The following is a 57,284-nucleotide window of genomic DNA, read 5'->3' on the forward strand; positions in this document are numbered from 1 at the left end:
GGGCGGGGTGTTCCTGAACGCGGACCATATGCCCGATCCGGCCACGCCCCGGCTCAACGCCGCCGACCATGCGTTCCAGAAGGAGCGGCAGGCCCGGGCCCAGGCCGAGGGCGCGCAGGACTGGGCCCAGTGGTGGCAGGCCGCGGCACGGGACGAGGTGCTGGCCGGGCCGGTGGCCGAGCGGTTCACGATCTTCGGTAATCCGGCCAACGGCGACCACGCGGACGGGGAGACGCAGTCCGTCGCCTGGCATGCCGAGGCGCTGCGCGAGGGGGGCTTCGGGGAGGCGCGGGCCGTATGGTGCTCGCCCTCGGACGCGATGGTGCTCGGGCTGAAGTGACCACCTGAGCGGCGGGTCAACGGCGCGAGGGCGGTACGGGCACCTGCCCATACCGCCCTCGCGGCTGTGACAGCGACTACAGCACCTTGGAGAGGAACGACTTCGTCCGCTCGTGCCGCGGATTGGTCAGCACCTCCCGGGGGTGCCCGGACTCCACCACCACGCCGTCGTCCATGAAGACGACCGAGTCCCCGACCTCGCGGGCGAAGCCCATCTCATGCGTGACGACGATCATCGTCATGCCGTCCTCCGCGAGCCCGCGCATCACATCGAGCACATCGCCGACCAGCTCCGGGTCGAGCGCAGAGGTGGGCTCGTCGAAGAGCATCAGCTTCGGCTCCATGGCCAGCGCCCGCGCGATCGCGACGCGCTGCTGCTGGCCGCCGGAGAGCTGGGAGGGGTAGTTGGCCGCCTTGTCGGCGAGGCCCACCCGGTCCAGCAGCTTCAGCGCGCGCTCCCGCGCGACCGCCTTGGTCTCGCGCTTGACCTGGACCGGCGCCTCGATCACGTTCTCCAGCGCGGTCATGTGCGGGAAGAGGTTGAAGCGCTGGAAGACCATGCCGATGTCGCGCCGCTTCTCGGCGACCTCACGGTCCTTGAGCTCGTAGAGCTTGTCGCCCTTCTGGCGGTAGCCGACCAGGTCGCCGTCGACGTACAGCCGCCCGGAGTTGATCTTCTCCAGGTGGTTGATGCAGCGCAGGAAGGTGGACTTGCCGGAGCCGGACGGGCCGATCAGGCAGAACACCTCGCGCGGCGCGACCTCGAGGTCGATGCCCTTGAGGACCTGTACCGGGCCGAAGGACTTGTGGACGCCTTCGGCCTTCACCATGGCGGTCATGCGCCGACACCTCCGGAGCGGTTGCTGAAGGAGAGCAGATTGGCCCGGACCCGCTGCAGCGGGGTGGCCGGCAGGCTGCGGCTCGAGCCGCGCGCGTAGTACCGCTCCAGGTAGTACTGGCCCACGCTCAGGACGGAGGTGAGGATCAGGTACCAGGCGGCCGCCAGGAAGAGCATCTCCGCCGTGGCACCGGAGTTCTGGCCGACCTCGGAGGTGGCCTGCAGCAGATCCCAGTACTGCACCGCGATCACCAGCGAGGTGGTCTTGAGCATGTTGATGAACTCATTGCCCGTCGGCGGCACGATCACCCGCATCGCCTGCGGCAGCACCACCCGGCGCAGCGTCTTGGCGTGGCTCATGCCGAGCGCCTGGGCGGCCTCGGACTGACCCTCGTCGACCGACTGGAGGCCCGCCCGGCAGATCTCGGCCATGTACGCGGCCTCGTTCAGGCCCAGACCCAGCAGGGCGGCCAGGAACGGGGTCATGAAGTCCGACCACTCGTCCTTGTAGATCGGCATGATGTTGATGTAGTCGAACACCAGGCCGAGGTTGAACCAGACCAGTAGCTGCACATAGACCGGGGTGCCGCGGAAGAACCAGATATAGCCCCAGGCGATGGAGGCGGTCACCGGGTTCTTCGACAGCCGCATCACGGCGAGGATGATGCCGAGGACCACGCCGAGCACCATCGAGAGGATGGTGATCCAGACGGTGTTGCGGACGCCCCTGAGGACCTCGCCGTCGAAGAAGTAGTCCGGAATGGCGTCCCAGTTCACATCGCCGCGGGCGAAGGCGGAGATGAGCAGGAAGAGCACGGCGATGGTGATGACCGCGGAGACCCAGCGGCCGTAGTGCCGCACCGGGATGGCCTTGATGTTCTCCGGCGCCGCCGGCGGCGGGGCGTCGGCCGGATCCGCCTTTTCGATCTTCTGTGTCACGGATGGTGCCTTTCAGCGCGAGTGGGGACGGGGGAGGGCCGGATCACTTGCCGCCGTTGATGATGGCCTTGGTGACCGCGCCTTCCTTGACGCCCCACTTCGCGATGATCTTGTCGTAGTCGCCGTTCGCGATGATCAGGGCGAGGGCCTGCTTGATGGCATCGCGTAGCTGGGTGTTCTTCTTGGCGATGGCGATGCCGTACGGGGCCGCCTCCACCTGGTCGCCGACGAGCTCGAAGTCCTTGCCGCCGCCGGAGGTCTTCACCGCGTACGCGGCGACCGGGAAGTCGCTGGAGCCGGCGATGGCGCCACCGCCGCGCAGCCGGGTCTGGGCCTCGGTGTCATTGCCGAACGCCTCGACCGAGATCTTGCCCTTGCCGTTCTTCTGGCAGGTCTTCGACTGGGCCTTGGCCAGGTCGTGGGAGACGGTGCCGCGCTGCACGACGATCTTCTTGCCGCACAGGTCGTCCCACGTCTTGATCCCCGTGTTGGCGCCCTTCTTGGTGTAGATGGAGACACCCGCGGTGAAGTAGTCGACGAAGTCGACGCCCTCGCCCGCCTTCTTGCCGGTGTCCGGGTCGACACCCTCCTGGCGGCCCTTGTTGTCGGTCATGGCCGACATGGCGATGTCGTAACGCTTGGAGCGCAGGCCCGAGAGCAGGGTGTCGAAGGTGCCGTTGTTGAACTCGAACTTCACCCCGAGCTGCTTGCCAAGGGCGTCGGCGATGTCCGGGTCGATGCCCATGACCTCGCCGTTCTTCTTGAACTCGACCGGCGGATAGTTGATGTCCGAGCCGACCTTGATCACCTTGGCGCTCTGGATCTCCTTGGGGAGCTGGTTGAAGAGCGGGGCCGCGTTGGTGTTCGACCCACCGGTGACCTTGTCGGTCTGGTCGCCGCAGCCCGTCAGCAGCAAGGCGCCTGCCACCGCTATCGCGCCGACGGAGGCCATCCGGGACTTCAGGGTGGCCCCACGGGGCGTGAAGCTGGCGGTCATGCTGGTTCCTCCGGCAGGGTGAGGGGGTGAGATCCAGGGAACACGTTTGTGGGTGTCGCGATCTCGTGTGATTGGGGCATCTTGTCATCGGACGGGCCCGTGCGGGCCGCTGGCCATGTCAAAATCGGATAACGGGCGATCCCCGTGGTGCACAACCGGACAGCGGCACCGGCCGGACAGCGACGGCCGGAGACGCGGGGCGGGCTCATGATCACGCGGAGAACAGCGCGTGACGGAGGCATGGACTTTCCCTAGAGATTCGCCCGCCTCCAGCCTTAATGCCCGGTTTTCCGGCGTCATCGCACCAGAACTCGCTCGTCGCTCGACGCGCGCTTCAGGTACAACAGACGGCACCCCTCACCCGGGGCTCAGGGCGTGTGTGCGACGCGCCCGGCGTCCGTACCCAGACCCATGCGGTGGTCATCCGCTGAATGGGACGACGCGGTGCCCGCCCGCTCCGAACCTGGGGCGGATACCCTCGACAGAAAAACGACAAAGGGGTCAAACAGTGGCAGCGGAGATGGTCAATCCTCGCAGCGACAGCACAAGCGGCAGTGGCGAAGGAGCCGACGGCGTGACGGGCGAAGAGCCCTTCGATCCGGCTTTCGCCCTGCACCGCGGCGGCAAGATGGCCGTCCAGGCGACCGTGCCCGTGCGCAACCGGGACGACCTGTCCCTCGCGTACACACCGGGCGTGGCCAAGGTCTGCAGCGCCATCGCCGAGCAGCCCGAGCTCGTCCACGACTACACCTGGAAGTCCCAGGTCGTCGCCGTGGTGACGGACGGCAGCGCGGTGCTGGGGCTCGGCGACATCGGCCCGGAGGCGTCCCTCCCGGTCATGGAGGGCAAGGCGATCCTCTTCAAGCAGTTCGGCGGTGTCGACGCGGTGCCGATCGCGCTCGACTGCCGGGACGTGGACGAGATCGTGGAGACCGTCGCCCGGCTCGCGCCCTCGTTCGGTGGCGTCAATCTGGAGGACATCTCCGCGCCCCGCTGCTTCGAGATCGAGCGCAAGCTCCAGGAGCGGGTCGACATCCCGATCTTCCATGACGACCAGCACGGCACGGCGGTGGTCACCCTCGCCGCGCTGCGCAACGCCGCCAGGCTGACGGACCGCGCGCTGGGCCAGCTCCGCGCCGTCATCTCCGGCGCCGGCGCCGCCGGTGTGGCCATCGCCCGGATCCTCACCGAGGCGGGCATCGGCGATGTCGCCGTGTGCGACCGCAAGGGCGTCGTCTCCCAGGACCGTGAGGACCTCACCGACGTCAAGCGCGAGCTGGCCGGGTTCACCAACAAGGCCGGGCTCACCGGATCCCTGGAGGCCGCGCTGGACGGCGCCGACGTCTTCATCGGCGTCAGCGGCGGCACGGTGCCGGAGGACGCGGTGGCGAAGATGGCGTCGGGCGCCTTCATCTTCGCGATGGCCAACCCCAACCCGGAGATCCACCCGGACGTCGCCCACCGGTACGCGGCCGTGGTCGCCACCGGGCGCAGCGACTTCCCGAACCAGATCAACAACGTCCTCGCCTTCCCCGGCATCTTCGCGGGAGCCCTCCAGGTCCGGGCCTCCCGGATCACCGAGGGCATGAAGCTCGCGGCCGCCGAGGCGCTGGCCGCGGTGGTGGCCGATGAGCTGAGCGCGGACAAGGTCATCCCCTCGCCGTTCGACGACCGGGTCGCCCCCGCCGTGACCGCGGCCGTCGCCGCGGCCGCCCGCGCGGAGGGCGTCGCCCGCCGCTGACGCCCGCCAGGGCCCAGGCGCCATCCCGCGCCGGGCCATCGCGGACTGTGCCATCACGGGCCGGTCCGCCCCTCAGCCGGAGGGGCGGACCGGCCCGTGGGCTTGTCCGCGGTGGGCGAGCGGGGTCACACCGTGGCGTGGTTCCGTGGGGTCGCCGTGCGGCCTAAGGTCGGGATCATGTTCGCTGCCTATGCCGCACGTATCGACCGTGACCAGCCGCTGAGCGGCCTCGAACTGGGGGAGCGCCCCGAGCCGCAGGCCCGGCCAGGCTGGACGACCGTGAACGTCAAGGCCGCCTCGCTCAACCACCACGACCTGTGGTCACTGCGCGGTGTGGGCCTCGGCGAGGAGTCGCTTCCGATGATCCTCGGCTGCGACGCGGCCGGGATCGACGAGGACGGCAACGAGGTCGTCCTTCACTCCGTCATCGGCCAGAGCGGACACGGCGTCGGCCCGAAGGAGCCCCGCTCCATCCTCACCGAGCGCTACCAGGGCACCTTCGCCGAGAAGGTGACCGTCCCGAGCTGGAATCTGCTGCCCAAGCCCAAGGAGCTCTCCTTCGAGGAGGCCGCCTGCCTGCCCACCGCCTGGCTGACCGCGTACCGCATGCTGTTCACCAACGCGGGGGTGCGCCCCGGCGACAGCGTCCTGGTCCAGGGCGCCGGCGGCGGTGTGGCCACCGCCGCGATCGTGCTGGGCGCGGCCGCCGGTCTGCGAATGCTGGCCACCAGCCGTGACGAGGCCAAGCGGGCCCGCGCCGTCGAGCTGGGCGCCGAGAGCGCGTACGAACCGGGGGAGCGGCTGCCGCGCCGGGTGGACGCCGTGATCGAGACGGTGGGCGCCGCGACCTGGTCGCATTCGGTGAAGTCCCTCAAGCCCGGCGGCACCCTGGTGATTTCGGGCGCCACCAGCGGCCCCAACCCGAAGGCCACCGAGCTCAACCGGATCTTCTTCCTGGAGCTGAAGGTCGTCGGCTCCACGATGGGCGGGAAGGACGAGCTGGAGGACCTGCTGAGCTTCTGCGCCGCCCACGGCGTACGACCGGTGATCGACTCGGTGCTGCCGCTGGACCGGGCCCGTGAGGGGTTCGAGAAGATGGCGGGCGGCGATCTGTTCGGCAAGGTCGTTTTGACGGTCTGAATACCGTGCCGCCCTCCACGGCCGCAATGGGGGCCGGGGATTCGCGGGGGAATTCGAACAGACCCGGTGGATCCGGTCCGCATCGAGAAGGCGGCGAGAGGGCGGCGAGCATATGCCGGAGGCTTGGCGCGAAGCCCGCGCGATGATCTACCGGGCCTCGCGCTCCGGCGAATTCGCGGAATTCCGCGACGACGCCGCCGACGGCGCTACGAAGCTCCGTCGGAAGCGATAGGAGCGGGACGAGGAACCCACCAGACCGGGGAAGTCGCGCACCCGGTCCCAGATGGACGAGCCGCCGCCGCGCGGCCCATCGGCCGCCATGGCCGCCTCGTACGTCTCCGTGCCGGTCCAGCGGGCGTAGTTGAGCACCCGGGCGCGGTCGGTGCTCAGATGGCGCTCGCCGTCGCCGATCAGATGGAAGTCGGCGGAGATCAGGCCCGGGTCGGGCTCGTTCTCCAGAGCCTCGATGACCAGGTCGGTCCAGGACCGGCGGAGCTCGGGATCGGGGTCGTCGAAGTCGATCTCGACGACGACGATCAGCCCGGGGGCCGACCCGGGGTCCGGCGTATCGCTCTGGGCGGACGGTGCCTGGAAGCCGCGGTAGTAGCGGTAGGAGGAAAGGCCGAGCCGCTTGAGGTCCGGGACCGCGCTGTCGATCTCGTCGTTGCGCTCCTGGCGGTGGGTCCGGAAGAAGGCGTGGTACGCGGCCTCACTGGCCCACTGGGAGTGGTGCATCAGCGTATCGCCGTCCGTACCCGCGTAGACGTTGTAGGAGAGCAGCTCGGGTGCCGGCCAGGGGCGGCTGTCCCAGGTGGCGGCGATGGCGTCGACCGCGGCCCGCTGCCGATCCGGCGTGCCCACGCTCCAGGTGCTGAACAGCGCGGCACCCACATCGGGCCGGGTGAGATCGGGCAGCGGGCCGGAGCTGGGCAGAGCGGACATGACGGTCTCCTCGCGGTCGGGAAGAGCTGAGAAGGAAAAGGGGATCGGGGTCGGAGGGGCGCCCCCCGTGGTGCGCCCCTCCGACCCCGATCCTGGAACTTCAACCGCGGTTGAGGTCAAGCGGTGGACGGAAGCCGTCCTGAGTGAGACGGAAGCCGTCCTGAGTGAGACGGAAGCCGGTCCTGAGCGAGATGGAGGCCGGGCCTATGCCTGGTCACCTCGGAGCAGCGCGGTGATGCGCGCCGCGGTCGCCCCCAGGTGATGGCGGGCGTCGGCAAGCTGGGCGTCCGTCACCCCGTGGTCGCGGGCCGCGTCGCGGATGTCGTCGCGGAGCCGGTCGAGCAGCCGTTCCAGATCGCGGGCCGGGGCGTCCGAGGGGGTGAAGTCCCTGGCCCACTCGGGCTCCTGCACTCCGGCCGCGCCGCTGCCGCCGTCCCCGCTGCCGCCGTCCCCGCTGCCGCCGCCGGTCGGCTTCTCCTCCTTGCCGCCGCCCTCCGGCTTGGTCATGTCCATCCGCTCGACCTTGGTTTCCGGCCCGGACGTGTCGTCGTCCCAGCCCCAGCCCCAGTCCGAGCGCGAGGTGCCCTGGCGGGAGATCCGGCTCATCCCGCGCGACACCTCGGCCAGCCCCTCGCGCACCGCCTGCTGCCAGTCGCCCGCCCGGATGTGCTCCTGCGTCTGCTCCTGGACCCGCCGGGCGATCCGCTGGACCTCCTCGCGCGCGAAGTCCTGCGCGTCCTTGGCCTGCTTACGGGCGCGCTGGGCGTCCTGCCGGGCCCGCCGGCTCTCCTCCTTCGCCCGGCGCGCCTGCTCCTTCCACTCCTCCTTCGCGCGCCGCATGTCCTCCTTCGCCTGCCGCCAGGTCTCCTTGTCGCCCCATGGCCCCTCCCACGGGCCATGCTTGTCCTGGGCGCCGCCGGTGCCGCTGGTGCCGCCGGAGGAGCGGGCCTGCTGGGCCGCCTCCCGCATCTCCCGCCGCAGATCGCTCGCGGAGCCGCGGACGTCGTCCCGGATCTCGGCGGCGAGTTCGGCGACCGACTCGCGGATCTCCAGCTCCAGATCGGCCAGCTCACCGCTGCGGTCGGCCAGTTCGGCGCGTCCGGCGTCGGTGATGGAGTAGACCTTGCGGCCGCCCTCGGTGGTGTGGGTCACCAGGCCCTCGGCCTCCAGCTTGGCCAGCCGCGGATAGACGGTGCCCGCCGAGGGCGCGTACAGCCCCTGGAACCGCTCCTCCAGCAGACGGATGACCTCATAGCCGTGGCGCGGCGCCTCGTCGAGCAGCTTGAGCAGATACAGGCGCAGTCGGCCGTGGGCGAATACGGGGGGCATCAGAGGACCTTTCCCTGGGTGCCGTCGGTGGTGTCCGTGTCGTCCTCGGACGGCGGACGGCGCAGCAGCGCGATGGCGCCCGAGACGGTGGTGGCCTTGAGGCTGCCATTGCCCGCGCCGAGCCGCCCGGTGATCTGTTTGGCTCCCCACTGGCCGCTGACCCGCAGATCGTCGAAGCCGTTGGAGACCGAACCGGTGGCCGTGTTGGCCTCGATCTCGGCGTCGGCGGGGTGCGGCAGCCGGATGGCGATCTCGCCGGAGACGGTGGTGAGGCCGATGTCGGAGCACTTCGGGGCGGGGGCGAGGTCGAGCACCATGTCGCCACTGACCGATTCGGCCCGTACCAGGGGCCCGGAGCCCTCGATGACGGTGAGGTCGCCGGAGACGGAGTGGAACCGCAGATCGCCGGTGACGGCCTGCGCCTCGACCCGGCCGGAGACGGTCTCGGCCCGCACCGGCCCGGTCAGCCCGAGCAGGGTGAAGTCGCCGGAGACGCCGCGCAGTTCGGCGCGGCCGGTCAGCCCGGAGACCACGGCGGAGCCCCCGATCACGCCGACCGTGGCGCTGGTGCCGACGGGCACGGTGAGGGTGACATGGGCGGTGCGGTTCCACTGCCCGAGCCACTTGCGGAAGCCCTTCCAGGAGAGGTCGTCGTAGCCCACGCTCAGGGTGCCGTCGACGTGGGAGACCTTCAGCGCCGGGCCGTCGATCTCCGAGACCTCGAGGCGGGCTGGACCATTGCCGGTGCCGACCACATTGACGGTGCCGCCCGCGATACGGACGTCGAGGGTCGACACCGGGTCGTCGAAGGTGAGCTTCTGTGGCGCGGTGATCGACCACTGTGATCCGGCTGACATCCCTGGCCTCCCCTGACTGGACGTGCGACGCGTCACGGCGACGCAACATATCGTGTCTCTACCGAACACGATATATCGCGGTCTTGCGGAGTCAAGCCCGGGCCGGCCCCGGCCCGGGAGGGTGGCGCTCGGCTGCCGCCCGCCCCGGCGGCGTCCGCCTCCGGTGTGCCCGCGCACCTGCGCACAATCGCGCGAGCCGGTGACAGATGCATGGTGCAGTCATCGTTCCCTGTGGACCGGATCACCCTTCTTCGAGAAAATCCTCCTCCCCGGGAATTCCTCGCTAGAGTCTCGCTAGAGTGCTGGTAGAGCAGCATGGAGACAAATGTTTGGGACTGTTACCTTCGTGGCCTCGGAATCGGGAAGGAAGAGGGCCGTGGGGGGAATGACGTCACAACCCTTGAATACCTCGGCACCAGAGGAAGGCCCGGAGCCGCTCTCGGTTGCCCAGTTGCTGTTGCGGGCGGCGCGCGACCACGCCCATTCGGGGGTGCGCTATCTGGTCGGGCCCACGGCGAGCGAATCCGTGCGGCAGTCCTACCCGGAACTTCTGGAATCGGCGCTCGACCTCCTCTCCGCACTCCGGGGCCGGGGATTGCGGCCGCGGGACACGGTGGCCCTGCTGCTGGACCGCCAGCCGGAATTCCTGACCGCCCTCTGGGCCTGTCTGCTGGGCGGCTTCGTGCCCTGCCCGATGGTGCCCATCTCCGGCGACCCGGCCCGCTGGACGGCCCAACTCGCCCATGTCAACCGGCTGTTGGACGGTCCCTTGCTGGTGACCACCGAGGCGATGTGCGCCGAGCTGCCGACGGTGCCCGGACTCGCGGTGGCCGTGGTGGAGGAGCTGCGGGACGAGGCCGCGGACCCCTCCGGCGCCGAGCGCGGGCAGCCGCCCGCCGTGCACGCCGCGACCCCGGAGGACCTCGCTCTGCTGGTGCTGACCTCCGGTTCCACCGGGAATTCCAAGGCGGTCACGCTCACCCATGGAAATATCCTGGCGTCGATGGCCGGAAAGGCGGGGAAACAACAGCTCACCGCCGCCGACACCACCTTCAACTGGATTTCCTACGACCATGTGGCCGCGCTCTTGGAAGCGCATATGCTGCCGTTGTCTGTGGGCGCCGAGCAATTGCACGCGGAAGCCGCGGTCATTCTCGAGGAGCCGCTGCGGTTCCTCCGGATCATCTCCCGCCACAAGGTCACGATGACCTTTACGCCGAACTTCCTCCTCGGTCCGCTCAATTCCGCCGCCCATGAGATAGCGGAGGAGATATCGGCGGGTGGTGAAGGGCTCGATCTCGGCGCGCTGCGCCATATCGTCAGCGGCGGTGAGGCGAATGTCGTCGCGACCGGTGAGGCATTCCTCGCCCATTACGCTCCGTACGGACTGCGGGCGGGAGCCCTCTGGCCCGCCTTCGGCATGACCGAGACCTGCGCCGGATCCATCTACAACCGCGCGTTCCCGGTCACCGACGTGGGCCAGGAGTTCGCCAACCTCGGCACCCCCGTCGAGGGGCTGCGGATCCGGGTCGCCGACGACGACCACCGGGCGCTGCCCGCGGGCGAGATCGGCGAGCTGCAGCTCAGCGGGCCGATGATCACCACCGGCTACTACCACGACGAGGCGGCCACCGAGGCGGCGTTCACCCCCGACGGCTGGTTCCGCAGCGGCGATCTGGGCCGGATCGACGAGGGCCGGCTGACCCTCGTCGGGCGCAGCAAGGACAGCGTCATCGTCAATGGCGTCAACTACTTCAGCCATGAGATAGAGGCCGCCCTGGAGCAGCTCGACGATGTCGCGAGCGGCTTTGTGGCGGCGTTCCCGACCCGCCGCCCTGGCAGCGACACCGAGCAGCTCGTCATCGCCGTCAGCCCGGAACCGGGGGACGACGACGAGGCCGGGCTGCACCGCATGATCACCGCGGTGCGCTCCACCGTCGTGATCCACTGGGGCTTTCGGCCCTTCCTCATCCTGCCGCTGCCCAAGGACGCCTTCCCCAAGACCAGCCTCGGCAAGACGCTGCGCCGACGGATGCGTCACCGTCTGGAGTCCGGCGGATTCGACGACGTCATCGAGCGGGTCACGGAGCTGACCACCCGCCGGCTCGGCGGCCACACCCCGCCCGAGGGCGAGACCGAGCGAGTCCTCGCCGAGATCTACGCCGAGATGTTCGACACCGCCCCGGCGCGGATCAGCGCGACCGCCAGCTTCTTCGACCTCGGCGGCACCTCGCTGGACATCCTGCGGCTGCGGCGCCAGGTCCACCGGCGCCTGGGCGTCGCGGACCTGCCGGTCATCACGGTGCTCACGGCGCCCTCGGTACGGCAGCTCGCCGTCCGGCTCGGCGACGGCGGCACGCTCGACGCCGCGGTGTACGACCCGGTCGTACCGCTGCAGACCGGCGGCGAGAAGACCCCGCTGTTCTGTGTCCACCCCGGCGTCGGCGAGGTGCTGGTCTTCGTCAACCTCGCCAAGTACTTCGTCGGCGACCGGCCGTTCTACGCGCTGCGCGCCCGTGGCTTCAACGAGCACGAGAAGCCCTTCACCAGCTTCGAGGAGATGGTGGAGTGCTATGTGGAGGCCATCCGCGCCCGCCAGCCGCACGGCCCCTACGCCGTCGCCGGCTACTCCTACGGCGGCGCCGTGGCCTTCGAGATCGCCAAGGCGCTCGAGGCCCAGGGCGAGCGGGTCGACTTCGTCGGCAGCTTCAACCTCCCGCCGCATATCAAGTACCGCATGGAGGAGCTCGACTTCGTCGAGACCGCGACCAACCTCGCCTTCTTCCTCGACCTGATCAACAAGAAGCGGTCGCTCGACCTCCCCGCCGAGCTGCGCCCCCTGCCCCAGGAGGAGCAGCTCGCGCATCTGCTGCGGATCGCCCCGCGCGGCCGGCTGGACGAACTCGATCTGGACCTCGACACGTTCAGCGCCTGGGCGGAGCTGGCCCACGGCCTCACCACCCTGGGCCGCGACTACCACCCCAGCGGCACCACCCGGTCCATGACGGTCTTCTACGCGATCCCGCTGCGCGGCACCAAGGAGGACTGGCTGGAGAACGAGCTGCGCCGGTGGGACGAGCACACCACGGAGCCGAACCGGTATCTGGACGTACCCGGTGAGCACTACACACTGATGGGCCCGCGGCATGTCGCGGCCTTCCAGGCGGTTCTGCGCAGGGAACTCGACCGTGCGCTGGGCGACGCCGACCGGGCCCGGACCGCGGGCCAGGCATAGGCCCGAGCGGGCCAGGCAGCGGCCCGACCGGGCCAGGCACAAGGAGAAGAGCAGGGTGGAAGGCAAGAAGATCCTGGTCACCGGGGGTACCGGGCAGGTCGCCCGGCCGGTGGCCGAGGCGCTGGCCGAGCGCAATGAGGTGTGGTGTCTGGGCCGGTTCGGCACCCCCGGTGTCGAGAAGGAGCTGAACGACCAGGGGATCACCACGTTCCACTGGGACATGAACGACCTGGGCGCGGCGGCGTACGAGGGGCTGCCGGACGACTTCACCCATGTCTTCCACTCGGCGGTGCGCCGCGGTGAGGACGGCGACGTCAACGCGGCCATCGAGGTCAACTCGGTGGCCACCGGCCGGCTCATGAGCCACTGCCGGCGGGCGGAGGCGTTCCTGTTCGTCTCCACCGGAGCGCTCTACAAGCGGCAGACTCTCGACCACGCGTACACGGAGGACGACCCCGTCGACGGGGTGGCCGACTGGCTGCCCGCCTACCCGGTGGGCAAGATCGCCGCCGAGGGCGCGGCACGGGCGTTCGCCCAGGTGCTGAACCTGCCGACGACCATCGCCCGGCTCAACATCGCCTACGGCCCCGGCGGCTACGGCGGGGTGCCGATGCTCTACTTCAAGCGGATGCTCGCGGGCGAGCCGATACCGGTGCCCATGGAGGGCCAGAACTGGTGCTCGCTCCTCCACACCGACGATCTCGTCGCCCACGTCCCCCATCTGTGGAAGGCCGCCTCGGCCCCGGCCACGCTGGTCAACTGGGGCGGGGACGAGGCGGTCGGGATGACCGACTGCGTGCGCCATCTGGAGGAGCTCACCGGGGTGCGGGCCCGGCTCGTGCCCAGCGAGGTCACCCGTGAGACCTATCAATTCGACCCCACCCGGCGGCGCGAGATCACCGGACCCTGCCGGGTGCCGTGGCGCGAGGGCGTGCGGCGTACGCTCCAGGCGCTCCACCCCGAGCACCTTCCGTCCGAGCCGCGGCACACCGCCGTCTGAGGAGTGGCGACCACCATGGCATCAGCGAACATCGAGGCCATTCGCGCCTCCTACGCGGGTTTCCGCGACCGCGACATCGAGGGGATCCTGTCGGGCATGCACCCCGATGTGGAGTGGGTCCATCCGGAGGGGATGGCCAAGTACGGGCTCGGCGGCACCAAGCTGGGCCATGCGGGGATCAAGGACTTCCTCGCCCATGTGCCGACCGTGCTGGGCGGGATGAAGCTCGCGCCGCGGGAGTTCATCGAACACGGCGACCGGGTCGTGGTGTTCGGCACCCGTGAGGTGACCTCGCGCCGCGGTACGACCGTGACCCTGGACTTCGTCCACTCGTGGACGATGCGGGACGGCAAGGCGGCGAGGATGGAGGACATCTTCGACACCGTGGCGTTCCATGAACTGATCGAGAGCTGAGCCGAGACCGGTCACCGCTCATGGGGTCCCCTGGCCCCACCGGCCCGCCCGCTCCCGCGCCCCTCGGCGCGGTGAAGCGGGCGGCCGACTCTCCCGGCGGAGGTCTCAGACGGTGCGCACGACCTCCTCGTACTCCAGCCGCGGCAGCCGGCCCATCCAGGCGTCCGGACCCGGCTTGCCGATGTTGACCACACAGACCGCCGCGTGCCGCCCGTCCTCGAAGAACTCCTTGGAGACGGCCGCGTGGTCGAAGCCGATCATGGGCCCGGCGGCGAGCCCCGCGGCGCGCACGCCCAGGATGAAGTAGCCCACCTGCAGCGCGGTGTTGAAGCGTGCCGACGCCTCCCGCATGCCGGGGTCGGCGAATATCTGCTGCGGGTTCTCCATGAACGGCACCAGCCGCGGCAGTTCCTCATGGAAGTCCAGGTCCGCGGCGAGCACCGCGACCAGCGGGGCCTTGGCCGTCTTCTCCTGGTTACGCCCCGTCATATGCGTCACCAGCCGGGCGCGCGCCTCCTCCGAGCGCACCAGGACCACCCGGAGCGGCTGCTGGTTCATCGAGGTCGGCGCGTACTTGACCAGCTCGTGGATCGCGCGGACCTGCTCGTCCGTCACCGGCTCGTCGGTGAAGGTGTTGGCCGTCCGGGCCTCCAGGAACAGCTGCCGCTGCGCCTCCGGTGCCAGGGTGAGGGGGCTCAGGGCCCCGCTGCTCTCCGGTGCGCTCATGGGAGCTCTCCTTGTGAAGCGGTGCGGAAACGACATGATCTGCCGATGAATTAATTGGACTGGACGGGCTAGTCCAATGCAGTAAACGAAGGCTAGACTCACACGTCCATCGAGGGCAAGACCGGCTCGGAGCGAGGAGGTTGGGCGGTTGCGGACGGACAGCGGTCCCCGGCGCAGCGCCGCGGGGCGGCCCGCGGGCCCCCAGCCCGCCAAGCGGCAGGCGATATTGGAGGCGGCCGTGGCCGTCTTTCTGCGCGAGGGATACAACCGGGCGAGCGTGGACGTCATCGCGGACGAGGCCCGCGTGTCCAAGCAGACCGTCTACAACCACTTCGGCGACAAGGAACGGCTGTTCATCGCCGCCGTCGAGGAGGAGCGGGAGCGGGTGGCGGCCGGTTTCGCCGCCGGTTCCCCGTACGCGCTCGGACCGGACGGCACCGAGCCCCCCGGGGCGTACGACGGCGGGGACGCCCGCACCGCGCTGATCGACTTCGGCCACCGGGTGCTCGCCGTACTCCTCGACGAACGGGCCTCCGCGCTGCGCCGCCTGGTCATCGCCGAGGTCGCCCGCCACCCCTCGCTGCGCCCCGCATGCGCCGAGGGAGAACCCCAGCAACTGGTGACCTACCTCGCCGAGATGCTCGGCCGGCGCACCGGCCGCGGTGAGCTGAGCGTGCCGGAACCGGCCACCGCCGCCCGCCAGTTCGTGGCCCTGATCGTCCAGCAGGGCCTCTACCAGTCGATGTACGGCACCTGCCCGCTCGCCGACGCGCAGGCCGCGGCCGTCTGCGAAAGCGCCGCCGACCTGCTCGTCCGTGCCTACCGCCCATGAAGCCCGAAGAGAGGTGCCACCCATGCGGGTGAGCGTGCTCGGACCGCTGACACTCGGCCTCGGCGCCCGGTCCGGGGTGCCCAGCGCGATGAAGCCGCGCAAGGTCCTGTCCCTGCTGCTGCTCCACGCCGGACGGATGGTGCCGGTGCAGTCGCTGATGGCCGAGCTGTGGGGCGATCATCCGCCGCGTACCGGGCTGACCACGCTGCAGACGTACATCCTGCATCTGCGCAAGCTGCTCGCCGAGGTGCTGGGGATGCCGTCGGCCGCCGTCACCCGGGATGTGCTGCAGACCCGGCCCGGGGGCTACGCCATGGTGGTGGGCGCGGGCCAGCTCGACGTCCATCAGTACCGCGCCCTCGTCGCCGAGGGCGAAGGCGCGCTGGAGGCCGGGGACGAGCGGACGGCGGACGCCTCCTTCCGGCGGGCGCTGGCCCTCTGGCAGGGCCCGGCCCTGGTCGACGTCACCCCGCACGGGCGCCCGCTGCAGGCGGAGGTCGCCCGGCTGGAGCAGTCCCGGCTCACCGTCACCGAGCGCGGAATCGAGACCCGGCTGCGGCTCGGCGGCCATCTGGAGGTGCTGAGCGACCTCGCCTCGCTGGTCGTGGAGCACCGCTTCCACGAGGGCATGCACGGGCAGTACATGCTCGCCCTCCACCGCTCCGGCCAGCGCACCCGGGCCCTGACGGTCTATCAGCGGCTGCGGACGGCGATGACCGAGGAGCTGGGGCTGGAACCTTCGGCGAAGCTGCAGCGGCTGCAGCAGGCGGTGCTGGTGTCCGACCCCCGGCTGGACCACGAGGCGGGGGCGCCGGGGCGCGGTCCGGTGGTGGCGTGAGGGGCGGCCGATAGGGCCGCGCAGCGCTTAGGTGCGGTCGCGCGGAGACGTCGTCGCGCCGAGGCGCCGTTCGCCTTCAGGCGTCGCCGCCCTCAGACGTCGTCGTCTTCCTCGTCGAGCCGGGCCAGCCAGGTCGCCAGCCGCTCCACCGGAACCTCGAAGTCCGGGTTCAGGTCGACGAACGTCCGAAGCTGCTCGGCGAGCCACTCAAAGGTGACCTCCTCGGTGCCGCGTCGCTGCTCCAGCTCCTCGATACCGCGATCGGTGAAGTACAAGGGTCGCTCCGGTAGGGATGGTGTGGATCTACCCGCCCAGGATATGCGGCGCCGCGGCCCGGTGAGCGACCCGAGGGCCGCCGGAGTTGACCTTGACGCATACGTCAATGTTTACGGTGCGTTGGCATGACAGATATGACAGCCGCACACTTCGACGGCACAGCGGTCATCGTCACCGGTGGGGGCACGGGGATCGGGCGGGCCGCCGCGCGGGCCTTCGCCGAGCAGGGTGCCCAGGTCCTGGTGGTCGGCCGGACGGCGGCCCGGCTCGCCGAGACGGCCGCCGACGCGCCGGGCATCCGGCCGCTGGTGGCCGACGTCGCGGCGCCCGGCGCCGCCGAACTGATCGTGAACACCGCGCTGGAGGCGTTCGGCCGGATCGACGTGCTGGTCAACAACGCCGCCGTGGTCCGGCAAGCGCCGCTCGGGGACATCCGGCGGGAAGCCGTGGAGGAGATGCTCGCCGTCAACCTGCTCGCGCCCGTGTACCTCACCGAGGCCGCCGTTCCGCCGCTGAGCGAGAGCGCCGGTGTCGTGATCAACGTCAGTACGGCGATCGGCCACCGCGGCTGGCCGATGCCCGGCACGGAGCTGTACGCCGCGCTGAAGGCCGCCCTGGACACCCTGACAAGGAGCTGGGCGGTGCAACTCGCCCCGCGCGGAGTGCGCGTGGCCGGTGTCGCCCCCGGCCCCATCGCCACCTCGATCGGGCGACACCAGGGGCTCGACACCGAGCAGATCGACGCCCTGCGGACGACCCTGATCGAGCACGTTCCGCTGCGGCGGCTCGGCCGGGTGGAAGAGGTCGCCTTCTGGATCACCCAGCTCGCCCGGCCCGAGGCGGGCTACACCACCGGCGTCGTCCTGCCCGTGGACGGCGGAGCGCTGGTCGGCTAGGCGCCGGCCGACAGGCCGCGGGTAGTGTCGCCGCATGCGGATAGGGGAGTTGGCGAAGGCCACCGGTGCCACCACCCGGGCCTTGCGCTTCTACGAGGAGCGAGGGCTGCTGAGCTCCACACGCGCGGTCAACGGCTACCGGATCTACGACGAGCGGGCGATCCAGCGGGTGGCCAACATCCGCTATCTGCTGGACGCCGGGCTCACGCTGGAGGACATCGAGCACTTCGGTGCCTGCCTGGACGGCGACCTGCCCAGCAGCCGCCCCTCCGAGGCCATGCTGAACGTCGGGCGCCGCCGCCTGAGCGTGCTGGACGACCGGATCGCCACCCTCGCGCGGGTGCGCGAGGAGCTCGCCGAGCGGCTGGCCATCGCCTCCGGCGACCGGGCCGCGGTCACCACGTCGTCCGGCTGAGCAACCAGGACACCAGCGCGCGTACGGCGCCGGAGAGCATGGCGGCGGTGAGGGTGAGGAGGGCGGGGCGGCGGCGGTTCGGCATCGTTGACCTGCTTTCGTGAAACCGGCCAAGGCGCCGGGGGTACGTTTCACGATGTGCGGGCTCTGGGGCGTTGCGGCAGCCCGCACGCGTTGCAGAGCGGCCGCAACGGGGGAGGGGCGACCCATGGAGGACGGACCCGTCGGCGGGGAGCTGGTGCCGCAGCCGGGAGCGGCGCGGCGGATCGGGGATCTGAAGCCGATCCCCGAGCAGGTGAGACCGGAGTGCCGGGCGCTGGCCGAGAGCCTGCGGGAGCTGTTCGGCGCGGTCGGGGTGTCGCTGCGGGTCTTCGCCGTACGGCTGCACTACGACGCCGGGACCGTCTCGCGCTATCTGAACGGGACCGTGGTGCCGCCCGCCGAGTTCGTGGACCAGCTCCTCACCCATGCCGCCAAGGCCACCGGACGGCCCTCCTCGACCGAGGTGATGGCCCATGTGCACACCCTGCAACGCCGGGCGTTGCAGGCCACCAACAGGGTCGGCTGGGAGCTTCAGCGGCTGCGCGACCAGCTCGCCGACGCCGACCGGCAGCGCCAGCAGGCCGAGGTGCGGGCGGAGGCGCTGTCGGAGGCGTTGCTGGTGCGGAAACAGCGCATCGCCGAGATGGAGGTCGAGCAGCGGCGGATCGCGGTCGCGGCGGCGGACCGCGGGGCCCGGAGCGCGGAGCTGGAGCGCCTGCGGCAGGAGCGCGAGGACCTGACGGCCGAACGGGACCGACTGCGGGAAGAAGTCGCCCGCCTACAGGACGCGTTGACCCAGGCCCGGCGGCAGGCGTTGGACGCCGAGCGGCGGTGCGAGGCGCTGGAACACCAACTGCAGACGGAGGAGGAGGCGGCCGGAGCGAAGGCCGACGCCGAGGACCCGGTGTCGCACCGGCTGTGGCTCGCCGAGGAGCAGGCCATCGCCGCGGAGGAGCGGGCCCGGCGGCTCGAAGGGGAGCTGGCGGCGCTACGGGGCGGCGACGCCGACCCCGGCGGTCGCAAACCGGTGGACTCCGGGCAGGTTCCCGACGTCTGGGGCGGTGTGCCGCGCCGCAATCCGCGGTTCACCGGGCGGGACGCGCTGCTCACCGAGGTGTACGACCGGCTGGACGCCGCCCCCGCCGATACCGCCGTGGTCGCCCTCGTCGGGCCGCCGGGCATCGGCAAGTCTCAGCTCGCCGCCGAGTACGCCCACCGCTTCGCCGCCCGGTACGACGTCGTGTGGTGGAGCGCCGTGGCCGGTCGGCCCGCGCTGGAGGCGCGGCTCGCGGCGCTCGCCCCCGTGCTGGTGAGGGTTCTCGGGGAGGTCGGCGTCCGTCAGGACGCGAAGGACACGGACCTGGCCCGCGCCGCGCTGGAGGCGCTGCGCCGGGGCGATCCGTACCGGCGCTGGCTGATCGTCCTGGACGACGCCGACGACCCGGAGGCCATCGCCGGCCTGCTGCCCGCCGGGGGCGGCCATGTGCTGATCACCTCGCGCAACCGGGCCTGGGCCGACCACTACGCCGAGCTGCTGGAGGTCCCGCCGCTGAACCGGACGGAGAGCGTCGCCCTCGTACGCCGCCGGGCGCCGCGCATCGGTCCGCAGGACGCGGACCGGCTGGCGGCGGCCGTCGAGGACCTGCCGCTGGCGCTGGACCAGACGGCGGGCTGGCTGGACGGCGCGTCCACGCCCGTCGCCGAGTACGTGCGCATGGTGAGCGACGGCGAGCCCAACCCGGTACGGCCCGCCGCCGATTACCCGATGCCGTACCACGCCGCCTTCAAGGACCTGATCACCCGGCTGCGGGAGACCACGAAGGCGGCGGCCGAACTGCTGCGCGTGTGCGCCCTGTTCGGCCCCGGCCCGGTGCCGCTCGCCTTGCTGCGGGCCATCCCGGCGGGTCAGGTCTCCCCGGCGGTGGCGGCGCTCCTGGAGAACCCCAGCCAACTGGAGCTGGCCATCGGCAAGCTGGCCCAGTGGTCCGTGATGCGGCGGTCGACGCTGGAGGACGAGGCGGTCTGGATGAGCCGCTTCGTACGGGACGCGGTGCGGCGGCGGACCCCGGAGGACAAGCGGGAGAAGGACGCCCGGGTCGTCCGCGGCGCCCTCGTCGCGGCCGATCCGCGGCGTCCGGACGACCCGGCGGCCTGGCCGCGCTACGCCCGGCTCGTGCCGTACCTGGAGCAATCGGGCGCGCTGGAGTCACCGGACGCCGCCTCGCGCCGGCTGGTCCTCGGCTTCCTCGGCTACCTGACCCTGAGCGGCGACTACGAGACGGGCAGGCACATCGCGGAACGCGCGGCGGGCGACTATCCGGAACTGGCCGCGCGCCGGGCCGCGCTGCTGCGCGAGACCGGGGACTACGCCGCCGCCGAGGCGCTGGACCGGTCGGTGCTGGCGGGCCTGACCGAGTCCGACGCGCCGGGCGCCCTTGTCGCGATGGCCCGGCTCGGCACGGATCTGCGGGGCCTGGCCCGCTATGACGAGGCGTACGAACTGGCTCGCCAGCAGCGCGACCTGTGCGCCGCCAGACGTCCGGAGGACGGAGCGGAGCTGCGGAACGCCCAGCGCGGCCTGTCCCGCTCGCTGCGGATGCTCGGCTCCTACGCCGAGGCCGGGGAGCTGTCCGGGCGGGCGCTGGACAGCGCGCGTGCGCAGCTGGGTCCGACGGCGCTGGTGACGCTGGCCTGCGAGACGGAGCACGCGTACGACCTGCGGCTCTCCGGCCGTCACCGGGACGCCTTGGAGCTTCAGGCGCCCAGTGTCGATCGGCACGCCGCGGTGCTGGGCACCGAGCATCCGCTGACCCTGACCGCTCTGTACCACCTGTGGAGGTGTGACTGGGAGGGCGACATCGACATCCATGCCCTGTCGCATCGGGCGACGCGCCTGCTGGGCGAGGACGCCCCGCTGACGCTGATGATCGGGACGGGAGTCCCCCGCGTCCTCCGGCGCGAGGGCGACCTGGAGCGGGCCGGGAGCGTCGCCGAGGAGACCGTGACGCGTTACCGGGCCGCTCTGGGCGACCGGCACCCGTACACCATCGGCGCCCGCGCGAACCACGCGCTCACGCTGCCCACGGGTTTCGCGGTGCGGGTGCTGGACGCCTCGCTCACGGACATGACGGCTGCCGTCGGCGAGCGCCACCCCTGGACGCTGGGGATCGCGCTCAACACCGCCGCCAGGTACCACGCGATGGGGTGGCCGGAGGACGCCTGCGCCATGAGCCGGGAGACCGCGCTGCGCGCCGCCGAGGCGCTCGGCGAACGGCATCCGCTCACCCTGCTGGCCCAGATCGGGCTGGCGGCGGATCTGCGGGTGATCCGTGGCGGACGCGACGAGGCGGACGTGATCGAGGAGGTGGCCCTGGGCGGCCTGGATGCCGTCCTGGGGCCGGATCACCCGGAGACCATGGCGGCCCGCGATTGGACCCGCTCCGTCTGGGACTTCGAGCCGCTGCCCATCTGACCGTAAGGGCGCCCCGAACGGCCGGAAGGCCCGGCCCCGCATAGCGCGGGACCGGGCCTTCCGGGTCGAACGGGGTGGATCAGATCTCGAAGACCTCGTTCACCAGCGCCTGCTGCTCCGACTGGTGCCGCTTGTTCGACCCCACCGCGGGCGAGGACGAGTGCGGACGGGAGACCCGGACCAGGCGCTCGGCGGCGGGGACGTCCGCGCCGACCGACAGCTCCAGGTGGTCGATCAGGTTGAGCGCGACAAACGGCCAGGCACCCTGGTTGGCCGGCTCCTCCTGCGCCCACACGAACTTCTCGACGCCCGAGTACTTGGCGAGCTCGGCCTGCAGCTCCGCACCCGGCAGCGGGTACAGCCGCTCCAGGCGGATGATCGCCGTGTCGTTCGCACCGCGCTTGTCCCGCTCCGCGGCCACGTCGTAGTAGACCTTGCCGGAGCAGAAGACCACCTTGCGCACCCCGGCCGGGTCGACTGTCTCGTCGCCGATCACCGGACGGAAGGAGCCGTTGAGGAACTCGTCGGTCTTCGACGCCGCGGCCTTCAGACGCAGCATCGACTTCGGGGTGAAGACGACCAGCGGCTTGTGGTGCGGGTTGTGGACCTGCCAGCGCAGCAGGTGGAAGTAGTTCGACGGCAGCGTCGGCGCGGCGACCGTCATGTTGTTCTGCGCGCAGAGCTGGAGGAAGCGCTCGATACGGGCCGACGAGTGGTCCGGCCCCTGGCCCTCGTAACCGTGCGGCAGCAGCAGCGTGACACCAGAGGTCTGGCCCCACTTCTGCTCGGCCGAGGAGATGAACTCGTCCACGATGGTCTGCGCGCCGTTGACGAAGTCACCGAACTGCGCTTCCCACATGACCAGCGCGTTCGGACGGGCCAGCGAGTAGCCGTACTCGAAGCCCATCGCCGCGTACTCGCTGAGCAGCGAGTCGTAGATGTTGTACCGCGCCTGGTCCTCGGTGAGGTACAGCAGCGGGGTGTAGTCGTCACCGGTCTCGCGGTCCACCAGCACCGCGTGGCGCTGGCCGAAGGTGCCGCGGCGGGAGTCCTGGCCGGCGAGCCGGACCGGGGTGCCCTCCATCAGCAGCGAGCCGATGGCGAGGGTCTCGCCCATGCCCCAGTCGATCGAGTCGTCCTCGATCATCGCCGCGCGCCGCTGGAGCTGCGGGAACAGCCGCGGGTGGACGGTGATCCGGTCGGGGGTGTTGACCTGGGACTCGGCGATCCGCTTGACGACCTCCTGGGAGACGGCCGTCTGGACCGTGACCGGGAACTCCGCCTGCGGCTCGGGGACCTCGGCCGGGGCCGGGGCCGAGACCGCGTCGCGGACCTCGGTGAAGACCTTCTCCAGCTGGCCCTGGAAGTCCTGCAGCGCCTGCTCGGCCTCTTCCAGCGTGATGTCGCCGCGCCCGATCAGCGACTCGGTGTAGAGCTTGCGCACCGAGCGCTTCTTGTCGATCAGGTCGTACATCAGCGGCTGGGTGAAACCGGGGTTGTCGGTCTCGTTGTGGCCGCGGCGGCGGTAGCAGATCAGGTCGATGACCACGTCCTTGTTGAACGCCTGGCGGAACTCGAAGGCGAGCCGCGCGACGCGCACGACGGCCTCCGGGTCGTCGCCGTTCACATGGAAGATCGGCGCCTCGATCATGCGCGCGACGTCCGTGGCGTACATCGAGGAGCGGGACGCGGCCGGGGCGGCGGTGAAGCCGACCTGGTTGTTGATCACGATGTGCACGGTGCCGCCGGTGCGGTAGCCGCGCAGCTGCGACATGTTCAGCGTCTCGGCGACCACACCCTGGCCCGCGAAGGCCGCGTCGCCGTGGAGGGCGACGGGCAGCACCGTGAAGTCGGTGCCGGCCTTGCCGATGATGTCCTGCTTGGCGCGGACGACGCCCTCCAGGACCGGGTCCACGGCCTCCAGGTGGGAGGGGTTCGCGGCGAGCGAGACCTTGATCTGCTCGCCGTCCAGACCGGTGAAGGTGCCCTCGGCGCCCAGGTGGTACTTGACGTCACCGGAGCCGTGCATGGACTTCGGGTCGAGGTTGCCCTCGAACTCGCGGAAGATCTGCGCGTACGACTTGCCGACGATGTTGGCGAGGACGTTGAGCCGGCCGCGGTGGGCCATGCCCACGACGACCTCGTCCAGGCGAGACTCGGCGGCCGCGTCCAGCACCGCGTCCAGCAGCGGGATGACGGACTCGCCGCCCTCCAGGGAGAACCGCTTCTGGCCGACGTACTTGGTCTGCAGGAAGGTTTCGAACGCCTCGGCCGCGTTGAGCCGCCGCAGGATGCGCAGCTGCTCCTCGCGCTCCGGCTTGTCGTGGTTGCGCTCGACGCGGTCCTGGATCCACTTGCGCTGCTTGGGGTCCTGGATGTGCATGAACTCGATGCCGGTGGTGCGGCAGTACGAGTCGCGCAGCACGCCCAGGATGTCGCGCAGCTTCATCATGGTCTTGCCCGCGAAACCGCCGACCGCGAACTCGCGCTCCAGGTCCCACAGGGTGAGCCCGTGCTCGATGATGTCCAGGTCGGGGTGCTTGCGCTGGCGGTACTCCAGCGGGTCGGTGTCGGCCATGACATGGCCGCGGACCCGGTAGGAGTGGATCAGGTCGAAGACCCGCGCCGCCTTGGTGACGTCGTCGTCGTGGCTGACGTCGATGTCCTTGAGCCAGCGGACCGGCTCGTAGGGGATGCGCAGCGCCTTGAAGATCTCGTCGAAGAAGTCGTTCTCGCCGAGCAGCAGCTGGTTCATGACCCGCAGGAACTCGCCGGAGGCGGCGCCCTGGATCACCCGGTGGTCATAGGTGCTGGTCAGCGTCATGACCTTGGAGATGCCCAGCTTGTTCAGGGTGTCCTGGGAGGTGCCCTGGAACTCGGCGGGGTACTCCATGGCGCCGACGCCGACGATCAGGCCCTGGCCGGGCATCAGCCGCGGCACCGAGTGCACGGTGCCGATGCCGCCCGGGTTGGTCAGGGAGGCCGTGACGCCGGTGAAGTCGTCCATCGTCAGCTTGTTCGCGCGGGCGCGGCGCACGATGTCCTCGTACGCCTGCCAGAACTCGAAGAAGTTGAGCGTCTCGGCCTTCTTGATCGCGGCCACGACGAGCTGGCGGTCACCGTTGGGCTTGACCAGGTCGATGGCGAGACCGAGGTTGATGTGCTCGGGCTTGACCAGGGTCGGCTTGCCGTCCTTCTCGGTGAACGAGTGGTTCATCGAGGGCATCGCCTTCAGCGCCTGCACCATGGCGTAGCCGATCAGGTGCGTGAAGGACACCTTGCCGCCACGGGCGCGCTTGAGGTGGTTGTTGATGACGATGCGGTTGTCGAACAGCAGCTTGACCGGGACCGCGCGGACCGAGGTGGCCGTCGGCAGCTCCAGCGACGCGTTCATGTTCTTCGCCACGGCGGCGGACGGGCCGCGCAGCGTGACCAGCTCGGGGCCGGCGGACGGCGCGGCGGGCTCCTTCTTGGAGACCGTCGGCTCGGCCGGGGTCGGCTTGACCGGAGCGGGCTTGGCCGGGGCCGCCGGAGCCGCCGGGGCGGCCTTCGCGGCGGGGGCCGCGGGCTGCGCCGGTGCGGGCTTCGGGGCGGCCGGGGCCGCCGCGGCGGGCTTGGCCTCGGCGGGCTTCGCGGCCGGGACGGCGGGCTTGGCCTCCGCCGGCTGGGCCGGAGCCGCCGGGGCGGCGCTCGCGGCTACTCCCTGTGGTGGCTTGGCCACCGCGGAGCCGGTGTCCTGACCCGGCTTGTAGTCGGCGAAGAAGTCCCACCAGGCTCGGTCGACCGAGTTCGGGTCCTGGAGGTACTGCTGGTAGATCTCGTCGACGAGCCACTCATTGGGGCCGAAGGCAGCGGCAGGGTTACTTCCCTGCCCGTCCTGTTCATCGGTCGAGACGCTCGAGGTGTTGGGGGACTGTGGCGACACGGCGGCAACCGCCCTCTTCCGCTTCCTAAGGTGGTGGACAGCGGAAATAAAGGCTACGCCCCTTGGACCCTTACGTGCAGGCCGCACTGGTCATCGTCGCGCAAGTCACATTGATTGGCGGGTTTCAGCGCATGACTCACCGGGAAACACCCGGAGTTTCGTGTGTTTCCTCACGCGGGGCAGCGCAAACGTGCACCCCTGCCGCTCGTATGTGCGCGACAGGGTCGACTTTACTTCAACTTTGATCTCAGGGGGTGGCCGGTTTGGATTCCGGGGCCGGTCCGGGGAGGCTGACCTTGATCCGGCAGCCGCGCGGGGACTCCGCCACGCCTATCCGCCCGCCGTGCAGGTCCACCGCCCAGCGCGCGATCGCCAGCCCCAGACCGGTGCCGCCGTCGCTGACCGGGCCCGGGCGGCGCCGGCCCCCGTTCGCCGAGCTGTCGGGGGAGAGCCCGCCCCGGTTGAACCGCTCGAAGACCCGGTGCCGCTCCGCCTCCGGGATGCCGGGGCCCTCGTCCAGCACCTCCAGCTCCAGGCTCTCCGGGCCGCCGTCACCGCGCCGGGCGCGCACGGTCACCCGGCCGTGCGCCGGGCTGTGCTTCACCGCGTTGTCGATGAGGTTCGCCATCACCTGGTGCAGCCGCTCGGCGTCGGCGTGGGCGGTCAGCTCGGGCGGCGAGACGTCCAGATTGAGATGGACGTCCGTACGGGTGTGCGCGCCCGATTGGGACTCCGCGCCCTTGGCCATGCTCGCCTCCTTGAGGATTCCGGCCAGATACGGCCAGACCTCGAACCGCCGCGCGTGCAGCGGCACCACCCCGTTGTCGAGGCGCGAGAGATCGAGTAGCTGATCCACCAGGCGGCCCAGGCGCTGGGTCTGCCGCAGCGCGACCCGCATGGTCTCCGGATCGGCCTCCGAGACCCCGTCCACCACGTTCTCCAGCACGGCGCGCAGGGCCGCGATGGGGGTGCGCAGCTCATGCGAGACGTTGGCGACCAGCTCCTTGCGGTGGGTGTCCACCGCCTCCAGGTCGGCCGCCATCCGGTTGAACGCGGTCGCCAGGTCGCCGAACTCGTCCCGACGCTCCGCCGCCTCCACCCGCCGGGTGTAGTCGCCGTTCGCCATCGCCCGGGTGACCTCGGTCATCTCGTCCAGCGGGGCGGTCAGCCCGTGTGCCACGAACTGGGTGATCAGCAGCGAGGCGATGATCGAGAAGATGGTGATCACGCGCAGCTCGGTATCGGAGTGCACCGCCGCGAAGACCAGCCACGTGGTGATGATCACCGAGCCGATGACCAGCGCCCCCAGCGCCGCCTTGACCGAGCGGTACGGGTCGAAGGGCCGCAGCGCCTTCCAGATCCGGGCCCAGGTGGCGCGGGACAGCGCCCGGCGGCCCTTGGGGTCCACGTACATCCGGCAGACCTTGGGAACCCGGGCTCCGGAGATGCGCCAGGTCTTGGGAATCCGGGCTCCGGGGATGCGCCAGGTCTTGGGAACCAGGGCCCCGGGGATCCGCCAGACCTTGGGAACCCTGCGCGCCCAGCGGCCCTTCCTCATGCCGCCGGGGTCTCCAGGGCGTAGCCGACGCCGTGCACCGTACGGATCCGCTCCGCGCCGATCTTCCGCCGCAGCGCCTTGATGTGGCTGTCCACGGTGCGGGTGCCCGAGGCGTCCGCCCAGTCCCACACCTCGGCCAGCAACTGCTCACGCGAGAGCACCGCGCGCGGGGTGTTGGCCAGACAGACCAGCAGATCGAACTCGGTCGGGGTCAGATGCACATCCGAACCGCGCACCCGCACCCGGCGCTGGGCGTGGTCGATCTCCAGCTCGCCCAGGCGCAGGATCCCGCTGCGCGGGGTGTGCGCGGCCAGCGCCGCCCGCTCCACCCGCCGCAGCAGCACATGCACCCGCGCGGCCAGTTCGCGCATGGAGAACGGCTTGGTCATGTAGTCGTCGGCGCCGACCCCGAGCCCCACCAGCATGTCGGTCTCGTCATCGCGCGCGGTCAGCATCAGCACGGGCACCGGACGGCGGGCCTGCACCCGGCGGCAGACCTCCAGACCGTCGAAGCCCGGCAGCATCACGTCGAGGACCAGCAGATCGGGCTGCCACGCCTCGGCCGTGTCGACCGCCGCCGGACCGTCTCCCGCCGTCTGGACCTGGAACCCCTCGGCACGCAGCCGGGCCGCGATGGCGTCCACTATGGTCGGATCGTCCTCGACGACGAGGACCCGGCGCTGTGCGCCAGGGGTGGTCGTGGCGGTCCCGTTGTGACCGTTGTGAGTCTGCTCCATACGCCCGCCCCTGCGTCTTCCGGTGAAACCCGCGGCTCGCGCCTGGTCATCGCTCAGCCGCGTTTGGTAGGCAAGCAAGCGTAAAGCCAGCGTACGCGGCTTTGCTACGCGCCCCGAACGGCGAGATGCACGACGTCGGGAACACCCCGGGCAACGCTGACCTCTTCCGTACGCACCTGCGTGAACCCGGCATTCCGGAGAGATACCTCGAACGCGGGTGACGGCTGCGCCGACCAGATGGCCAGCACTCCGCCCGGTGCCAGGCGCGCCGCACAGGCGGCGAGTCCGGCGGGGGAGTAGAGGCCGTCGTTGTCCTCGGTGACGGTCCAGTCGGGGCCGTTGTCGATGTCCAGGCACAGCGCGTCATAGGTCTGCGGGGTCTGCGGGGCCCGCGGGCCGGTCCGCAGCCAGGCGACCAGATCGGCGTGGACGATCTCGGCGCGCGGGTCGGCCAGCGCCCCGGCGGTCACGGCCGCCAGGGGCCCTTCGCGGTGCCAGTCGATCACCGCCGCCTCCCGCTCGACCACCGCGATCCGCCCCCACCGGGGCTCCGCCACCGCCTCGACCAGCGAAAACCCGACGCCGAGCCCGCCGATGAGCAGCGCGGGGGAGGGCCGGTCGGCGGGCAGCGAGCCGAGGGCGGCGCGGATGAGCAGCCGCTCGGAGCGGCCGTCGGAGGTGTCCATGAGGAAGCACCCATTGGCGATGATCTCGAAGACGGCGTCGCCCGACGGCCCCCCGTCACCGCGCCGCCGCAACACCACCTCGCCATACGGACCCTCCCGGCGGTCGACGGTCACCGGCCGGTCGTCGTCGGCGGGGCGGAGGTCGTACGGCGGCTGCGGATGCATGGGGTGGGGTCCTCCCGGGTGGTCCTGATGCCGCCATCCTCGCGTCGGTCCCGCCCGCCGGTCCAACCGATTCCCTCGGTGGTCCGGTGCCACGACGTCGCCCGCGTCACAGCCGGCGCCACGGTGACATGACTCACGGCCCCCGGGTTGTTGTTCCCGTCGTCGTGGATATGCGGAGAGCAGGGGAGTGAGGAAGGGGCGCGGGCGTTGACGACATCGATACGAGGGACGACGGACGCGGAGCCCGAAGGCGCGGACGGCTCCGGGGCGCCGGGGTCTGTGGGTGCGGACGCCTCCGGCCCACCCGGCTCCGCAGGCGCGGACGCCTCCGGCGTGGCCCTTACCGCGTGGGCGGCCTCGGCGTCGTCGGCGGGGCCTTCGTCGGCCGCTCCCGGGCGCCGTCCGGCCGTCCCGGGCGCGCGGGCGGCGGACGGCGGTGACCCGGGTGGGCAAGGCGTAGCCGGGACGGCTCGTCCGTGTGTCGGCTCGGCCGGTCGGCGGCGGGCGGTAGGGCGTACCGGGCCGGCCGCCCTCGGGGCCAGTACGCCGCAGGGGTCGGCGGCCGGGGAGGGGCGCGGGCGCCTTACGGTCGCCGCGGCGGGGCGCGAGCGCCTTACCGCTGCCACAGCGGTGGGCCCGAGCACGCTGCCCCGCCGCAACAACCCGCCGCGCCTCAACAAACTGCCGCGCACGCTCATCCGCGTGCCGTTCACCCTCGGCTACACGCTCGTCCTGCTCGGCACCGGGCTCTACGCCCGCCTCGGCGACCCCGGCACCGTGCACGATCTGCTCGCGGACTCCAGCACCGATGTGTCCCACCTCTCCCAGCGGCCGCTGCTGACGCTGCTGGTCAGCGCGTTGTGGGCGGTGGGCGGGGTCACCTCGCCCTATCTGGTCGTCTTCCCGCTGGTGCTCGGCGCGCTGGAGCGGCGGGTCGGCGGGGTGCGGACCGCCGGGGTGTTCCTGCTCGGCCATGTGCTGGCGACGCTGCTCACCGAGCTCCCGGTGGCCGCCTCCGTCGCCGTCGGGCATCTCCCGGACAGCTCGCTGCGCCGTCTCGACTACGGGGTCAGCTACGGCCTGATCGCCTGCGCCGCCGCGCTCGCCGGGCTGCTGGTGCCCCGGCTGCGCTGGGCGCTGCTCGGCGGGATCGGCGTCGCGCTCGCCGCCGGGAGCCTCGTCGACTTCGATCCGCTCACCGAGTGGGGCCATGGGCTCGCCCTGCTGATCGGCGTCGTCTGCTGGCCGTATGTCCGGCGAAACGCCAGGTGGCGGGCCTCCTCGAAGGGCGGCGACGCCGCCGAGGGCGGCTTCGCTCACAGCGAACGGGCGTCCGGGAACACCTGAGGCCCCTCCGTGCATTGAGTGGGCATTGATTATTTGAGTCTCACCGACTCAAGTTGCCTGCCGAAGGGGAGATCATGGCTTCGCTGTCCACACCGCTCACCCTGCCCGTACTGCCTCTCGACGACGAGGTCGTGCTGCCCGGCATGGTGGTGCCGCTGGACCTTTCCGATACCGAGGTACGCGCCGCGGTGGAGGCCGCCCAGGCCGCCGCACGCTCCAGTGGGAGCGGCAGCGGTAAGCCGAGGGTGCTGCTGGTGCCGCGCGTCGACGGCACGTACGCGGGCATCGGCACGCTCGGCACCATCGAGCAGGTGGGCCGGCTCTCCGACGGCGACCCCGGCGCGCTGATCCGCGGTGTGCGCCGCGTCCGCATCGGGGCCGGGACCACCGGCCCCGGGGCGGCGCTGTGGGTGGAGGGGACCGCGGTCGAGGAGATCGTGCCCGATCCGCTGCCCGGTGCCGTCACCGAACTGATCAAGGAATACAAGGCGCTGGCCACGAGCTGGCTGCGCAAGCGCGGCGCCTGGCAGGTCGTGGACCGGGTGGAGCAGATCGACGACGTCTCGCAGCTCGCCGACAACTCCGGCTACTCGCCCTTCCTGAGCGTGGCCCAGCGCGTCGAACTGCTGGAGACCACCGACCCGGTGGCCCGGCTGAAGCTCGCCGTCACCTGGCTGAGCGACCACCTCGCCGAGCAGGACGTCGCCGAGTCGATCGCCAAGGACGTCCAGGAAGGCGTCGACAAGCAGCAGCGCGAATTCCTGCTGCGGCGCCAGCTCGAAGCCGTCCGTAAGGAGCTCGCCGAGCTGAACGGCGACCCTGAGGACGAGTCCGGCGACTACCGGGCCCGGGTCGAGTCCGCCGATCTGCCGGACAAGGTGCGCGAGGCGGCCCTCAAGGAGGTCGACAAGCTGGAGCGGTCCAGCGACCAGAGCCCCGAGGGCAGTTGGATCCGCACCTGGCTGGACACCGTCCTGGAGCTGCCCTGGAACGAGCGCACCGAGGACGCGTACGACATCCAGGGCGCCAAGGCCGTGCTCGACGCCGACCACGCGGGCCTGGACGACGTCAAGGAGCGGATCACCGAGTACCTGGCGGTGCGCAAGCGCCGCGCCGACCGGGGCCTCGGCGTCGTCGGCGGTCGCCGCGGCGGCGCGGTGCTGGCCCTGGTGGGCCCGCCCGGCGTCGGCAAGACCAGCCTGGGCGAGAGCGTCGCCCGCGCGATGGGGCGGAAGTTCGTCCGGGTCGCGCTCGGCGGCGTCCGCGACGAGGCGGAGATCCGCGGCCACCGGCGCACCTACGTGGGCGCGCTGCCCGGCCGGGTCGTCCGGGCCATCAAGGAGGCGGGCTCCATGAACCCCGTCGTCCTCCTCGACGAGATCGACAAGGTCGGCTCCGACTTCCGCGGCGACCCGGCCGCGGCCCTGCTGGAGGTCCTGGACCCGGCCCAGAACCACACCTTCCGCGACCATTACCTGGAGGTCGAACTCGACCTGAGCGACGTGGTCTTCCTCGCCACCGCCAACGTCCTGGAGGCCATCCCGGAGGCGCTCCTGGACCGCATGGAGCTGGTGCGCCTGGACGGCTACACCGAGGACGAGAAGGTCACCATCGCCCGTGACCACCTGCTGCCCCGGCAGTTGGAGCGGGCCGGCCTGGAGCCGGGCGAGGTCACGGTGGCGGACGAGGCGCTGCGCAAGCTGGCGGGCGAGTACACCCGCGAGGCGGGCGTACGGACCCTGGAGCGTTCCATCGCCCGGCTGCTGCGCAAGGTGGCGGCCCAGCACGAGCTCGGCGAGCGCGAACTCCCCTTCACCGTCGGCGTGGCGGAGCTGCGCCCGCTGATCGGCCGGCCGCACCACACCCCCGAGTCCGCCCAGGACCCGGCCGAGCGCCGCACCGCCGTCCCCGGTGTGGCGACCGGGCTCGCGGTCACGGGCGCGGGCGGCGACGTGCTGTTCGTGGAGGCGTCGCTGGCCGACCCGGAGACGGGCGGCGCGGGGCTGAACCTCACCGGTCAGCTCGGCGACGTCATGAAGGAGTCCGCCCAGATCGCGCTCTCCTTCCTGCGCTCCCGCGGCGCGGAACTGGAGCTGCCGGTCGGCGACCTGAAGGAGCGCGGCGTCCACCTCCACGTCCCGGCGGGCGCGGTCCCCAAGGACGGCCCGAGCGCGGGCGTCACGATGACCACCGCCCTTGCCTCGCTGCTCTCCGGCCGCCAGGTGCGCCCGGACGTGGCGATGACGGGTGAGGTCTCCCTGACCGGGCGGGTGCTGCCCATCGGCGGCGTCAAGCAGAAGCTGCTGGCGGCGCACCGGGCCGGGGTGACCACCGTGATCATCCCCAAGCGCAACGAGCCCGACCTGGACGACGTCCCCGCCGAGGTCCTGGACAAGCTCGACGTCCACCCGGTCTCCGATGTCCGCCGAGTCCTGGAGCTGGCCCTCGAACCCGCCCGGACGGCCGCCCCCGAGGTTCCGGCAGCGGCGTGACGGACGCTGCCGGTGGCGCCGTGGCCCGGGGTCCCGTATCGAACGGGATTCCGGGCCACGCGTGACCTGTCGGCCGTGCGTATCGTTGGACTAACCGGCCGCGGTTTCTGCGTTCGCGGCGGGGAGGAGCGGCACGGTGACCGTCATGGCGATTGACAGGATCGAGATGGCCGACAGCAGCGACGAACTCACCTTGGACGCGATGTTCGAGGCGCTCGAGAAGATGCCCGTCCCCGAGGGAACCAAGGTTGAGATTGTCGAGGGGAACATCTTCATGTCGCCGCAGCGGGACGTGCATTGGTACATCATCCGTAGGATCGTGCGGGCTCTCGAAGATCGCTTCGGGGTGGACGTGAACGTGTTGTCGGATGTCCGCATCGACTATCCCGGCTACCTCAACGGCTTCGCGACCGATGTCACGCTGATCGCCGAGGGAGCTGTCAAGAACTCCAGGGGCCAGTGGCGTCATCAGGACGTCGAGTTCGTGGCCGAGGTGATCTCAAAGCGCACGGGTGCCAATGATTACGGCCCCAAGAAGTCGGCATACGCCACTGCCGAGGTTCCCGTCTATCTGATCATTGACCCCTACACCGGCAGGTGCCACCTGTTCACCGAGCCCAAGGACGGCGCCTACATCAACGAACGAACGGTGCCCTTCGGCGGTGAGGTGGATCTGACGAACACCGTCGTCGACCTGACGCTCACGACCGACGAGTTCCCCCGCGACTGACCCGCCCCGCGTTGCCTGGTTCCCACAGGGCCAGGCGGCGCGCCCCGCGCTCCGGCACGCTGAGCCGCATGAAGGTCATCGTGATCGGAGCGACAGGAACCATCGGGCGTGCCGTGGCGGACGCCTTCGAAGGTCGGCATGAGGTCGTACGGGCCTCCCGCACCGGCGCCACCGGCGCCGTGCGCGTCGACATGGCCGACCCCGCCACCCTCGACCACCTCTTCACGACCGTCCAGGACATCGACGCCGTCGTCTGCTGCGCCGCCTCCGGCGCGCTGACCCCGCTCGGCGGGGACGCCTCGGACGAGGAGTTCACCACCGGTCTGGACGCCAAGCTGCTGGGCCAGGTCGCCCTCGTACGCCGGGCCCTCCACCACCTCCGCGACGGCGGGTCCATCACCCTCACCAGTGGGGTCTTCGAAAAGCCCACCCCCGGCGGGGCCTTCGGCGCGCTGGTGAACGCCGGGCTCGACGCCTTCGTCCGGGCCGCCGCGATCGAGATGGAGCGCGGGCTGCGGGTGAACGCGATCTGCCCGGGATGGGTGCGGGAAACCCTGGAGAAGCTGGGCATGGACCCCGTCGAGGGGACCCCCGTGGAGACCGTCGCCCAGGCGTATGCGCAGGTCGTCGAGGGGGTGGCGCAGGGGCAGGTGATCGTGCCCGGCCGAGGCTGACCCGGGACCGAGGCCGGATCTGTTGGCAGCCAGACAGGTCTGTCTGGTAGCTTCGCCAGTGAAGCAGACAGACCTGTCTGTTCACGCTCGTCATCCCGGAGGGATCCGTGCCGCGCACCCTGCTCGTCCTCGCCCACCCCAACCTCGCCGCATCCCGCATCAACGCCGCGCTCGCCGAGGCGGCCCGGCCGGTGGACGGGGTCACCTTCCATGACCTCTACGCCACCTATCCCGATCTGCGGATCGATGTCGAGCGCGAGCAGCGGCTGCTGCTGGAGCACGACCGGATCGTGCTGCAGTTCCCCTTCTACTGGTATTCGGCGCCGCCGCTGCTGAAGAAGTGGCTGGACGAGGTGTTCCTGCGCGGCTTCGCCTACGGCACCGGCGGCACCTCGCTGCACGGCAAGTCGCTGCTGCTGGCCACCTCGACGGGCTCCGCCGAGGAGCAGTACCGGCCGGACGGGTTCCACCGCTTCGCGGTCGTCGAGCTGCTCAAGCCCTTCGACGCCACCGCCCACATCACCGGGATGCGCTACGAGGAGCCGCTCATCGTGCACGGCTCCCATACGCTCGACGACGCCGAGCTCGCCGTGTACCAGGACCGCTATCGCGAGCTGCTGGCCTCCGGCGTGATACGGGAGCACGAGCTGACCGCCGTGTGAGCCACGCGTCACGCCTGAGCCACGCGTCACGGCGAAGGGCCCGGCCGCACCCCAGGGGTGGCCGGGCCCTTCGCGTACGTACGAGAGCCGCACGCTGTGTACGAGAGCTACACCCGCGCCGGGCACGCCTCCGCGACCAGCGACCGCGCCGCGTCCTGGGCCGCCTCCGCGAACTCCGGCCTCGGCTCCAGTGCCGCCGCGGCCATCGTCCCGTCCACGAGCACGGAGATCTGCAGGCCGAGCCGCTCGGGGTCGGCGGCCCCGGCCTCCTGGGCCAGCTCGGTCAGCCAGGCCCGTATGGCGCGCTTGTGCTCGGCCGTCGCGGCGTGCGGGGCGGTGCCCGGCTCGGTCTCGCCCGCGGTCCTGGTGAACGCGCAGCCGCGGAAACCGTTCCGCTCGGTCGCCGCGATCAGCGCGTCGAAGACTCCGACGAGACGGTCCCGGGGATCGGCGCCGGCCGCCTCGGCGGCCTGCCGCAGCGCCCCCCGCCAGTGCTGGTCCGACCTGTGGAGATAGGCCAGGACCAGATCGTCCTTGGTGCGGAAGTGGGAGTAGAGCGTCGCCTTCGCCACGCCCGACTCGGCGATGATCCGGTCCACGCCGACGCCGCGCACCCCATGGGCGTTGAACAGCGCGGTCGCGGTGGACAGGATCCGCTCATGGGCGGAGGGGCGGGCGGTGCTCATGATCATGCTCCTTGGCTTGGCCGTAGGACGACCGACGCCCTCCAGCGTACAGACAGACCTGTCCGTACACCGGAGGGCGGACGCGCCGGATGTGGGGGGTGAGGAGGCGCGGGCTCAGCCGTTGGCGAGCGCCTGCAGCCGGTCCATGGCGCCGTTGAACTTGTTGTGGTCGCCGACCGTCGGGCCGGAGGAGGTGTACTGCCAGATGGTGTGGAAGCCCCAGCCCGCCGGAAGCTCGCCGACGGACGAGCCGTAGCGCGGAATCCACAGCGGGTTGACGCCACCGAAGGCGGCGGAGTTGCCCGTGCAGCTCTTCCACCAGCTCGTGGAGGTGTAGATCACCGGGTCGCGGCCGGTGCGCGCCTTGTAGGTGCTGTTGAAGGACTTGATCCAGTTGACCATCGCGCTGGCGCTCAGCCCGTAGCAGGTCGCGCCGTAGGGGTTGTACTCCATGTCGAGCGCGCCCGGCAGCGTCTTGCCGTCCTTGGACCAGCCGCCCCCGTGGTCCACGAAGTAGTTGGCCTGTGCGGCGCCGCTCGAGTTGTTCGGCAGGGCGAAGTGGTACGAGCCGCGGATCATGCCGACGTTGAACGAGCCGTTGTACTGCTGGGCGAAGTTCGGGTTGGTGTAGCTCGTGCCCTCGGTCGCCTTGACGTAGGCGAACCGGACCCCACTGCTCCACAGCGTCGCCCAGTTGACATTGCCCTGGTGGCTGCTGACGTCCACGCCCTCGACGGTGGCGAGCAGCCCCGTGGGCGCCTCGTCGGTCGTGGATCCGCCCTCGTGCTTGAGTATCTGTGAACCCGCCCAGTCGTCCTCGGGGTGGGGGATGGCCTTGTCGCCCTGGCCCTGGGCGGCGAACGCCGCACCGGGCAGTGCGATGGTCATGGCGAGGAGAGCGGCGAGGATTCCGATCAGCGCGCTGAGGGCGCGTCGGACCGAACCAGGTCTGTGCACGAGCATGGCGTTGCCTCCGAAGCCTCGGTGGGGGGAGAGGGCCGTCCGATTGGTATGACCATGTCAGGAACGACGCTACGGGCGTAGATAGGTCGACGGAAGGGGGAGGGTGTGATGCCGTTGGTCTAATCCTGCGAAATACTGGTGGAGCTGCGGTAACAACCGCGCGTGGTAGAAACTTTCACGAAGTGAAAACCCGGAGAGGGCTCTGACGTGCACAACAACGGGGCATTGCCACCCGAGCAGGGTGCGGGTGGCACCGTGGGCGGCATTGGTGTGGACCATGCATTCCTGGCTCTGGAGCGCGAATTGGCGGTTTTCCTCCGCAGGGCCCGTGCCGCTTCGGGGGAATTGGCCCGGGAGGTCCACCCGGAGCTCGAATCCGCCGCCTATGGGCTGCTGATGCGGCTGGAGGACGCGGGTCCGCAGCGCGCCACCGACCTCGCGGGCTTCGTGGGCGTCGGAAAGGCCACGATGAGCCGTCAGCTCCGCGCCCTGGAGGGGCTCGGGCTGGTGACGCGGACGCCCGATCCGGCGGACGGCCGGGCCTTCCTGGTGGAGTTGACCGAGGAGGGCCGCAGCCGCTTCAGCGCCGTACGGGTCGCCCGGCGGGCGCGGTACGCCCGCCGCCTCGCCGCGTGGGAGCGCAACGAGGTCGCCGAACTCGCCAGACTGCTGCACCGGTTGAACGCGGAGCAGGAGGCCGAGGACCCCGGTCAGGCGGCGCGTGCGGCGCAGGAGGCCGGGGATCCCGGTCAAGCGGCGCGGGCGGCGCAGGAGTAAGGCGCTCATACACGCCAGGATCGGCGACCCCCGCGCATCCGGCGACGCGGACGTGGCAACCGCGCTACTCCGCCCTGGAGGCAGGGCAATCGCGCTGCCGCCTTCCGTAGACAGGGCAATCGCGCCGCCCGCCCCGTAGGCAGGGCAATCGCGCTACCCCGCCCCGGAGACACGGCAGCCCGGCGGGGGCGCCCCCGCCGGTCAGAGCTCCACGAAGACCACGGCCGCGTCGTCGTGGGTCTTGCCCCGTGGGAACGCCGTACCGTCCGGATCGGCGTGCTCGGCCGCCCGCACCCGGTCGATCAGCGCCTGCGGGCCCTCCTTGCGCAGCAGCGCGAAGCACTCGGCCCAGTCGCCCTCGCCGAACCGCTCCACCCAGCGCGTCGCCCCGTCGGTGAGCGCCGCCAGCGCCCGCACCTCGCCGCGCGGGAACTCCCCGGTGACGGCCTTGTCGGAGACCGCGGGGTCGGCGGCGGCGGTGAAGAAGCCGCCCTCCGCGTTGCGCAGCGGGGCGAGCCGCCGACCCTCTGCCCGCAGCCGGTCGATGCGGTCGTCCAGGACCGGAGTCACTCCTCCATGGACCGGCTCGATGAGCAACACCGAGTCGGAGAGCACCAGATACTCGATCCGCTCGGCGTCCCAGCGCGCCGCGACGACAGTTGCCTGCGGAGTGAGAAGGTGAGAAAGGTCACACGTTGAACTATGAGACGCGGCGGTTCGGGCGATCGCCTCGGAGAGGCACTGTGTCAGGGGCATATCCCCTCGCGAACCGGACAGTTCGAGCAGCGATCCGCCGAGCCGCGCGGTGAACCAGCTCACGCTGTGTACGCATCCGTCGTCGCCCGCGGGCGGGGTCACCCCGTCCAGGACCACCAGCGCACCGCCGCTCCCCGAGGCCGGAAGGGCTACTGATGCGTAGTCCTCGTTGGGATATTGCTGATCGCCGGGGGCGGTCGCGAGTTCGATGCGCATTCCCTCAGTCTGCCGGACCGCCGTTGATCACCGCCGCCGTGGTGAGCTGGGCGGGCGTTGGTCCGTACCAAATCCTGCGCCGGTTTCTCGGCTGCCTGATTGGGGAGGGATTGACACTTCTGGGAAGCTGCGGGTGGGCATCTTGTCAGGGCGGTGAGGTCTTTACCAATCCGCGTAAGGTGGCGGGAGGGTATGGCCGCGAGCCAAAGTTGGTGGTCAACTACCCAATGCGGTTCACTCGTTCGGGTGGCCGGGTGGGTGATGCATGCCCGCCCCAGACCCGTCCTGAAAGGGTCGGAATCCCTACCAGAGGTGGGGAAACACAATTGTTGATCCGTCGTCACCTCTGGTCCACAGAGCGGTCGGGCGAGAATGGATTGTGAGCACCGGTGCGGAAGAAGCGGCTTCGGGGCACCACGCGCGATGCGGTAAGCGAGCCACGCCAGGACGAGGCGACACCACGACGGCACACCGCACGTGTCCGTCGTCGGCTGACCACGTCGGTCGCCCTCGTCTCCGTCGCCGTCCTCGGGGCCGGGACTCCCGCCGTCCTGCTCGCCCTCGATGACACCACCGACGCCCAGCGGCTCGTCGACCTCGCGGAGACCAACCGCGGTGCGGTGACCCTCGCCCACGCCCTCGCCGACGAGCGCGACGCCATGACGCGGTACGTCGCCGACGGGCGCACCACCGCCTCCGGCCGCGGAGTCTCCGAGGAGATGCGGGCCCGGGTCGACCGCCGCGTCCGCGAGGTGCGGGGGCAGGTCCCGGCCTCGGTCCGGCGGCTCCTCGACGCCCTCCCCGAAGTCCGGCAGCAGGCGCTGACCGGCAAGGGCTCGGCCGTCGACGTCTTCACCTCGTACACCCGGACCGTCCAGGCGCTGAACGGGATCACCGACACCCTCGCCCGCCGGCTCCCCGCCGACGCCGAATCCGGCGCCACCGCCGCGCTGGCCCCGCTCGGCCGCGCGGTGGAGGAGGCGTCCGCCACCCGCGGGCTGCTGCTGGCCGCGCTCGACGCGGGCGGCGGCCAGCCCACGCTGGTCTCCGCCGCCCAGCGGACCAACCTCCGCGAACAGTCCGCGCTGGCCGACTTCGAGCAGCTCGCCCCGGCCACCATGCGCGACGCCTACGACCGCACCGTCAACGGCACCGAGGTCACCGACGCCGAGCGCTATATCGCCCGGCTCACCGACCAGAACCGCTTGGCGGGCAATGACTTCTTCCTCAAGCAGGACCGCGTCGAGGCCGGTCTGGACACCCGGATCGACCGGATGCGCGGCGCGCAGTCCTCGCTGGCCTCCTCCGAGGCCGCCCAGCTCGCGCGGTTGCGGGACGACGAGGTCACCGACCTCGAGCTGCGCATCGGCATCGTCGGCGCCGCCCTGCTGGTCGCCCTCGGCGCCGGGGTGCACAGCGCCCGCTCGATGACCAGGCCACTGGCCGCGCTGCGGCTCGGCGCCCGGCGGGTCGCGGCCGATCCGGCGGCCGAGGAGCCGGTCGCGTTCAAGGGCCGCGACGACGAGTACGCGGACGCCATACGGGCCGTCAACGAACTCCACGCCAAGGCCGCGCGGGCGTATGAGCGGGTCGCCGAGCTGGAGACCGAGCGCACCCGGCTCGTCGGCGAGCGGCAGCGGATGGCCGATGAGCGGGACGGGCTGCGCGCCGAGCGGGACGCGGTCGCCACCCGGCTGGAGGGGCTGCGGGCCCGGGTCCACGGCAGCTTCGTGGGCCTCGCGCTGCGCTCGCTGGGCCTGATCGAGCGCCAGCTCGCCGTCATCGAGTCCCTGGAGGAGGGGGAGCAGGACCCCGACCGCCTCGAGACGCTCTTCCAGCTCGACCACCTGGCCACCGGGATACGCCGCTACGGCGAGAACCTCCTGGTCATCGCGGGCTCCGAGCAGAAGGCCACACACCCGGGGCCGGTGCCGCTGCTGGATGTGCTGCGCGCCTCGATCAGCGAGGTCGAGCGGTACGACCGGGTGCAGATCCAGGCGCTGCCGCCGCATGCCCAGGTCGCCGGGTTCGCCGCGGACAGCGTCAGCCACCTGATCGCCGAGCTCCTGGAGAACGCGACATCGTTTTCTCCGCCGGACGCGGCGGTCCAGATCTCCGGCTGGCTCCTGGAATCCGGCGAGGTCATGCTCTCCGTCCAGGACGAGGGCATCGGCATGACGCCCGAGCGCTTCCTGGAGCTGAACACCCGGCTCGCCGACCCGGTGCCGGAGTACTGCCAGGGCCCCCAGCCGGAGGACCCGCTGGGCCTCGGGCTGTACGTGGTGACCCGGCTCGCCGCGCGCCACGGCATCCGGGTGCAGCTCCGTGAGCAGCAGCCGGGCGGGGTGGCCGCCGTGGTCGTCCTCCCGACGAAGATCCTCCCGGCCGGTCCGCCCGGCGCCGGGCTGCCGCCCGCCCCGCCGGTGAGCGTGGGCGCGACGTTCGGCGGCACCGGACCGTCGTCCTTCCTGGGCTTCCCGGGCTCCGAGGCCGAGGCGAACTCCAACACGCTTCCCGGGCAGACCCGTTCGGTCGCCCGGGAGCAGGAGGGTGTGCCGAGCGCGGGCGCCGCGGTGGGTGTCGGTGCCGAGCCGTCGGCCGAGCCGGTCGCGCCGCCCGCGGAGCCGGATCCGGCGCCCCAGGCCGCCGAGCCGGAGCCCGAGCCCGCGCTCGACCCGGAGTCCACGCCCGTCGAGGCGGCCTCGGACTCGGAGCCGAGCGCCGCCTGGGCCGTCCCCGCCGAGCAGTGGGGGCAGACCGCGGACACGGGCCGTGACTACCCCATGGAGCCCACGCCGCCGCGCGGCCATCCGAGCCCGGGGAACGGCGGTGCGCTGCCCACCCTGCCCAAGCGCGTCCCCAAGTCGGCCCGGTCCGACGGGCAGGACGGCGCACGGCACGGAGCGGACGCACCGGCTCCGGCATCCCAGACGGCCCCGGCACCCCAGACCGCCCCGACCGCCCAGGTCGAGGAGCCGGAGGTGCCGGCCGTGGAGCGGACGATGGAGCTGACCCTCCATCGCATGAGCCGCGAGAGCTATGAGGACCACGACGACCGCGACCGTGAGGGCCGCGGCGACCGCGAGGACGGCGCGGACCGCGCCGACGGCGACGACCACGAGGACTTCGACCGGCGGTTCGGCGGCCCGCGCCACGGCATCCGCCCCGTCGGCGCGGACGCCTGGGGCCCGGCGGTCGGCGGCCCGACGGCGGCCGGTGAGCCGGCAGCGGCCGGTGAGCCGTCCCCCGTCGATCCGTACGCCATCGGCCCCGACCAGCACGCCCGCCCGCAGGACGAGGCGGCGCGCACCGACAAGGGGCTTCCCAAACGCACACCGCGGAACCTGGCGCTCCGGGAGCCCGATCCACGGGAGCGGACCGGCTCGGTGAACGCGGAGGAGCTGCGGCGTCGGCTCGGTGGCTTCCAGCGCGGCGCCCGCGACGGACACCGGGACGCCGCCGCCGAGGTCGCCGCCCGTGGCGAGCCCGCGCGGCGGCAGCGGGGAACAGCAGGACAGACGGGGGCGCAGAGCGAGGGTGGCACGGTTGAGGAGGCACGCGGGTGAATGCGCCCAGTAGTACGTACGGGTTGAGTCGCGAGGCCCGTAATCTGCACTGGTTGCTGGCGAACCTGGTAGAGGAGGTGCCGGGCGTCCGCTCGGTTGTGGTCGTCTCGACCGATGGGCTGATGCTGCTCTCCTCCGACACACGGCACCATGCCGCGTCGGCCGATCCGGCAGCACAGGACGGCCCCAAGGGCTCCAGTGCGGATCTCGCGACGATTGTCTCGGGGGTTGGCAGCCTCACGCTCGGCGCGGCGAAGCTGATGGACGGCGGCAGCGTCAAGCAGACGATGGTGGCGATGGACGAGGGCAGTCTGTTCGTCATGTCGATCAGTGACGGTTCGCTGCTCGGGGTGCATGCCACGCCCGACTGCGATATGACCGTCGTCGCCTATCACATGGCACTGTTCGTGGGCCGAGCCGGACATGTGCTCACCCCCGAACTCCGCAATGAACTACGCAGGTCGCTGGAGCACGCACAGTGACGGCCGCCGGGTCCGGCCGACCCGCCCGTAAACCCGCTCGCGTACGTCCGTACTCGCTCACCGGCGGTCGCACCCGCTCCGGCCATGTGCTGCTGGTGGAGACCTTCGTGGCGTCGCTGGAGTCTCCGGACGGACGGCTCGACCCGGCCCCCAGTGGGTTGAACGCCCGGATGATGCCGGAGATCCGGGCGATCATCGAACTGTGCGACAGGATGCGCTCCGTCGCGGAGGTCTCCGCGATGCTCAAGATCCCACTCGGGGTGGTGCGCGTCCTGCTCAGCGACCTGGCCGACCAGGGAAAGATCCGCGTCTACGGCACCGGGCGGGGTCCCGGCCAGCCGGACCGCGCGTTGCTCGAAAGGGTGCTCAGTGGACTTCGCAGGCTCTGAGACGATCACGGCGACCCCGCCGGCGACGTCGGAGATACCCGGGGCCGGGATACCCGGGGCCGAGGAGGTGCTCCAGAGGTGGCAGACGGACCGCTCCCGCGCGCCGATCGCCACCAAGATCGTGATAGCGGGAGGGTTCGGGGTCGGCAAGACGACCTTCGTCGGCGCGGTTTCGGAGATCACTCCGCTGCAGACCGAGGCGCTGATGACGCAGGCCAGCGAGAGCGTGGACGACCTCGAGGCGACGCCGGAGAAGCTGACCACCACCGTCGCGATGGACTTCGGCCGGATCACGCTGGAGAACGATCTGGTCCTGTATCTCTTCGGCACCCCCGGCCAGCAGCGCTTCTGGTTCATGTGGGACGACCTGATGCGCGGGGCCATCGGCGCGGTGGTGATGGTCGACACCCGGCGCCTGGACGAGAGCTTCCCGGCGCTGGACTACTTCGAGAGCCTCGGTCTGCCGTATGTGGTGGCGGTCAACCACTTCGAGGGGACTCCGCTCTACCAGCCCGAAGATGTGCGGGACGCGCTCTCCGTGGCGTCCACGGTGCCGGTGGTGATGATGGACGCCCGGCGCCGGATCGCGGTCGTGGACGCGCTGCTGGCGCTGGTGAGACACGCCGTTGACGCCTCACCCGAGTGACGTAACCTCAGCTCCGCCCGCGGGATGGAATGCTCCATTCCCTTTACCGGTCCGAGCTTGAGGGAGAGTCGACAGCCATGCGGAAGATACTCATCGTGGGTGCCGGTCAGTCCGGCCTCCAACTCGCTCTCGGCCTGCAGTCCAAGGGCTACGAGATCACGCTGATGTCCAACCGGACGTCCGATGAGATCCGCGGCGGACGGGTGATGTCCACCCAGTGCATGTTCCACACCGCGCTGGGCCACGAACGCGATCTGGAGCTCAACTTCTGGGAGGAGCGGGCGCCGCGGGTCGAGGGCCTCGGGGTCTCCGTCGCCGGGCCGCCGGCTTCCGAGGGCCAGGCCCATCCGCGGGTCATCGACTGGGTCGGCCGGCTGGACGGCCACGCCCAGTCCGTCGACCAGCGGATCAAGATGGCCGGCTGGATGGAGACGTTCGAGCAGCGCGGCGGCCAGGTGGTCGTCCACGGCGCCGCCGTCTCCGACCTGGACGTCCTCGACAGAAAGTACGACCTGGCGCTGGTGGCCGCGGGCAAGGGCGAACTGGTCTCGCTCTTCGGCCGGGACCCCGCCCGCTCCCCGTACGACACCCCACGGCGCGCCCTCGCGGTGGCCTATGTGCACGGGCTCGGCCCGCGCCCCGAGCACCCCGACATCGACGCGGTGCGCTGCAATCTCGTCCCCGGCGTCGGTGAGCTCTTCGTGATGCCCGCGCTCACCACCACCGGCCGCGCCGACATCCTCTTCTGGGAGGGCGTCCCGGGCGGACCGGTCGACGTCTTCCAGGGCATCACCGACCCCTCGGAGCATCTGGCGCGCGTTCTGGAGCTGATGGAGCGGTTCACGCCCTGGGAGTACGCGCGTGCCACCAAGGTCGAGCTGACGGACGCGGGCGGCACGCTGTCCGGGGGGTACGCCCCGACCGTGCGCAATCCGATCGGGCGGCTGCCGGGCGGTGGGCTGGTCCTGGGCGTCGCCGATGTCGTGGTGGCCAACGACCCGATCACCGGGCAGGGCTCCAACTCGGCGGCCAAGTGCGCGGCGGCCTATCTGGAGAGCATCGTCGAGCACGGCGACCGGCCGTTCGACGAGGAATGGATGCGGACGACCTTCGACCGCTACTGGGAGACCGCGCGGCACGTCACCAAGTGGACCAACGCCATGCTGGGCCCGCCGCCGGAGCACATCGTGGACCTCCTCGGGGCGGGGACCGCCTTCCCCGCCGTCGCCCACCGCATCGCCAATGGCTTCGACGACCCCTCCGACTTCGAGGACTTCTTCTACGAGCCGAAGAAGACGGCCGCCTATCTGGACGAGGTCAGGAAAGAGGCCGAGGCCGCGGAGGCTGAAGCCGAGGCTGAGGTCTTCGAGGAGGCTGAGGTCTTTGAGGAGGCTGAGGTCTTTGAGGAGGCTGAGGTCTGCGAAGAGGCCGGGGCCGACGACCGGGCCGGGGCCGAGGCCAGGGCCATCCGGTACGTCGGCTGACACCGGCCGTCGCCGGGGCGCTCAGCGCTTGGCGACGGTGGCCGGACCCGGGCGCACCGCGCCGTGCAGCGGATTGGAGGCGAGCGGGGAGAGCTTCACCCGCTGGCCGGTGCGCGGCGCCTGGACCACCTGGCCGTTGCCCGCGTACATCGCCACATGGCTCGCGCCCTTGTAGTAGATCACCAGATCGCCGGGGCGCAGCTTGTTGAGCGGTACCCGTGGCAGTTGGCGCCACTGCTCCTGGCTGGTGCGTGGAATGAGCCGCCCGGCATGCGCCCAGGCGGAGGAGGTCAGCCCCGAGCAGTCGAAGGAGTTCGGCCCCTCGGCGCCCCAGACGTACGGCTTGCCGATCTGGTTCAGCGCGTAGGCGAGCGCCCGCTTTCCGGCCTCCGCGGTCGGCATTCCGGGGCGGCCGGGGGCCGGGCGGGGGCGGGGCGCGGTGACGGTGGCGACCGGGGCGGGGGTGCCCGCCGGGGTGGCCCGTCCGCTTCCGGGGGCCGGGGTGGTGCGGGTGCCGCCGCCTGTGGCGGGGGCGTCCGGCGAGGCGCCGTTCGCGGGGCCGAGCGCCCCGGAGTCGAGCAGTTTGCGCTGTGCCTTCGCGGTCTCCTGGCGCTCGCGCTGCGCCACCTGGGCGATCTGGCGGGCGCTCAGCGCGGCGAGCAGCTTCTCGATGGAGTGCAGCTTTTTCTCCACCTTGTCCCGCTGTTTCTTCCGTTTCGCCGTCAGGGAGAGCTGTTTGTCCAGCGCGGTCCGCGCCCGGGTGGCGATGGTGTCGGCGTGCCGCTCGCCCCTGGTCAGCCGCTGCATCAGGGCGGCCTCGCGGCCGGCCGCCCGCTCCAGCTCACGCGCCTCGTCGGCGGCGCTCTCCGGATGGGGGGTGAGCAGGGTCAGCAGAAAGGCGTAGGAGGAGAGCGTGCTGTGGCCCTGGTACTGCTGACGGGCCAGCCGCCCCGCGTCGTCGTGACTGTCGGCGAGCTCCGTACGGGCGTGCACGAGCTCGGCCGTGAGCTCCCTGGTTCTGGTGCGCTGCTTGCGCAGCTTCTCCTCGGTCGCGTTGTACGTCTCCGTCGCCTCCTCGGCCTTCCGGTACAGCGTCTTGAGCTGCGTCAGCAGCTCGGACACGGACCGGTCGGCGGGGCGGGAGGGGGCGGCCGACGCCGTCGCCGCCGGAACGGCTGGTACCAGCGCGGCGGTCGCCGTGATCGCCGCCGCGCAGACCGAGCCCACGATCCGTCCTGACACGTGATCACCTCCGGCTCACTGACGCCTCTGTTCGGCGTCCAGCTCAGCAGGATCGTGGCATGACGTTCGTATCTTCAGGAGAATTGTGGGCGAGTCGGGCGAATATGGTCACCCGTCCGGCGGGCCGTCAGCTCGGCTTGGACCACGGCCACTTCAGCCCGCCACCCGGTTTTCCCTCCGGGTCGTACTCATAGGCCCAGCCCCGGACCAGGCCCAGCCGCTTGGACATGGCGGCCGGAACCCTGCGGTAGACATGCACCGTCGGCGGTGCACCCGCCTCGTTCTCCACCGGCACCTCGTAGGTCTTCGGCGGCTGGCCGGTGAGACCGACCAGCACCGGCAGCACCCGGCCGTCCAGCGGCCCGCCCACAAAGGGCGTCTCCTCGCTTCTCACCGCACCAGTCTCACAGCATCGCCCGCGTCCCGGCCGTCACCGGCCGTGCCCATCACAGCAGCCACCGATCGTCCGCGTCACAGCGGTCACCCACCGCACCCGTCACGGCAGTCACCGATCGCACCCGTCACAGCAGATGTGACGCCTCGCCCAGCGCGGGCACAACACGGCGTGCCAGCCGCCCGACCAGGCCCTCGGCGGGCTCCATGATGAGCGCGGCCCGCATCACCCGGGCCGCCTGCGGATCGGTGGTCGCGGTGGCGGTCAGCATCGCCACGAACTGGTCCACCAGCCAGTCGCGCAGCTCCTCCACCGGGGGCCGCTTCTCCTCGTCCAGCCAGATCAACGAGGCCGCCTCGACGGCCGTGATCCAGGTGCGCACCATCATCCGCAGCCGCGCACCGGGCTCCTTGACCGCCAGATGGAGCAGAATCTCCTCGGCCGCCGCCCGCCGCACCTCGTCCACGATCGCGTTCGTCCGCGAGGTCTCGACCACGCTGCCGCTCTGCAACAGCGCGCTGAACCCCGCGTCGTGCTCGTCCACGAAGGCCAGATAGCGGTCCAGCACCCGGCTCAGCCGGCCGCTGAGCGGACCGCTCCTGGGCTCCTCGAAGCACAGCTCCAGCTCATCGGCGGCGCTGCGCAGCGCCGCCTCGTACAACTGCTGCTTACCGCCGGGGAAGTAGCGGTAGACCAGCGGACGGGAGGCACCGGCGGCCAGGGCCACATCGTCCAGCGACACGTCCTCGGGCGCGCGATGGGCGAAGAGGCCGAGCGCGGCGGTGAGGAGTTCGGCCCGCCGCGCCTCGACGCTCAGCCTGCGGTAGCTCCCCCGCCGGGCGGCCGGCGGGCGGGCGGTGGCCGGGGGTTCCGCCGCCGGGCGTGCGGCGGCGCTCGCCTCCGCCGGGGGTGTCGCCTCCGGGGGCGCCGAAGCGGTGCCGCTGCCTGTCGTCATGCCTGGCAGCGTAACCGGCCATCGTGACGAAGCGGATGCCCCCTTCGGCCCGACCCGGATGGGCCCTCGGGTCCGGCCCGAACGCGGCCCTTGGGCCCGGCGGCCCAATGCCCCTTGGCCCGGCGGCCCGATGCCCCCTGGCCCCAGCCCTACGGGGTGTCCGCCGCGTGGCAGGGGCTTCGCCCCTGAACGCCGGGGTCTGGGGCGGAGCCCCCACGCGGCGGAGCCGCATATCGACGCTGCGTGGGAAGGGGCGGGGAGGGGAACAGCCCGCCGCAGGCGACCCCTAGGCCAGCAGCCCCGAGCTCTTCCACAGTCGGCGGCCCACGCCCCGCATCACCCCGACGTCGTCGAGGAATTCGGTCAGCTTGCCGGCGCCGCTGCGCATCACCTCACGGCGATGGGCGCTGGCCTGCACTTGAGCGACGGCCGCGCGCCGGTCGAGCCCCACGTCCGAATAGACCTTGGGGTTGATGAACGCCTGCGAGAAGATCCGGGAGAACTCGCCCGACCCGATCCGGGTCAGCTCCGCCTCCCAGCGCGGCGCCCGCAGCATCTGGCGGCGCAGCTCCTCGCGTGCGTACCGCACATGGCGCGCCTCCTCGACCACATGGATCCGGGTCACCCCGCGCACCAGCGGCTGCACGCGCTCGTCGGGGAAGGTCAGCCGCTGCATCCAGTCCAGGATCTCCTCGCCGAGGAGGGTCGCGGTGAACGAACCGGGCGTGGTGGAGATCGCCTTGAAGATCCGGCCCAGGTTGTGGTGGAGCCGGGTGACCGGATAGGCCGGGGTGCCGCTCTTGGTGATCAGCCGCGCGAACATCTTGGAGTGGCGGCACTCGTCGGCGATCTCGGTGAGCGCGTACCGCACATGGGCGCTGGTCGCGGGCTTGTCGTAGATGTGCCGGGTCATCAGCTGGATGAGGATGATCTCGAACCATATGCCCAGGGAGGCGAGCGCCGCCGCCTCGTGCCGGGCGAGCAGTTGCCGCTGCTCCTCGGACATCCGCCGCCACATGGGCGTGTCGTAGAGCGAGACCAGCTCCGGTGGCCAGAACCACTTGCCGGGCTCGAACGGCGCGTCCCAGTCCAGTTCGGTGTCGGGGTCGAAGGAGTGCTTGGCGGAGGACTCGAGCAGTCGCTCCGCGACCCGTTCGCGGTCCTTGATCAGCCCGAGCGCGTCCCGGAGCGCGGGGGGTTCGGTCGTGGTGGTCATCGCTGAGGGCACCTCACTGGTGGCTCGTCACTGGTGGCTCGGACAAACGCCGGTGGGATGGGTTACCGGTGGATATCTCTTATGAGACTCTGTGTCAGCAAGGGCGTCAATCCCTTGGGGAGGTCTTATTGACCGGCGAGTAACGGTCATGTGAGCCTGCCGAGTACGCATCCGTTCACGGGGGAGCGAGGCGAAGGAGGCGTCGGTGTCGACGCAAGATCTCTACGCGATGGATCCCGGGGACCCCCTGTGGCAGGTGCCCGCCGGTGGCGCCGCCCGATTCAGCTGGGAGTACGACGACCACCGGGCCCGGCTGCTCGGCCTCTACCAGAAGGGCAAGGACAAGCAGTGGGACGCGGTCAAGCGGATCGACTGGGGCCTGGAGGTGGATCCGTACGACCCCCTGGGCACCCCCGATGAGTCGCTCGCCCTCTACGGCACCCGCCACTGGGACCGGATGACCGAGCGGGACAAGGGCGAGCTGCGGCATCACGTCGCCGCATGGCAGTTCAGCCAGTTCCTCCACGGCGAACAGGGCGCGATGGTGTGCGCGGCACGGATCGTCGAGGCCGCGCCCGACCTCGACGCGAAGTTCTACTCCGCCACCCAGACCATGGACGAGGCGCGCCACGCCGAGCTCTACAGCCGCTTCCTGCACGACAAGCTCGGCACGTTCTACCCCATCAACACCGATCTGCGGACCCTCCTCGGCGACACCCTCCGCGACTCCCGCTGGGACATGGCCTATCTGGGCATGCAGGTGCTCATCGAGGGCCTGGCGCTCGCCGCGTTCGGCCTCATCCGCGACACCACCGACAAGCCGCTGCCCCAGCAGATCCTCGCCTACGTCATGCAGGACGAGGCCCGCCATGTCGCCTTCGGCCGAATGGCGCTGCGCGACTACTACCGGCAGTTGAGCGACGCGGAGCTGCGGGAGCGCGAGGAGTTCGTCATCGAGGGCTGCTACCTGATGCGCGACCGGCTGCGCGGGGTGGAGGTCCTGGAGAACTTCGGCATCCCGAAGGCCGAGGCCGAGGAGTACTGCGAGCAGTCGCCGTTCCTGCATATGTTCCGCAAGCTGCTGTTCAGCCGGATCGTCCCCTGTGTGAAGGACATCGGGCTTTGGGGCGAGCGGCTCCAGCGGGCGTATGTCGACATGGGCGTGCTGGAGCTGGGCGACAGCAACCTCGACCTGCTGATGAGCCAGGACGAGGAACTCGCCGAGCGGCTGGACGAACGGCGCTTCGCGGAGGAGGAGGCGGCACGCACGGGCGAGGTCGAGGAGGCGATCGCCGAGGGCGCGGCCGAGGCATGAGATCTCGTGGGGCCGCGTGAGGCGTGGGGCCGGGTGAGATCTCGTGGCCCTCTCAACCTCCCCTCGAACCAGCGTTCTTGGTAGGTTCTTGATCATCGCCAGCGGAGAAGGCCGAGGTCATTGGGGTGACCTCGGTCCGGTGGCGTTCATATGCCTTCATATGAAGGAACGAAGGAACGGCCGAAGGGTGCTCTCCACGGCGGTGGGGGGCACACCTTTGTTCCGGCGTTCCGGAGGATGATGGTGGGGTGCGGATTCGAACGAGCACCAGTGAAGAACTCCCCGTCCTCCAGGACATAGAGCGCGCCGCCGGACTCTGCTTCCGGGACATCGGGATGGACGAAGTCGCCGATGACGAGCCCCTGAGCCTGGAGGAGCTGAGCCGCTACCAGCGGGCCGGACGGGCCTGGGTCGCGGTGGACGACGCCGACCGGGCGATGGCGTATCTGATCACCGACCCCGTCGACGGAAACGTCCACATCGAGCAGATCTCGGTCCACCCCGACAGCGCCCGCCGTGGCGTGGGCCGGGCCCTGATCGACCACATCGCGGTGCGGGCCGCCGGCGACGGCGTCCCCGCGCTCACCCTGACCACCTTCGTCGACGTGGCCTGGAACGCCCCGTACTACGCCGCACGATGCGGCTTCCGGACCCTGGCCGAGGCCGAGCTGACCCCCGGCCTCCGGGAGATCCGGCGCTGCGAGGCGGGCCATGGGCTGGACCGCTGGCCACGGGTGTGCATGCGCAGGGATGTGGGGTAGCGGCCTCGCTGAAGTCGGGTGCGGTTCGGGTGCGCCCCGAAGGGGCGCGGGGCTGTGTCGATATGCGGCTCCGCCGCGTGGGCGACCGACCACGACGCAGCCGCGGATGAACGACCGTGCCTCGCGGCACTTCCCGCGGAGCGCTTAGCCGATACGCGGATATGGCGCGGGCCGGGGCCCGGCACAGGGAGGACCCCGGAGGACCACGGCGCCCGGCAGGGGGGACGGCCCCGAGGTGGCTGAGGCCGCTGCCTAAGCGCACAGCTCCTCCACCGCCCGCCCGAACGCCCGTATCCGCGCCGTCTCGTCCGCCCGCCGCCACACCAGGCCGAGCATCGAGTCCGGCACCCCCTCGACCGGTACGAAGGTGATGTCCCGGCGGCGGTGATACTCCGCCGTCGGGACGCACAGCAGCATCCCGCCCCGTCCCGCCGCGACCGCCGCCAGCCCCTCCTGGAGCGTGTGCACCCGCGGCCCGCGCGGGATCGGGCGCCCACCGGGGGTGGCGGCGGGCGCCATCGCATCGTGCCAGTAGCGCGGCGCGGGGGCGGACGGGCCGATCAGCGGGCAGTCGGCCAGCGCCTCGGCATCCACGCGGGCGCGGCCCGCGAACGGATGCCGGGCGGAGACCACCACCGTCTGCGGCTGCTTGGAGAAGACCGGGCCGAGGACCAGATCGGGCTCGGCGACCGGCAGACATACGATCGCGGCGTCCACCTCACCGGCCCGCACCGCGCCGAACGGATCGGCCAGCGGGATCTCCACGGTCGTCGTCTCACAGCCGGGGTGGCGTTCCCGGAAGGCCGCGATGGCCTCCGTCACCCGTTCATCGGCGGCCCCCTGGAACCCGATCCGCAGCACGCCCTCCATCCCGCGCGCCGCCCCGCGGGCGCTCTCGACGGCCCCGTACAGCGCCTCGTAGGCGGGCCGGAGATCGGCCAGGAACCGCTCGCCGAGCGGGGTCAGCCGCGCCCGGCGGCTGGTGCGCTCCAGCAGCCGGGCGCCGATCCGGCGCTCGAGGGACCGCAGTAGCTGGCTCACCCTGCTCTGCGAGATGTACAACCGCTCCGCCGCGCGCCCGAAGTGCAACTCCTCGCTCAGCGTGAGAAAGCACTCCAGCTCGCGGATCTCCAACCCGGCCATGGCCTCCCCATGGGTCGCGCTCGCGCTGACGCGCATTGCCTCGCCTGGACGCGTCTTGCCTCGCCTGGACGCGCATTGACGCGCATTGACGCGCATCGACTCGCATCGACTCGCATTGATGAGCCTCGCTCATAGAAGTCTGAGAACTTCGGCGTTGTTCCCGCAGGGGCACGGCTGTTCGCTAAAGACATGTCCAATAGCACGGAACTCACCGCTCCGGCAGGCACATCCGGGTCACCTCCGGTGGTGCGCTCGCCGCTCAGGGCCTGGCTCGCCGTCGTCGCCGTCGCGGTCGGCACCTTCTCGGTGGTCACCACCGAGATGCTGCCGGTCGGCCTGCTGACGTCGATCGGCTCCGTGCTCGGCGTCTCGGACGGTACGGTGGGCCTGGCCATGACCGTGCCCGGTCTGGTCGCCGCGTTCGCCGCCCCGCTGCTCACCGTCACCGTCGGCCGCTTCGACCGGCGGCTGGTGCTGTGCGGTCTGATGGGGTTGCTGGCCGTCGCCAATCTGCTGTCCGCGCTCGCGCCCGGCTTCGCCGTCCTGCTGTTCGCCCGGGTGCTGGTCGGGGTGAGCATCGGCGGGGTGTGGTCGATCGCGGGCGGGCTCGCGGTGCGACTGGTGCCCGAGCGGTCCGCGGGCCGCGCCACCACGCTGATCTTCAGCGGTATCGCGGTGGCCTCGGTGCTGGGGGTGCCGATCGGGACGCTCCTCGGCGATCTGGTCCACTGGCGGGTCGCCTTCGCCGCCATGGCCGCCCTGTCGCTGGCCGTGGCAGCCGCCATGGCCGTCACCCTGCCGCCGTTGCCCACGGCCGGGACCATGCGGCTGCGCGAGGTGCCCGGGCTGTTCCGCAACGTCCGGCTGCGGACCGGCCTCATCACCACATTGCTGCTGGTCACCGGCCACTTCGGGGCGTACACCTACGTCCGCCCGGTGCTCGAGGACGTCGCCGGGGTCGGAACGGGTCTGATCAGCACCCTGCTGCTGGCGTACGGCGTGGCGGGCATCGCCGGGAACTTCCTGGCCGGCACCACCGCCCACCGCGATCCGCGCCGCACCCTCATGGTCATCTTCACCCTGCTCGCGGCGGCCGAGCTGCTGATCCCGGTCGCCGGTTCCACGACGGCCGGGGCGGCAGTACTGCTGCTGGTGTGGGGCCTGGCGTACGGCGGGGTGTCGGTGACCTGCCAGACCTGGGTGCTGCACGCGGCCCCGGACGCGCGGGAGGCGGCGTCGGCGCTGTTCGTCGGGGTCTTCAATGTGGCGATAGCGCTGGGCGCGCTGCTCGGCGGCCGGGCGGCGGACGCGATCGCGGTCCCCAGCGTGATGTGGTTCGGGGGCGCGCTGGTGGTCCTCGCCCTGGCGAACATGGCGCTCTTCGGCAGCCGGGGAGCCGTCGCGGCGTCCGGCCGGACGGGGGCCTCGTCAGGTCATGGGGCCACGTCAAGCCATGTGGACCAGGCGCTCAGGTGAGACCCTGAAACCAGGGGACTCGTCTGCGCGGGAGTGGGTCCGATGGCAGTGAGCATGCATGTGGTCTGGAGCAAATGCGAGCCGGGACGCGTCATCTACGAGACGCATGCGATCGAGACGGTCACCGACGGCTCGGGCGTCCACGCGACCGTCGACAGCCACACGTATGAGATCTCCGTGCGCAGCCGTGCCCAGGCGGAGTCCATCGCGGACGAGGAGGGCTACGAGCTGTACCGGAAGGGCGAGGCGTGGGAGAGCCTCCCCGAGGAGGAGGAATGAGTAAGGAGCAGCGCCCGGGGGCGCTGCTCCTTACCTCTGGTTTTCGCTGACTCAACGGGCCTGCCGTCGCCTGACGGGCCTGCCCGCGCGTAGAGCCTTCAGCGGCGACGCCGGAGCTTGAGACCGACGGGGCCGTCTCTAGCTCGGGGCCGGAGAGGGGGCCGTCTCTAGCTCGGGGCCGGAGGCGGGGTCGCCTCTAGCTCGGGGCCGTCTCAAGCGCCGGGCCGGAGGCGGGGTCGCCTCTAGCTCCGGGCCGGAGAGGAGACCGTCTCAAGCTCCGGGCCCGAGACGGGGCCGCCTCACTCCTCGCCGTGACCCAGCAGGAAGTCCACATCCCGCCGCTCGGTGCCCGCCGCGCCGCCGACCGTGATCTGGCGTGTCGCCGGGGCGTAGCCGCTGGCCACCACCGTGTAGTGATCTCCGGTGAGCGCCTCGAAGCCGAAGGACCCGTCGTCACCGGTGATGACCTGGCCGACCACGTCGCCGGAAGCGTCCAGCAACGAGACCCGGGTGTCCCCGAGCGGCCGGCCGCCCCGGTCCCGTACGGTGCCCCGGACCCGGGCCGCCGGCGGTAGCTGCGCGTCCACCCGCACCGGCTCACCGACGGTGAGCTCCACCTGGGTGGCGTACGGCCGGTGCCCGGCGGCGGCCACGGTCAGCGTGTACGTCCCCGGGGCCAGTTCCGGCAGCGCGAACTCGCCCTTCTCGTCGGCGGTCGCCGACGCCGCCACCTCGCCCTCGGGCCCGGTGGCCGTGGCGGTCGCACCGGCCAGCGGCTCCCCGCCGACGGCCCGTACGGACCCGGTCAGTCCGCCCCCGCCGGACAGCCGCAGATCGCAGACGACGGGCAGGTCCGTCACCAGCAGCGTGGCGGCCTGCGGCTGGTACCCGGCGGCCGAGCCGATGAGGACGACGCTCGCGGTGTCCGGGGCGGGCACGCGGTACCGGCCGTCGCGGCCGGTGACCGTACGGCCGAGCTGACGGCCGCCGGTGTCGATGAGGGTGATGGCGGCGTCGGCGAGCGGGGTGTCGCCGGGGCCGAGGACGCGGCCGTGGATGACGCTGCCGGTGAGGGCGGGCATGTCCGCCGCCGCGTAGTCGGCGTAGGCGACATCCCCGACCTCTGTCGCAGACTCTGTCGCAGCCGAGGTGGCCGAGGTGGCCGAGGTGGCCGAGGTGGCGACGGCGGCCGGGGCGCCCACGAGAGCGGGGGCGGCCACGGGTGCGGCGTCGGCGACCGGGGCGGAGTCCGCCGCGGTCGCGGGCGCGGTCGCGGTCGCGGGCGCCGAGGTGGCCACGGGAGCCGAGCCCGCCAGCCCGGCGCGCCGCCGCGCGGGCAGGAACAGGGCGATCAGCAGGCCGCCGACCGAGGCCGCACACGCCACCAGGAACGACGTCTGGAACCCGTCCTTGCTCGGCAGCGCCACTCCGCCGAAGTCGGTCGTCTGGTGCGCCAGGATCACGCCCACCACCGCGCTGGAGGTGGACATGCCGATCGACCGCATGAGGGTGTTGAGCCCGTTCGCCGCCCCCGTCTCGGCGGCCGGAACGGCGCTGACGATCAGCGTGGGCATCGCCGAGTACGCGATGCCGATGCCGATGCCGAGCGCGGTGGACAGCACCACGATCTGCCAGATGTAGTCCATCATCACCAGGCCGGCGCCGTACGTCGCGCCGATCACGATCAGCCCGAGGACCAGCGAGAGCTTCGGCCCCTTCGCGGCGTTGATCCGCGCGGACAGCGGCGAGACCAGCATCATCGCGACGCCCATCGGGGCGAAGTAGAGCCCCGCCATGACCATCGACTGGCCCAGGCCGTAACCGGTGGCCTTCGGGAGCTGCAGGAGCTGCGGAAGGATCAGCGACATCGCGTAGAACGAGAAGCCCACCATGATCGAGGTGAGGTTGGTGAGCAGCACCTGACGCCGCGCCGTGGTCCGCAGATCGACCAGCGGCTCGGCGATGCGCAGCTCGAAGACGCCCCACAGCAGCAGGATCACCACGGCCGCGCCGAACAGCCCGAGACTGGTGCCGCTCGTCCAACCCCAGTCACCGCCCTTGGTGATGGGCAGCAGCAGACAGACGAGTCCGGCCGTCAGCCCGAGCGCGCCGATGACGTCGAAGCGGCTGGGGGTGCGGACGGAGGACTCCGGGATGACGGCGAGCACCAGGGCGATCGATATCACGCCCAGCCCCGCGGCCCCGTAGAACAGCACATGCCAGCTGGTGTGCTGCGCCACGAACGCGGCGGCGGGCAGCCCCAGCGCGCCGCCGATGCCCAGCGACGAGCTCATCAGAGCCATCGCCGAGCCCAGCTTCTGCGGCGGCAGCTCGTCCCGCATGATGCTGATGCCGAGCGGGATGGCCCCCATGGCCCCGCCCTGGATGGCCCGGCCGATCACCATCACCACCAGGTCGGAGGTGACGGCGCAGGTCAGCGAGCCGATGACCATCAGCGCCAACGCGACCATCAGCATCCGGCGCTTGCCGAACATGTCCCCGAGCCGGCCCATGACCGGGGTGGAGACGGCGCCGGCGAGCAGGGTGGCGGTGACCACCCAGGACGCGTTGGAACTGGTGGTGTGCAGCAGTTGGGGCAGCTCGGTGACCAGCGGAACGACCAGCGTCTGCATGACGGACACGGCGATACCGCAGAACGCGAGCACCGCCACGAAGCCACCGCCGACCTCCCGCGGGAGCGGCGTGCCGGACGGCGCGGCGCTCAGCGGTTCCGCGAGGCGAGGTGGGGCTGACTGGGGCATGCGAATGCCGCCTCCAAAGAGATTTCGAGAGATGTGCGATAAGTGGAACGATGAGAGATGTGCATCCTACACATGACGTGTATCGTGCACACTTCGATTGAGGGGCGCGGGGGAGGCGAGGAGGAATCGTGCTGGATCGGCGGCTGGAGCGGCTGGAGCGCGAGCTCATGCTGGTGGCCAGGTGTTCAGTCCTGACACCCCGCGAACGGAAGGTCCAGGCGACGGAGGCCCACGAGGCCGAGCCCCAGAAACCCAGCACGAAATCGGACGCCCGCACGGACACCGGCAAGGACGCCCACCCGGACACCCGCGCGGAAGCGCACACAGCTCCCCAAACCAACCTCGGCGCCGAATCCTGCACCCCCACCCGCCTGGACCGCTCCGGCTATCTGCTCCTCTCCCGCCTAGACGCCGAGGGCGCGATGTCCATCGGTCAGCTTGCCGACGCCTTCCAACTGGACGTCTCGACCGTCAACCGCCAGACCGGCGCCCTGCTCCGGGCCGGCCTCGCCGAACGCATCCCGGACCCCGACGGCGGCCTGGCCCGCAAGCTCCGCATCACCCCGCAGGGCGCCGACCGCATGGCGGCGGAACGGACGTGCCGGCAGACCGACCTGTCCCGGCTGCTGGAGTCGTGGCCCTCCGAGGAGGTGGCCCGCCTCGAGGACGTCCTCACCCGCTTCAACCGCGAGGTGGAGCGCCAGGAGGGCCGCGCCTGGCCCCGCGAGACGGGCGACGCGTAACGCCCTCCGGAATAACGCGTAACGCCTTCGGAATGACGGCGGCGCCGAGGACGTTGCCGCAGACAGGACACATGACGCCTGTCACACCGGGAAGCAGCCGGAAGACACCGGAAGGTGCCGCCCGGGAGCCCGGGAGACACCCGAAAACGTGTCCCACTCACCCGGAACCGAACCGCATACCGAGGAGGCCAGGAAGAGATGACCACCCCCGCTTCCCACCCGCAGACCACCGGCACCGGCGGACACCGCGTGGACGTGGAGCGCGGCTCCCAGCACGTCACGGTCACGATCGACGGCCGCGTCGTCGCGGAGTCGACCCGCCCCCTGCTCGTCCACGAGACCGGTCTCCCGGTCCGCTACTACCTCCCCCCGGAGGACGTGGACCTGACCCTCTTCCAGCCGACCGAGTCCCACACCATCTGCCCCTTCAAGGGCGAGGCCGCGTACTGGACCTACCGCGGCGCGGCAGGCGACGAGGCGGAGCCCCGGCCGGACGTGGTGTGGGCGTACCCGCAGCCGATCGAGAAGGTGGCGCAGATCAAGGACCATCTGTCGTTCTACGACGCGGTAGCGAAGATCGACGTCTCGGAATAGCGCAACAAACCGCTGACATCACCCCATCAGGGGCCTTCCGGGAACCCCCCGGAGGGAACCCCTGACGCGTGCACATCCACGCGTACTCGTGGCTGGGCGAGAAGGAGCTGTTCGACCGGGAGGCCGTCCGCCGCCCACCCGACCACCCCCGCCCGCCCATCACGGCGGCGGACGAGGAGTACTACCGCGAGGACG

The 57,284-nt window shown here is 71.2% G+C and carries 50 protein-coding genes (2 of these 50 running past the window's edge); 29 read left to right on the forward strand and 21 right to left on the reverse strand.

What is annotated here, in order from left to right; translation table 11 throughout:
* Positions 1–340, forward strand: the final stretch of a protein-coding gene (locus J5X86_RS20740; RefSeq protein ID WP_208518236.1) for a trans-aconitate 2-methyltransferase. It extends 437 nt beyond the left edge of the window; the window shows 340 of its 777 coding nt (coding positions 438–777); the start codon falls outside the window, past its left edge; its stop codon occupies positions 338–340.
* Between the two features lie 76 nt (positions 341–416).
* Here J5X86_RS20740 and J5X86_RS20745 read toward each other — a convergent pair whose 3' ends face one another.
* From J5X86_RS20745 to J5X86_RS20755, 3 genes are read right to left on the reverse strand one after another with little or no spacing between them, the layout of a single operon-like run.
* The gene (locus J5X86_RS20745; RefSeq protein ID WP_059147812.1) at positions 417–1,169 is read right to left on the reverse strand and encodes an amino acid ABC transporter ATP-binding protein; all 753 of its coding nucleotides are present in this window, start codon (positions 1,167–1,169) and stop codon (positions 417–419) included.
* Between the two features lie 5 nt (positions 1,170–1,174).
* Positions 1,175–2,116 carry an amino acid ABC transporter permease gene (locus J5X86_RS20750; protein ID WP_208518237.1) on the reverse strand — a complete coding sequence of 314 codons (942 nt, stop codon included), beginning with the start codon at positions 2,114–2,116 and terminating at the stop codon, positions 1,175–1,177.
* Positions 2,117–2,159: 43 nt separating this feature from the next.
* A complete protein-coding gene (locus J5X86_RS20755; protein ID WP_208518238.1) occupies positions 2,160–3,113 on the reverse strand; it encodes an ABC transporter substrate-binding protein in 954 nt (317 codons plus the stop codon).
* Between the two features lie 508 nt (positions 3,114–3,621).
* Between J5X86_RS20755 and J5X86_RS20760 the strand changes: the two genes are divergently transcribed.
* Together J5X86_RS20760 and J5X86_RS20765 are read left to right on the forward strand one after the other, a co-directional pair.
* Positions 3,622–4,854, forward strand: coding sequence for an NADP-dependent malic enzyme (locus tag J5X86_RS20760; protein WP_208518239.1), 1,233 nt, complete (start codon positions 3,622–3,624; stop codon positions 4,852–4,854).
* A 177-nt stretch (positions 4,855–5,031) separates the two neighbouring features.
* On the forward strand, positions 5,032–5,994 hold the full coding sequence (locus tag J5X86_RS20765; RefSeq protein ID WP_208518240.1) for a zinc-binding dehydrogenase: 963 nt from the start codon (positions 5,032–5,034) through the stop codon (positions 5,992–5,994).
* Between the two features lie 147 nt (positions 5,995–6,141).
* Here the strand turns inward: J5X86_RS20765 and J5X86_RS20770 are convergent, their stop codons facing one another.
* The 3 genes from J5X86_RS20770 to J5X86_RS20780 form a co-directional block, all read right to left on the reverse strand.
* Positions 6,142–6,936, reverse strand: coding sequence for an antibiotic biosynthesis monooxygenase (locus J5X86_RS20770; RefSeq protein ID WP_208518241.1), 795 nt, complete (start codon positions 6,934–6,936; stop codon positions 6,142–6,144).
* Between the two features lie 204 nt (positions 6,937–7,140).
* A complete protein-coding gene (locus J5X86_RS20775) occupies positions 7,141–8,265 on the reverse strand; it encodes a PadR family transcriptional regulator (RefSeq protein WP_208518242.1) in 1,125 nt (374 codons plus the stop codon).
* Positions 8,265–9,122, reverse strand: coding sequence for a DUF4097 family beta strand repeat-containing protein (locus J5X86_RS20780; protein ID WP_208518243.1), 858 nt, complete (start codon positions 9,120–9,122; stop codon positions 8,265–8,267). The genes J5X86_RS20775 and J5X86_RS20780 overlap by 1 nt, the downstream gene beginning before the upstream one ends.
* A gap of 385 nt (positions 9,123–9,507) precedes the next feature.
* Between J5X86_RS20780 and J5X86_RS20785 the strand changes: the two genes are divergently transcribed.
* Genes J5X86_RS20785 through J5X86_RS20795 form a run of 3 tightly spaced genes read left to right on the forward strand, consistent with a single transcriptional unit; the run spans position 9,508 to position 13,771 of the window.
* Positions 9,508–12,357 carry a non-ribosomal peptide synthetase gene (locus J5X86_RS20785; RefSeq protein WP_208518244.1) on the forward strand — a complete coding sequence of 950 codons (2,850 nt, stop codon included), beginning with the start codon at positions 9,508–9,510 and terminating at the stop codon, positions 12,355–12,357.
* Between the two features lie 55 nt (positions 12,358–12,412).
* Positions 12,413–13,357, forward strand: a complete 945-nt coding sequence (locus J5X86_RS20790; RefSeq protein ID WP_208518245.1) for an NAD(P)-dependent oxidoreductase — start codon at positions 12,413–12,415, stop codon at positions 13,355–13,357.
* Between the two features lie 15 nt (positions 13,358–13,372).
* On the forward strand, positions 13,373–13,771 hold the full coding sequence (locus tag J5X86_RS20795) for a nuclear transport factor 2 family protein (RefSeq protein WP_208518246.1): 399 nt from the start codon (positions 13,373–13,375) through the stop codon (positions 13,769–13,771).
* Positions 13,772–13,876: 105 nt separating this feature from the next.
* Here J5X86_RS20795 and J5X86_RS20800 read toward each other — a convergent pair whose 3' ends face one another.
* A complete protein-coding gene (locus J5X86_RS20800) occupies positions 13,877–14,497 on the reverse strand; it encodes a malonic semialdehyde reductase (protein WP_243980890.1) in 621 nt (206 codons plus the stop codon).
* A 148-nt stretch (positions 14,498–14,645) separates the two neighbouring features.
* Here J5X86_RS20800 and J5X86_RS20805 point away from each other — a divergent pair, with 148 nt between their 5' ends.
* Positions 14,646–15,329 (forward strand): TetR/AcrR family transcriptional regulator, encoded by a 684-nt coding sequence (locus J5X86_RS20805; RefSeq protein WP_208518247.1) that lies wholly within the window; start codon positions 14,646–14,648, stop codon positions 15,327–15,329.
* 22 nt (positions 15,330–15,351) lie between these two features.
* Positions 15,352–16,167 carry an AfsR/SARP family transcriptional regulator gene (locus tag J5X86_RS20810; RefSeq protein WP_208518248.1) on the forward strand — a complete coding sequence of 272 codons (816 nt, stop codon included), beginning with the start codon at positions 15,352–15,354 and terminating at the stop codon, positions 16,165–16,167.
* Between the two features lie 92 nt (positions 16,168–16,259).
* Here J5X86_RS20810 and J5X86_RS20815 read toward each other — a convergent pair whose 3' ends face one another.
* Positions 16,260–16,442: a DUF6104 family protein gene (locus J5X86_RS20815; RefSeq protein WP_078643568.1), complete on the reverse strand. Its 183-nt coding sequence runs from the start codon at positions 16,440–16,442 to the stop codon at positions 16,260–16,262.
* 126 nt (positions 16,443–16,568) lie between these two features.
* Between J5X86_RS20815 and J5X86_RS20820 the strand changes: the two genes are divergently transcribed.
* From J5X86_RS20820 to fxsT, 3 genes are all read left to right on the forward strand, one after another.
* On the forward strand, positions 16,569–17,339 hold the full coding sequence (locus J5X86_RS20820) for an SDR family NAD(P)-dependent oxidoreductase (protein ID WP_208518249.1): 771 nt from the start codon (positions 16,569–16,571) through the stop codon (positions 17,337–17,339).
* Between the two features lie 34 nt (positions 17,340–17,373).
* On the forward strand, positions 17,374–17,754 hold the full coding sequence (locus J5X86_RS20825; RefSeq protein ID WP_078643571.1) for a MerR family transcriptional regulator: 381 nt from the start codon (positions 17,374–17,376) through the stop codon (positions 17,752–17,754).
* A 208-nt stretch (positions 17,755–17,962) separates the two neighbouring features.
* Positions 17,963–21,268: an FxSxx-COOH system tetratricopeptide repeat protein gene (gene fxsT, locus J5X86_RS20830; protein ID WP_208518250.1), complete on the forward strand. Its 3,306-nt coding sequence runs from the start codon at positions 17,963–17,965 to the stop codon at positions 21,266–21,268.
* Between the two features lie 79 nt (positions 21,269–21,347).
* Here the strand turns inward: fxsT and J5X86_RS20835 are convergent, their stop codons facing one another.
* From J5X86_RS20835 to J5X86_RS20850, 4 genes are all read right to left on the reverse strand, one after another.
* Positions 21,348–25,193: a multifunctional oxoglutarate decarboxylase/oxoglutarate dehydrogenase thiamine pyrophosphate-binding subunit/dihydrolipoyllysine-residue succinyltransferase subunit gene (locus J5X86_RS20835; RefSeq protein WP_208518251.1), complete on the reverse strand. Its 3,846-nt coding sequence runs from the start codon at positions 25,191–25,193 to the stop codon at positions 21,348–21,350.
* A 247-nt stretch (positions 25,194–25,440) separates the two neighbouring features.
* Positions 25,441–26,607 carry a cell wall metabolism sensor histidine kinase WalK gene (locus tag J5X86_RS20840; RefSeq protein ID WP_208518300.1) on the reverse strand — a complete coding sequence of 389 codons (1,167 nt, stop codon included), beginning with the start codon at positions 26,605–26,607 and terminating at the stop codon, positions 25,441–25,443.
* Between the two features lie 140 nt (positions 26,608–26,747).
* Entirely contained in the window at positions 26,748–27,488 is a 741-nt protein-coding gene (locus tag J5X86_RS20845) for a response regulator transcription factor (protein WP_014054863.1), read from the reverse strand.
* A 104-nt stretch (positions 27,489–27,592) separates the two neighbouring features.
* Entirely contained in the window at positions 27,593–28,339 is a 747-nt protein-coding gene (locus J5X86_RS20850) for a spermidine synthase (protein WP_208518252.1), read from the reverse strand.
* A gap of 630 nt (positions 28,340–28,969) precedes the next feature.
* Between J5X86_RS20850 and J5X86_RS20855 the strand changes: the two genes are divergently transcribed.
* From J5X86_RS20855 to J5X86_RS20875, 5 genes are all read left to right on the forward strand, one after another.
* Positions 28,970–29,686: a rhomboid-like protein gene (locus tag J5X86_RS20855; RefSeq protein ID WP_308124666.1), complete on the forward strand. Its 717-nt coding sequence runs from the start codon at positions 28,970–28,972 to the stop codon at positions 29,684–29,686.
* 74 nt (positions 29,687–29,760) lie between these two features.
* Complete coding sequence (gene lon, locus J5X86_RS20860) at positions 29,761–32,178, forward strand: endopeptidase La (protein ID WP_208518253.1); 2,418 nt, start codon at positions 29,761–29,763, stop codon at positions 32,176–32,178.
* 136 nt (positions 32,179–32,314) lie between these two features.
* Positions 32,315–32,908, forward strand: a complete 594-nt coding sequence (locus J5X86_RS20865) for a Uma2 family endonuclease (protein ID WP_208518254.1) — start codon at positions 32,315–32,317, stop codon at positions 32,906–32,908.
* A gap of 68 nt (positions 32,909–32,976) precedes the next feature.
* On the forward strand, positions 32,977–33,582 hold the full coding sequence (locus tag J5X86_RS20870) for a short chain dehydrogenase (protein ID WP_208518255.1): 606 nt from the start codon (positions 32,977–32,979) through the stop codon (positions 33,580–33,582).
* A gap of 107 nt (positions 33,583–33,689) precedes the next feature.
* The gene (locus J5X86_RS20875; protein ID WP_208518256.1) at positions 33,690–34,244 is read left to right on the forward strand and encodes an NAD(P)H-dependent oxidoreductase; all 555 of its coding nucleotides are present in this window, start codon (positions 33,690–33,692) and stop codon (positions 34,242–34,244) included.
* A 107-nt stretch (positions 34,245–34,351) separates the two neighbouring features.
* On the opposite strand, the gene J5X86_RS20880 is transcribed toward J5X86_RS20875, so the two are convergent.
* Together J5X86_RS20880 and J5X86_RS20885 are read right to left on the reverse strand one after the other, a co-directional pair.
* The gene (locus J5X86_RS20880; protein ID WP_208518257.1) at positions 34,352–34,930 is read right to left on the reverse strand and encodes a TetR/AcrR family transcriptional regulator; all 579 of its coding nucleotides are present in this window, start codon (positions 34,928–34,930) and stop codon (positions 34,352–34,354) included.
* Positions 34,931–35,044: 114 nt separating this feature from the next.
* Positions 35,045–35,893 carry a lysozyme gene (locus J5X86_RS20885; protein WP_208518258.1) on the reverse strand — a complete coding sequence of 283 codons (849 nt, stop codon included), beginning with the start codon at positions 35,891–35,893 and terminating at the stop codon, positions 35,045–35,047.
* 207 nt (positions 35,894–36,100) lie between these two features.
* Between J5X86_RS20885 and J5X86_RS20890 the strand changes: the two genes are divergently transcribed.
* A complete protein-coding gene (locus J5X86_RS20890; protein ID WP_078643585.1) occupies positions 36,101–36,670 on the forward strand; it encodes a MarR family winged helix-turn-helix transcriptional regulator in 570 nt (189 codons plus the stop codon).
* Positions 36,671–36,871: 201 nt separating this feature from the next.
* Here J5X86_RS20890 and J5X86_RS20895 read toward each other — a convergent pair whose 3' ends face one another.
* Positions 36,872–37,642 (reverse strand): hypothetical protein, encoded by a 771-nt coding sequence (locus J5X86_RS20895; RefSeq protein WP_208518259.1) that lies wholly within the window; start codon positions 37,640–37,642, stop codon positions 36,872–36,874.
* 389 nt (positions 37,643–38,031) lie between these two features.
* Here J5X86_RS20895 and J5X86_RS20900 point away from each other — a divergent pair, with 389 nt between their 5' ends.
* The 5 genes from J5X86_RS20900 to J5X86_RS20920 all read left to right on the forward strand — a co-directional run bounded on the left by J5X86_RS20900 (position 38,032) and on the right by J5X86_RS20920 (position 44,209).
* Positions 38,032–41,208, forward strand: coding sequence for a nitrate- and nitrite sensing domain-containing protein (locus J5X86_RS20900; RefSeq protein WP_208518260.1), 3,177 nt, complete (start codon positions 38,032–38,034; stop codon positions 41,206–41,208).
* The gene (locus J5X86_RS20905; RefSeq protein ID WP_208518261.1) at positions 41,205–41,690 is read left to right on the forward strand and encodes a roadblock/LC7 domain-containing protein; all 486 of its coding nucleotides are present in this window, start codon (positions 41,205–41,207) and stop codon (positions 41,688–41,690) included. Before J5X86_RS20900 ends, J5X86_RS20905 begins: the two co-directional genes overlap by 4 nt.
* Positions 41,687–42,079: a DUF742 domain-containing protein gene (locus J5X86_RS20910; RefSeq protein ID WP_078643591.1), complete on the forward strand. Its 393-nt coding sequence runs from the start codon at positions 41,687–41,689 to the stop codon at positions 42,077–42,079. Before J5X86_RS20905 ends, J5X86_RS20910 begins: the two co-directional genes overlap by 4 nt.
* A 34-nt stretch (positions 42,080–42,113) precedes the next feature.
* Complete coding sequence (locus tag J5X86_RS20915; protein ID WP_107439400.1) at positions 42,114–42,725, forward strand: ATP/GTP-binding protein; 612 nt, start codon at positions 42,114–42,116, stop codon at positions 42,723–42,725.
* A gap of 77 nt (positions 42,726–42,802) precedes the next feature.
* The gene (locus tag J5X86_RS20920) at positions 42,803–44,209 is read left to right on the forward strand and encodes a styrene monooxygenase/indole monooxygenase family protein (protein ID WP_208518262.1); all 1,407 of its coding nucleotides are present in this window, start codon (positions 42,803–42,805) and stop codon (positions 44,207–44,209) included.
* 21 nt (positions 44,210–44,230) lie between these two features.
* Here J5X86_RS20920 and J5X86_RS20925 read toward each other — a convergent pair whose 3' ends face one another.
* The 4 genes from J5X86_RS20925 to J5X86_RS20940 form a co-directional block, all read right to left on the reverse strand.
* Complete coding sequence (locus J5X86_RS20925; protein WP_208518263.1) at positions 44,231–45,451, reverse strand: NlpC/P60 family protein; 1,221 nt, start codon at positions 45,449–45,451, stop codon at positions 44,231–44,233.
* A 127-nt stretch (positions 45,452–45,578) separates the two neighbouring features.
* Positions 45,579–45,845: a hypothetical protein gene (locus tag J5X86_RS20930; RefSeq protein WP_208518264.1), complete on the reverse strand. Its 267-nt coding sequence runs from the start codon at positions 45,843–45,845 to the stop codon at positions 45,579–45,581.
* Between the two features lie 127 nt (positions 45,846–45,972).
* Positions 45,973–46,800, reverse strand: coding sequence for a TetR/AcrR family transcriptional regulator (locus J5X86_RS20935; protein WP_243980892.1), 828 nt, complete (start codon positions 46,798–46,800; stop codon positions 45,973–45,975).
* A gap of 286 nt (positions 46,801–47,086) precedes the next feature.
* Entirely contained in the window at positions 47,087–48,016 is a 930-nt protein-coding gene (locus J5X86_RS20940; protein ID WP_208518265.1) for a diiron oxygenase, read from the reverse strand.
* 205 nt (positions 48,017–48,221) lie between these two features.
* On the opposite strand from J5X86_RS20940, the gene J5X86_RS20945 reads away from it, so the two are divergent.
* Positions 48,222–49,331, forward strand: coding sequence for a ferritin-like domain-containing protein (locus J5X86_RS20945; protein WP_208518266.1), 1,110 nt, complete (start codon positions 48,222–48,224; stop codon positions 49,329–49,331).
* Positions 49,332–49,579: 248 nt separating this feature from the next.
* Positions 49,580–50,092 carry a GNAT family N-acetyltransferase gene (locus tag J5X86_RS20950; RefSeq protein WP_059147725.1) on the forward strand — a complete coding sequence of 171 codons (513 nt, stop codon included), beginning with the start codon at positions 49,580–49,582 and terminating at the stop codon, positions 50,090–50,092.
* A 252-nt stretch (positions 50,093–50,344) separates the two neighbouring features.
* On the opposite strand, the gene J5X86_RS20955 is transcribed toward J5X86_RS20950, so the two are convergent.
* Positions 50,345–51,235: a LysR family transcriptional regulator gene (locus J5X86_RS20955; RefSeq protein WP_208518302.1), complete on the reverse strand. Its 891-nt coding sequence runs from the start codon at positions 51,233–51,235 to the stop codon at positions 50,345–50,347.
* A 189-nt stretch (positions 51,236–51,424) separates the two neighbouring features.
* On the opposite strand from J5X86_RS20955, the gene J5X86_RS20960 reads away from it, so the two are divergent.
* Positions 51,425–52,711 carry an MFS transporter gene (locus J5X86_RS20960; RefSeq protein ID WP_208518267.1) on the forward strand — a complete coding sequence of 429 codons (1,287 nt, stop codon included), beginning with the start codon at positions 51,425–51,427 and terminating at the stop codon, positions 52,709–52,711.
* A 42-nt stretch (positions 52,712–52,753) separates the two neighbouring features.
* Positions 52,754–52,990, forward strand: a complete 237-nt coding sequence (locus tag J5X86_RS20965; RefSeq protein WP_014054887.1) for a hypothetical protein — start codon at positions 52,754–52,756, stop codon at positions 52,988–52,990.
* 299 nt (positions 52,991–53,289) lie between these two features.
* Here J5X86_RS20965 and J5X86_RS20970 read toward each other — a convergent pair whose 3' ends face one another.
* Positions 53,290–55,752, reverse strand: coding sequence for an MFS transporter (locus J5X86_RS20970; protein ID WP_208518268.1), 2,463 nt, complete (start codon positions 55,750–55,752; stop codon positions 53,290–53,292).
* A gap of 128 nt (positions 55,753–55,880) precedes the next feature.
* On the opposite strand from J5X86_RS20970, the gene J5X86_RS20975 reads away from it, so the two are divergent.
* From J5X86_RS20975 to J5X86_RS20985, 3 genes are all read left to right on the forward strand, one after another.
* Positions 55,881–56,495, forward strand: coding sequence for a MarR family transcriptional regulator (locus J5X86_RS20975; RefSeq protein WP_208518269.1), 615 nt, complete (start codon positions 55,881–55,883; stop codon positions 56,493–56,495).
* A gap of 198 nt (positions 56,496–56,693) precedes the next feature.
* A complete protein-coding gene (locus J5X86_RS20980; RefSeq protein WP_208518270.1) occupies positions 56,694–57,089 on the forward strand; it encodes a DUF427 domain-containing protein in 396 nt (131 codons plus the stop codon).
* 68 nt (positions 57,090–57,157) lie between these two features.
* A protein-coding gene (locus J5X86_RS20985; protein WP_208518271.1) for a hypothetical protein crosses the window boundary here: on the forward strand, positions 57,158–57,284 show its beginning. 356 nt of this gene lie beyond the right edge of the window; only the first 127 of its 483 coding nucleotides appear in the window; it begins with the start codon at positions 57,158–57,160; its stop codon lies beyond the right edge, outside the window.

Origin of the sequence: Streptomyces sp. NEAU-YJ-81 (genome assembly GCF_017592595.1) — a bacterium.
In the GTDB taxonomy this organism is placed as follows: Bacteria; Actinomycetota; Actinomycetes; order Streptomycetales; family Streptomycetaceae; genus Streptomyces; species Streptomyces hygroscopicus_B.

What these genes read in the sequence shown, in the direction of transcription:
- J5X86_RS20765 (WP_208518240.1), top strand. Translation starts at nt 5,032, where the DNA reads ATGTTCGCTGCCTATGCCGCACGTATCGACCGTGACCAGCCGCTGAGC.
- J5X86_RS20870 (WP_208518255.1), top strand. Translation starts at nt 32,977, where the DNA reads ATGAAGGTCATCGTGATCGGAGCGACAGGAACCATCGGGCGTGCCGTG.
- J5X86_RS20820 (WP_208518249.1), top strand. Translation starts at nt 16,569, where the DNA reads ATGACAGATATGACAGCCGCACACTTCGACGGCACAGCGGTCATCGTC.
- J5X86_RS20770 (WP_208518241.1), bottom strand. Translation starts at nt 6,936, where the DNA reads ATGTCCGCTCTGCCCAGCTCCGGCCCGCTGCCCGATCTCACCCGGCCC.
- J5X86_RS20825 (WP_078643571.1), top strand. Translation starts at nt 17,374, where the DNA reads ATGCGGATAGGGGAGTTGGCGAAGGCCACCGGTGCCACCACCCGGGCC.
- J5X86_RS20800 (WP_243980890.1), bottom strand. Translation starts at nt 14,497, where the DNA reads ATGAGCGCACCGGAGAGCAGCGGGGCCCTGAGCCCCCTCACCCTGGCA.
- J5X86_RS20970 (WP_208518268.1), bottom strand. Translation starts at nt 55,752, where the DNA reads ATGCCCCAGTCAGCCCCACCTCGCCTCGCGGAACCGCTGAGCGCCGCG.
- J5X86_RS20880 (WP_208518257.1), bottom strand. Translation starts at nt 34,930, where the DNA reads ATGAGCACCGCCCGCCCCTCCGCCCATGAGCGGATCCTGTCCACCGCG.
- J5X86_RS20980 (WP_208518270.1), top strand. Translation starts at nt 56,694, where the DNA reads ATGACCACCCCCGCTTCCCACCCGCAGACCACCGGCACCGGCGGACAC.
- J5X86_RS20845 (WP_014054863.1), bottom strand. Translation starts at nt 27,488, where the DNA reads ATGGAGCAGACTCACAACGGTCACAACGGGACCGCCACGACCACCCCT.
- J5X86_RS20780 (WP_208518243.1), bottom strand. Translation starts at nt 9,122, where the DNA reads ATGTCAGCCGGATCACAGTGGTCGATCACCGCGCCACAGAAGCTCACC.
- J5X86_RS20795 (WP_208518246.1), top strand. Translation starts at nt 13,373, where the DNA reads ATGGCATCAGCGAACATCGAGGCCATTCGCGCCTCCTACGCGGGTTTC.
- J5X86_RS20850 (WP_208518252.1), bottom strand. Translation starts at nt 28,339, where the DNA reads ATGCATCCGCAGCCGCCGTACGACCTCCGCCCCGCCGACGACGACCGG.
- J5X86_RS20960 (WP_208518267.1), top strand. Translation starts at nt 51,425, where the DNA reads ATGTCCAATAGCACGGAACTCACCGCTCCGGCAGGCACATCCGGGTCA.
- J5X86_RS20940 (WP_208518265.1), bottom strand. Translation starts at nt 48,016, where the DNA reads ATGACCACCACGACCGAACCCCCCGCGCTCCGGGACGCGCTCGGGCTG.
- J5X86_RS20895 (WP_208518259.1), bottom strand. Translation starts at nt 37,642, where the DNA reads ATGCGCATCGAACTCGCGACCGCCCCCGGCGATCAGCAATATCCCAAC.
- J5X86_RS20755 (WP_208518238.1), bottom strand. Translation starts at nt 3,113, where the DNA reads ATGACCGCCAGCTTCACGCCCCGTGGGGCCACCCTGAAGTCCCGGATG.
- J5X86_RS20955 (WP_208518302.1), bottom strand. Translation starts at nt 51,235, where the DNA reads ATGGCCGGGTTGGAGATCCGCGAGCTGGAGTGCTTTCTCACGCTGAGC.
- J5X86_RS20775 (WP_208518242.1), bottom strand. Translation starts at nt 8,265, where the DNA reads ATGCCCCCCGTATTCGCCCACGGCCGACTGCGCCTGTATCTGCTCAAG.
- J5X86_RS20885 (WP_208518258.1), bottom strand. Translation starts at nt 35,893, where the DNA reads ATGCTCGTGCACAGACCTGGTTCGGTCCGACGCGCCCTCAGCGCGCTG.
- fxsT (WP_208518250.1), top strand. Translation starts at nt 17,963, where the DNA reads ATGGAGGACGGACCCGTCGGCGGGGAGCTGGTGCCGCAGCCGGGAGCG.
- lon (WP_208518253.1), top strand. Translation starts at nt 29,761, where the DNA reads ATGGCTTCGCTGTCCACACCGCTCACCCTGCCCGTACTGCCTCTCGAC.
- J5X86_RS20920 (WP_208518262.1), top strand. Translation starts at nt 42,803, where the DNA reads ATGCGGAAGATACTCATCGTGGGTGCCGGTCAGTCCGGCCTCCAACTC.
- J5X86_RS20935 (WP_243980892.1), bottom strand. Translation starts at nt 46,800, where the DNA reads ATGACGACAGGCAGCGGCACCGCTTCGGCGCCCCCGGAGGCGACACCC.
- J5X86_RS20840 (WP_208518300.1), bottom strand. Translation starts at nt 26,607, where the DNA reads ATGTACGTGGACCCCAAGGGCCGCCGGGCGCTGTCCCGCGCCACCTGG.
- J5X86_RS20745 (WP_059147812.1), bottom strand. Translation starts at nt 1,169, where the DNA reads ATGGTGAAGGCCGAAGGCGTCCACAAGTCCTTCGGCCCGGTACAGGTC.
- J5X86_RS20810 (WP_208518248.1), top strand. Translation starts at nt 15,352, where the DNA reads ATGCGGGTGAGCGTGCTCGGACCGCTGACACTCGGCCTCGGCGCCCGG.
- J5X86_RS20965 (WP_014054887.1), top strand. Translation starts at nt 52,754, where the DNA reads ATGGCAGTGAGCATGCATGTGGTCTGGAGCAAATGCGAGCCGGGACGC.
- J5X86_RS20785 (WP_208518244.1), top strand. Translation starts at nt 9,508, where the DNA reads ATGACGTCACAACCCTTGAATACCTCGGCACCAGAGGAAGGCCCGGAG.